Here is a 57,671-nt window from a genome sequence, read left to right on the forward strand (position 1 = left end):
ACCGCCCAGAAAAGTATTGGCGTTTAATGAGTTACAAACAAATGCAGCAGATAGAAGAACAGCTTGATAACGATATTTATCGCTTTAACTTTGATGGTGCAATAACCAACCCTAAACGCTGGGCAAACGAAGAAATCACCAGACCATGGGAAAAATGGCCAATTGACGAAAACTTAAATCAGCCCGATACAACGCCTTATTGGAAGCGGTTAACAAAAACATTATTAAGGCAAATAGCAATGGGTGTTTAGGGTTTATCTTAACTAAGGTGAAATTGAGTATTGTCTAAGTTTTACTGCAAAATCAATGGTGTTAATTGTTTATTAGTGTACTTATTCGAGAAAGATTGTGGTAGTTAGGCTAGCTTATTTAGTATTTGTTATTATTTTTATTTCAACACAGGAATTAACGGGTATGTTTGGTTTCTTCAATAAAAGTGATTTTTTGTTATCGGCTCCAGTTCAAGGTGTTTTACTTGATAATGGCAAGCCGGTGGCAAAGCAAGGAATAACCCGTTCGCTTACTTATGGTAAAGAATATATTGATGAGACGATAACAGATGATAATGGCCGCTTTCGCTTTGATGAAAAGCTAATACGAACAGCCAAACCTGCAAATATGTTTGATAATGACTCGCTTATTCAACACATTTATCTTGAAAATGGCACTCCTGAAGGTATTGTGCTTTGGTATACAAGTATTTCAATCCATGAAAGTAGTAATACGCTTAAAGGGTTGCTTGGCGATCTTGTTTGCGAGCTCTCAAAAAGCCCGCAAACAGTTGATATTCAAATTGAAGAGGCACCTGAGCATACTTTTGCTATTTACGGTATGTGCGAACTGAGCAAAGCAAAACTTTAATCTCTTTCTAACAGCACAGCGCCGCTGTGCTCTTCGCCTAAATAATCGTCTTTATTGTAGATAGGGCATTTGGCCATTGATAAGCAGCCACAGCCGATGCAGCCATTAACGCGTTCGCGTAATCGCTGCATGTATTGAATTTTTTCATCTAATTGAGTTTGCCAGACTTTAGAAAGTGCTGCCCAATCTTGCTTTGTTGGCGTGCGTTGTTCAGGTAGAGTGCTTAATGTTTGCTTGATGTCTTCAAGAGTAATCCCCATGGTTTGCGCTGCTTTAATAACCGCAATTCGGCGCAGTACATCGGGCTTATAGCGGCGTTGATTTCCGTTATTTCGCCAGCTGCGAATAAGTCCTTTTGATTCATAAAAATGCAAAGTCGATACTTTTACACCGCTGCGTTTTGCTACAAAGCCAACGGATAGGTTCGCTTCAACAAGTTTTTTCTCACACCCTGACATATTTTACTCCTAAGTATTGACCTAAAGTTAGCTTGAGGTTTTACGCTGCACCCATCATAAAAAAAGGAGTGACAGTAATGCAACAAAAACCGACTACGAACACGGTAATTATCTATTCAAGTGCCCGAAAACAAGGTAATACGAGTTTGCAAGTAAATGATTATAAAACACAATATGGTGGCGATGTGGTTTGCCTTGATGATTATAGTATCTCGCCATATTGCTATGACAAGCAGTACAAAAATGATGATTTTTATGCGGTGTTCGAGGCGTTATTAGGGTACGAGCATTGGGTACTTGCATCGCCTGTTTACTGGTATAACACGACACCCCAGTTCAAAGCATTTTTAGACCGCATAACCGATTATATGGATGACGAAACACTCAGACCAAAACTAAGAACACTGCGTGAAAAACAGTTTTCACTGTTATCAAATGCAGGCTCTGCTAAAGCGCCGAATGCGTTTATTGACATGCTTAAAAACACCTTTAATTATTTAGGCATGAGCTTTAAAGCACATCAACATATTGAGGCTAGTTAAACGCAGATAAACAGGGTAGGCTAGAGTAAAAAAGTAACAGGATTCTTTATGAAATCAACGCTATTAGGCTTATCGCTTACCTTGTTAACCACGTTTAGCCATGCCGAGCAAACTAAGCCTGCAATTGAAGGTTTTGGTTTTTATTATGATGTACTAAATCATGCGCCTATCGCAGAGCAAGCGATCTTCAAAGTCGTGTTTGATGTGGCCGATGCTGCACAAAAGGGTAAGCAAAATAATAGTATTAACTCGTTAGCACGCTTTATTAATATGCATATTGCCCATGGTGTAAAACCTGAAAATATTCAACTGGCTTTAGTTGTACATGGCGGGGCAAGTGTCGATTTACTCGAGAACAGTTTTTACAAGCAGCGTTTTAATAGCGACAATAAAAACCAGCAATTGATTTCACAATTATTAGCGCATAATACGGTTGTCTATGTATGCGGCCAGTCGGCAACCCATATGAAAGTTAAACAAGAGCAGCTGATCCCCGGTGTACAAATGGCACTATCAGCCATGACAGCGCATGCACTCTTACAGCAACAGGGTTATACCCTGAATCCATTCTAATGAATATTCTCTGTTTTGGTGACTCAAATACGTATGGGATCTCGCCTGTAGATGGCAAGCGTTTCAACGATAATGAGCGCTGGCCAAGTTTGCTGGGCATTAAATTAGGGGCGGGGTCTCAGGTTATCGAAGCCGGACAACCTAACCGTACACTGACCAATGAGCCCCCGTTTAGTGGTGATAAATTAGGTGTGCAATATTTAGAACCTTACCTACGAGCCTATCATGTTGATACGCTTATTATTCAACTAGGTACGAACGATTTAAAGCGCCGATTTGCATTGTCGGTTGCTGATATTGCAAACGCACTCGACACGCTAATTATCGAAATAAAAAATCACTATCTGCACCGTGAATTGCCAAAAATTGTGGTGTTGAGTCCGCCAAAGATTTACGAGGTAGGGGCTTATCAGTCTATTTATGCAGGGGCTGCTAATAAAGTTAGACAATTGACTGCTGAGTATAAATTGATTTCTGAACGTCATAACTGTCATTTTATAAATGGCTATGAACTTATTTCCCCTTGCCCCACTGAGGGCATTCATTGGCCACAAAAAGAACATAAGTTACTTGCAGAACATTTATTTCAACATCTTTAAAGTAATGTTTGAGCAATTTCTTTAAAGGACTTACCAATTTTTAGAGTAGTGCCTGTGTTTAGCTCAACATGATCATGACTTATACTAATCACATTTTGATTGTTGACTAGTAATGATTTATGAATCTGGGTAAATGAATGAGATAGCTGTTCACTAAGCTGCTTAAGAGTGGCTGTCGCAAGTGTGACTTGCTGTGCTTGATGCAGCTTTACATAATTACCGTATGCTTCAATGTATTCAACAGAATTTAAATCAAACTTGCGCTTTTCTCGATCTACTTTAAGAGTAATATAGTTTGCGTTTGTAGCGCTGTATTTAGGCAAGCGATCACGCACTTTATTAAGCGCTTGATCAAGCCTTGGCGCCGACACTGGTTTCAATAGATAATCTGTTACATTCAATTCAAAGCCAGTTATAGCATACTCATGATAAGCACTCACTATGACGATTTGAGGTGGTTTAGCAAGTGCTTTTATCAACTCAAGCCCAGTAACTTCTGGCATATTAATGTCTAGAAAAACCATATCAACAGATGATTTAGCGAGTGCACATAAGGCATCTTTAGCACTATAAAATTGAGCAACTAACTTAATATCGGGGTGTTCTTGTAAGTGATGCTCAATAACTTGGTGGGCGAGAGGTTCATCGTCAATGATGATAGCTCTTATCATTTGATAACTCCAATATCAGTGTCGTTTGCCATAAATTTGATTGCTTTATAGTCGTGAGAGAATGTTTATTTGGGTAGAGTAGTTGAAGCCTTTTTTTTAAGTTGTTTAGCCCCAAACCCTGTTGATTTATTTTTTCTTTAACATTTATAGCGTTCTCACAGAAAAGTGTCAGCACATTGTCATCTACTGTGATTGAGAGTGTTATTTTTGTTTTATCTAATGCTGGTTCTACGCCATGTTTTATCGCGTTTTCTACGATTATAATTAGTAATAGAGGGGCAATATGCAGTGTTTCTAGTTTATTTGGCCATGTTAGGTTAAATGAGCATTTGTTTGAACTTCTAATTTTTTGTAGCTCAATAAAGTTCCTAATGTAGTTTAGCTCTTTCTCTAACAGAACATATGGTTTTTGGCCTTCGTATACTGTGTATCTTAATAAATCAGCCAAGTGCATCACCAACTGTGGGGCTTGCTCTGATTTTGTGAGTGTTAGCGCATATAAATTATTCAAAGTATTAAACAAAAAATGTGGATTCACTTGCTGTTGAAGAAGTTTTAATTCCATTGTGGTTTGTTGTTTTGCTATTTCATTAAACTTACTCTGCTGTTGTTGTCTTTCAAAAGCTAGGATTACTGGTGTGCTAATAAGTAAAAAGAAAAACATGAATTGATAATTATACTTAGAAAAAATGTTTTGGTTGCCACTCGGGGTCAAGTTTGCAATGTTATTTGGTAAATCATTAATGGGTAATGCTAATAAAATTGCAATAAGTAATGGGGTGAGAGTTACCATAAAAATAACGGATGCAACCACAAAAGTGAAAACGCCATAGTTTGCAAGTAAGTGGCGAATAAGTACGTAACGGTTGATTAAGTAGAGGCTATAAATAATGACTACATAAACGATAAGCTGAAGAAAATAAAATAAAAACTGATCAAATTCAGACAATAACTTACTGAAATCAAAAATTAATTCAAAAGGTTGATTTAATAATGGTTCTTCGTGACTATTTAGTATACCAGCTAGCAGGAAAGCCCAACATATGAGAATCGTTAAGGTTACGTTATCTAATGAAATGAAAGAGTTAAACCATTTTGTAAGGAAATCATTGTTCTTTACCATACCCTGTTGAGAAATAAGCCAAATCAGACTGGCTAATGTGCATAATAGCCAACATTCTACTCCGAGGTAATGCCACTGTGCATAGAGCGAAGAAATCATGCTAAGTGCATATACACTTAACGGATATAAAATGAATCCAGTAAGCCACACTAAAGTAGAGTTTTTAAATGTCTGCTTAAAAGTTAAAAAGTGAGCAGCTAAAAAGGGGGTGCATTCCAATAGTAACTGCATATTTATTTGCAAGTATAGAACTGGTGAGTCGAGTCTTAATGACAAGTAACGAGTATGACCTTCGAACAATATAGCTGCGAATAATGGCAGTAAGGCAATGAAGTACTTGCTATTAGTGCTATTCGACAGAAATGATAAAATAGCCCGCAAATGTCACCTCATTATCTTGTTTTAGCTTTTTAGTAATTACAATCTAGTAAACCTGCTTAGTACATCACGCCATACTAATATAGTCAAAACCATATTCATTTCAAGGCTTTATAGACTTTAAATCGAGTTTACTATTTTTGACCTTTATTGCACTAGTGTAATGATGAAAGTGTTATTTTTACTGATGAACGTCAAATATTGACTTTTATCCTGCGTTTTCTTGGGTTGATCATTACTTCCTCGCTAGTTTAGTAGCTGTTACTTAAGGTAACAGTCCGTTAATTAAGGAACGTAACTATGCTAGCACTAAAAAATATTAATAAGCGATATGCTGATGGTACACACGCATTAAATGACGTGACGATTCGTATCCCTAAAGGAATGGTAGGTTTACTTGGGCCTAATGGAGCTGGTAAATCGAGTTTGATGCGAACATTAGCGTGTTTACAAAACGTTGATAAAGGCCAAATAAACTTTGATGGTTTAGATGTTCTGAAGTATCCAAATGATATGCGTAAGCAGTTAGGTTATTTGCCGCAGCAATTTGGTGTGTACCCAACGATGAGTTGTCGAGCTCTGCTGGAACATATCGCTATTTTAAAAGGCCTTAATGCAAAGCAACGAAAGCAACAAATAAATGATTTACTGTCACTTTTAAACTTATCAACATTTGCAAATAAAAACGTAAGCCACTTTTCGGGTGGGATGAAACAGCGCTTTGGAATTGCGCAAGCCTTACTCGGTAACCCCAAGCTTATTATTTTAGATGAACCCACTGCGGGGCTCGATCCTGCTGAACGCGAAAGTCTTAATAATTTGTTAGTGGCTATTAGCAAGGAGCGTTTAGTCTTACTCTCTACTCATATTGTCGAAGATATAGAAAATCAGTGCCGATTTGTAGCAATGATCAATCAAGGTCATCTCATTCAACATGGAAATGTGGATGATTTAATAAATCAACTGGCTGGTAATGTCTGGTTATTGAAAAGTCTCCCATCAAATTTAGCTAAAGGTTCATTCGTATTAAGTCAAAGCTATCGATATGGTGAGCCTATTTTTCGTGTTTTTGCCTTGGAATGCCCCTCAGCCGAAGCAATAGCAGCAAAAGTGACGCTTCAAGATAAGTATTTTTATGAATTAAAATCACAAGAGGTAAAAAATGCTACTTCGTAATGACTTAAAGTATCTTTTTAGTCAGCCTATTATTTGGTTATGTAGTGTTTTTTCTCCATTATTTGCATTTACACTGTCTTCTGGTTTGGCTATTGAAGAGGGAAATACGCTTAAGCAGTTTTCTTTACACTTATTATCAATACAAATGATACAGCTCACTGTGCTGGTTGGAGTAATAGCCCCAGTTACTTTTTTGCGTGATCAAATACATAATATGGATGAGATTATCAGTACTACGCCTATCACATCTAAATATAGATCACTGCTTCGTGTAGGTAGCTTACTTATATGTCTTTTGATTATTTCAATGATGAGTTCGTTGGTAATTTGGCTCTATCAATGTCAAGTGCATGGCTTTGATTGGCAGGCAGTTAATCATCTATTTTTTAATAGCTTTTTTTTACTAATTCCAAATTGCTACCTTCTTATTGTGATTGCTTTTTGGATCTGTGACAGGTTTCAAAGTGCCTTGGTTAGCTATACTACTTTTGGCATTATATGGGTTGGTTACTTGTTTTTCGCTAGCATTACTGGCAATCCCATTTTGGCGGGTAGTGGGATCGTTAGCGAGTCTTTGTATCAGATGTCTTTATGGTTTGATCCCTTTGCATACACCGCTTTTATTGCTGGCTTTGCTGAGCCCCACCATTGGGAGCTTATAATTAACCGTTTGGTAATAATTGTACTTACAACGGTTATATATATCTGGGCAATACGCACCACTAAAAAAAATATAAATAAACCCGTACAGATCCGTGAGCCAGTATTGAATTCGGTTATGCATTACAGGTCCGTAGTGCCCAGAGGGAACGATTGGTTTATGCTGGGAACACTCTATCAGCTATCACTTGCATATATACTAAAACAACCAATAACGTCACTCATTTTATTTCTCTGGTCTGTCGTGGTATTTAACAGTGTCGCCTCATCATTTGAATATGCTGAAGCGATGAGTATTGTTAGCCCGACGAGTATAGATGCAATCAATCACTACGCATTTGATATGCATATACTTTTTGGTTGTTTACTGCTTGCTCTTTGGAGTTGGCAGGTAAGTTGTTATGCAAAACGATTTAATATGGCGGAGCTTATTGCCGCATTGCCTGTAAAAACAGTGACACTTTTATATAGTCAATTATTAGTGGTAGCTACTTTAGCGATAATATTTTCCGTGATGAGCTTTATCGGCACCTCCTTGGCAGAGTGGTTCAGTGGCAGTGAATATCAGCCTAGTCAGCATATTTATATATTAGCTTTAATGTTATTACCGCTTATTTTAGTTGCTTGGGTGACAGTATGTATTTTCAACATATGCTCTTCTTTAGTTGCTGGCTTATTTGTCATTGTTATCTTGTTGCTTAAATTTACGCCAGTAATGACTTTCTTTGGTTTCACTCATACTTTTTGGAGTTTAGCTTGGACACCTTTACAAGCGCCCAATGAATTTTGGGGATATCGTGCTAGTTTAAATAATTACTGGCCGTACATGAGAGTTTGGCTTATTGCAATGTTTAGCTTTGTTGCTGTTAGTCAAATTTTTAACCACCGTGGTGTAGGGGTCGGTCGGCGACAGATAAAAGTAAAAGATACTTGGGTATTGGTTCCCATTTTTCTATCACTTAGTTTATTTGTGCAATTACACATAAATTTAGTTTCTGAAAAGCCGCTAACTAATTCTCATAAGCGAGAGTCATTTAAGGCAAACTACGAAAAAACTTTTGTTGATTGGAAGCATAAAAAGCAACCAGTTATTAGTCATATTGATGCTAATGTTGATTTTTACCCCTACAAGCAGTTTGCGCATTTTGAACTCACATATACACTTACTAATCCTCATTCAGTTGATATAAAACACGTTTTAGTTGGTAGATCTGGCTTTTATAAATGGGCAAACATAAAAATTGCAGGTGCAAGGCAAGTTCGCTTTTATCCAACATTGAATCAAGCAGTGTATGAGTTTGAGCGTGCTATTAAACCAAATGAAATACGGCAACTTTCGTCTCGATTTGAGGTTCGGCAAGCAAAGCTGTGGCCAGCAGTAGGACATCATATGTTAACTCCTGAGTTTAATTATATTCGCTCTGTGCCTATGCTGCCAACGGTTGGCTACCAAGCTAATTATGAGCTAATAGATATTAATCTTCGAAAACAATATGGCTTACTTGATAGGAACGTATCCCTCCCTTCTAAGCAGTTTGCTTCTGAGAAAAATAGACCAGATAGATATGATCACATAACAATGTCGAGCACAGTTTCAACTGCGGTTGGTTACCACGTTGTTACACAGGGCAAACAAATCGCTCATCAGCGTGAAAATGCTCGGGAAATTTTTAAGTTTGAAGCGGCATCAGCATTCAATAATTTACCAGCCTGGCTGTCTATTCCTTACTCACCAGTAATAGAGCAGTTTGGGGATGTTAAATTGCAGGTATTTGCAAAGCAAAAAACGTTACAACAGTCGCCAAATTCAATAGTCATTCATTTACAGGCAATGAAAGATACACTGACTTGGTTCAAAGACAATGTCGTTGCTTATAAAGCAAAACAATTGAGTTTGGTTGCAGCCCCTAAGTTTGGAGGAACTGGTTTTGCCTTACCGCAAATTATACTCATTGAGAATAAAGTAGGCTTTAGGGCAAGCCCAAGTATTGATGCAGGTTTTGATCAGCGATATCGACGTGCAGTGCATGAAACGGCCCATCAGTGGTTTGGTCACGATATAGGCAATAGCGTAAATGAAGATAGTGCCTTTTTAGTCGAATCAATGGCTAAATATATTGAATTAGTGATGATAGAAAAACGCTTTGGGAAAGCCGCTATGAATTTTCTTATTGAGTATGAAACTAGGCGATATGAGCAAGCTTTACGTGTGGACATTTCAGCTAAACAGTCGCTTGTAGACTCAACTAAAAGTTATGATCAATACTCTAAAGCAACGATAATCTTTGCAAAACTAAGAGATAGGGTGGGTGATGAAATCATTATTAAAGCACTCAAGTCAGTCTGGGAAAACTATGCATTTCCAAACCGACCTGCGACTTCTATGGATTTAATACGGGCTTTACAGTTACAAGTCAATACTCAGGATAAGGCACTGATTAATCAATTTTTCTTAGAGCCTTAAACACAAGATTTTATGGTCTTAAAATAACCCATTTAATTATGAAAATTTAAATAAATTGAGCAAAAAAGCCACAGGTAATGAAACACGGTGGCTTGGGCTTTAACCTTTAAATTGAAAGGGGAATAAACCATAAACCCAGATAACACTTTTTCTTCTGTGATATGTAATTACGATAGCTTATTGTTGGATAACAGTTAGAAAAATGACTTATTTTAGCTATCAATCTTTTATCCATAACTTTCTACTCAGTCGTTATATTTAGTTTTTTACACTGCTTATTTGTAATACAAAATGAAATTCACCTAAAAGCCATGTATAATTTGCGCCCTTTAAATAACCTCTTTGGCTTGTGTAACGTCATAGTGGGTTTTTCATTATATGGGGTCTTTTCGTGAAAACGTTGCTCAAGCAGCATGGTGTTATTTTTATTCTTCTCAGTATGTTAACAGGCTTAATGGGCGCGTTTGTAAACCCATTAATGAGTTTATTTATTGTTGAAGGCCTTAATTCGCCCCCTATATATTTAGGTGTTTACATGGTCGCGGTTACCTTAACGGGTATAGTGATTAGCCAATGGCTGGGCGGTTTGGCTGATAAAGGCACAAGCGCACGTTCACTGTTTATGGTGGCTGTTTCAGGAATGGTGTGTGCGCTCATTACGTTTGCCAATGCAACTGCATTTTGGCAAGTAATGCTTGCTGGAGTGCTGTTTTTAGCGATGGGTAATGCTGCAATACCGCAAATGATGACAGTCGCTAGGCAATGGGCAGCTCGACAAGATAACATTGATATAACAAGCTTTAATTCGCGTCTGCGTGCTGCCATTTCATTTGCTTGGGTCGGTGGGCCGCCCTTAGGTTATTTTTTAGCGTCGGGTGGGCAATTTAGTTTGTCTTTTTATTTTGCTGCTGGGTGTGCATTACTCGCACTCATTTTTGCTTTTCTATTTATTCCAGACTACAATAACAAAAAGCGCACCGGCCTTGGTGAGCAAGCACCAGTGACCCCCAGTTCGTTTTGGTGTTTAGGTTTAGCTATTATGTTGGGTTCTACAGGCAACATAATGTATTCCTCAGCGCTGCCTCTTTACAGTATTAATGAACTGGGTTTTGCACAGCACACACCAGGCATATTTATGGGGGTGGTGGCTTTTTTAGAAATTCCAATTATGTTGTATAGCGCTAAACTTGCTAGAACACACAATAAAATAACATTGCTTGCAGGGGCTTTTTGCTGTGCGATCGTGTTTTATGTCGGTGTATTTTTTGCCTTTGAAGTATGGCACTTAATCGCTTTGCAACTGTTAAATGGTGTGTTTTACGGTATTTTTGCGGGGATTGGTTTAACGGTTTTACAAGACCAATTACCAGATCGTATTGGCTTTACATCAGCATTTTATACCAATGCAATTAAGCTCGGGGTAATGTGCGGGGCGGGTGCTACAGGTATTATTGCACAGTTTTATAGCTTCCGGTTTGCAACACTTGGCTCCATTACAACCGCATTGTTTGCCATGTTATGCCTAGCGCTTTTTAGGTTGCTGAAACAAAAAGAAGCGCAGACCGAAAAGCGGTTTGTTGAACACTCAGCAATTTAGTTAAGCGTCATGGTATTAAACTGAAAAAGCCCAGTAAATACTGGGCTAAAACAAGGGAGTGTTTATTAATTAAATAAATATTTTAATGTTAGTGATGTTGTACGGCCATTGATTGTACGAGCACGAATAATGTCGTTATCAGGCACTGACCCTTCTTCTGCTTCGGTAATACCCACTGTATCAAATAGGTTATTTACATTTAGCGATAAGTTTAAGTTTTCAGATAAGTCATAGCTTACAAAGCCATTTACTTGCGTGTATCCATCAAACTTCAGGTCGTTATTATCTTGTGCGTACGCATCCGTTGTGCCGATAAAGCTTAAGCCAGCAGAACCTTTATCAAAGTTATAACGCGCCATTAAAGAGTAAATTAGATCTGCTTGGCGACGTGGTGTATTACCAACAAGTTCTGGCGAAAGCGCGTCTTTTGCAATTTCGGCATCAGTCCAAGTTAAATTACCACGGAAATCCCATGCATCGATAAAGTAAGTCGATTCAATCTCAATCCCTTTAGCCTCGTATTCGCGGTCAAAGAACTTTTGTGATGTTGCTTCAAAGTTTTGCTCTTCGGTTTCAGCATAGAAAGCAGTTGCAAAGATTGACAGTGAATCAAAACGTTTTTTAACACCGATTTCGTACTGGTTTACTTCATCAATCGCGTCTTCTTTTGCAACTGAACCATCAGCTTGAACCTTACCAAATAGTAGACGGTCAGCATTCGCACGTCCGCCTTTGCTCAGGCGGGCAAAAGTCGCAAAACTTGGATCAATTTGATAGTTCGCACCGACAGAATATGAGCTGTAATTCCAGTCATAGTTAACGATGCTTGGGTTTGCGTTATCGATACCCGCTACATTTTGTTCTGGAATCGAAATAACGCCGTCATTATTCATATCGACAGTAGATGTTACAGCGCCGGCATAGTTACCACGAGCTTCACCGCTGTCATAACGAGCGCTTGCGTCAATACTTAAATCACCGAACTTGGTAGCAACGTTTATATAAGGAGCACGCGTTTCGTACTCGGTATCGTAATTACGTTGGCAGCAATTTCCCCAATAGGGTGTCCCGTATGCGTATAACCCGTTTTCTGAGTAATTGTCGCCATTGGCTGCTACCACATCAAGCAGGGCTGCATTATCGCCTTTAAGCTCCATAACATATGAGTTCCAAAGCCACGACATGTCAATTGACTGGCTAGATGCAAAGTAACCAAAAGTAACACTGGTGTCATCAGAGAATGACTTCGTTAGTTTTAGGTCATTAACGATAGAGCCCATGTCGTTAAGCGTTACATCAAATGTGTGGATACGCATGGCCAGATTATCACCATAGTTTTGACCAGCTGAGCCACCATTAGCATAAATCAGTGATGCCCCGTCGCCTGCAATGCTTGAAGCGATTGAGCTTGCGCTGGCAACTTCGGCAGGAATAAGTGAAATAAAGTTACCGCTAACAGATGATTTTCTAAAGCGATTTTCAATACGCCAATCGTTTTCTAAATCGAATGCAGCTTCAAACCCTAGCGATGTTACTTCAGGGTTCATACCATTTGTCATGTCACCGGTGCTAATTTGGTTATCACCATTTAGGCGCAAGGTTTGTGTAAATAATGCTGAATGTGGTGTGTCTGATTGTGCGTCAAAGCCTGGGATTGAGTCGCCATTTGAATACATTGGCATTGGCAGGTAACCCACGCTTTTATCATCTAAGTGCTTAAAGTATACACGCACGTACCCTGTATCAAACTCTTTGGTTAGGTTAGCCTTGATTTGACCGCCTTTGTTTGATGTGTAGCCAGTTTCTCGCGGACCTTCACCTTGGCGAATAAAACCACCAATATGATAGCGAACACTGTCACTTAGATAAGTACCGTATTCAAAGTCTGTGCGAATAGAGTCGTAATCAAGACCCACTGTCGTTGACACGCTGCCTGACTCATTTTCACCTGTTTTAGAAATAAAGTTAATAATACCGCCAGGGGCGTCACTTGCAGCGGTAGAGGCTGAGCCACCACGGATAGATTCAACGCTTTGTACGGTAGAATCTAAGCGCATGAAAATGTCTGCGTTACCAAAGGCAATATCGCCAAACTGCATAACGGGTAAGCCATCTTCTTGTAGTTGTAAGAACTTAGCACCCCCCGATGCGACAGGTAAGCCGCGAACTGCGATATTTGCATTACCTTCGCCACCCGTTGATTCAGAGCGCACACCCGGAATGGTTCTAAATGCTTCTGCTGTTGAGCGAGGTGTTGATACTTCAATTTCAGCCAATGAAACACTGCTGACCGAAGAGCTAGATGCCATGATGGTTGTGCGGCGGGGTACACCCGTCACAACAATTGTTTCAAGGCCTGTTTTTTTTGCTTCCTGCGGTGCTTGTTGCTCTTCAGCATACAGATTGTGGCTGATAGCAAGCGCTAAGGCGCTTAGAGTGTATAGGGCGTGTTTGTGTGTTGTCATAATGTGCCTCATCTCAATCCAAAGGTGACTTTGTTGTCTTAAAATTTAATCTTAATCGATTAAGTTAAGATAGCAATTAATTTACATAGTGCAAGTATTTTTAAACAAAAAGTTGCACGTTTTCTATTCAAACGTTGATTTTAAATAACTTTTTAATGGCTCAACGCGCTGTGTTGAGTTAAAGCGTGCTCTGCAGGGTTGCGTAAATAGTTATAGAGCATGGCTAAAAATAGTAAACATGCGAACCCTGTCGCTAAGTAAAAGCCATAGCGGATATGCCCGAAGTAATCACTGATCATGCCCATTAAAAGGGGGGCTGCGGCGGCTGATAGGGCGGTAAAGAATAAAATAACGCCAGCCACAGCTCCATGCTGCTGCACTGCAAAACATGAAATTCCCTTAGAGTTTAAAGTAGGGTAGATCATTGACATAAATAGGCCTGATAGTGGTAATAAAAACACAGCCCACTCAACGCCGCCTAAAATTAGCCCTATGTAACACAGTGCTATCCCTAAGCTTAAGTACAGCATAACTGCTTGCCAGCTAAAATGATTTAATAACCACACTGCCATAAAGCGCCCTGCGGCACGCAAAATAAAGAACAATGTAAGTGCATAGGTCGCTAACAATTGCCATGGACCCTGATAGTCACCTAAAAGTGTCGGCATCCAAACGTAAATCGCCACCTCGGTTGCAACATAAAGTGCAATTGCTAGCGAAAATCCTAGTGCGTATGGGTTTTTCATCATTTCCATGGTTGTCGCAAGTGAGGCTGGCTTTGCATGCTTGTCTTGCTTTTTAGGTTTAGGGTAGTCAGCTCGCCAAGCGGTAATCGTGAGTATTAAGCACATTATACCCGCGATAAGGTATAGATAGGTCCAACTGACTTTCTGGGTGATTAAAAAGCTAACTAACGCAGGACCGACAATGGCGCCAACACCAAAGAAACCTTCGACTAAATTCATTGTTTTGGTGTGTTCTAAATTATTTTTAGAAATATCACCTAATAAAGCCAGTGCACCTGTTTTAAATAAGCCTATTGCAAGGCCAATACAGCTTAACAACAGGACAAACACCATGAAATTACTGCTCACTGCAAATAAAAAGCAGCTAATTGTAAACAAACCCAGTCCTAGCATAATTGTTTGTTTACGGCCTAAACTGTCGGCAAGAAAACCTAAAAACAGTCCGCTAAACGCAATTAAAGCCATCGGTGCATAATGAAAAGCACTGGCTTGCGTCATACTGAGATCAAACTCTTTAATAAGCTCTGGAATGATCATACCGACGGCATCTGATGTCATAGCAAACATAAAAAACATCATATATGTCAGCCATCTAATCGTTTGCAAAGGATCGTGTGTTCTATTCATGGTTGTATCCTCACATGAAGGCTTGCGCCTTTACTATGTATCTTAGTGTATAAAAGTTATAAAAACTGCTTGAATAATTTGCTGTCGTGGTTAAAGATATAACTTAATCGATTAAGTTTCAACTTGGTATTAACAATTATGATCAACAATAAAGTGCAATTAATCACCTACGCAGACCGGATTACTGGTCAAGGTATTGATGAATTAAGTAATTTATTAAATGGCCCACTTAAAGATGTGTTTGCAGGTGTACACTTATTGCCATTTTATAACCCGATTGACGGCAGTGATGCTGGTTTTGATCCCATTGATCATAGTGAAGTGGATTCACGCCTTGGCAGTTGGCAAGACATTCAAGCATTAGGTGCAAATTATGACTTAATGGCTGACCTAATCGTCAATCATGTGTCTGCTCAGTCATATCAATTTAAAGATGTATTAGCGAAAGGCAAAGAGTCTGAATTTTGGGATTTGTTCTTAACCAAAGACGATGTTTTCCCAAATGGAATGTCTGAAACAGAACAAAAAGCCATTTATCGTCCACGCCCTGGTAGCTGTTTCACACCTATTAAGTGTGGTGACGGTAATACGTATGACTTTTGGACCACGTTTACCGATAACCAAATTGATATAAATGTTAAGTCATTAGCAGGTATTGAATACTTAAATAATGTATTAACTAAGTTTTCAGAAAACAACGTCAATATCATTCGTTTAGACGCTGCAGGCTATGCAATTAAACAAGCTGGCACAAACTGCTTTATGCTCGATGAAACGTTTGCTTATTTAGACAAGTTGTCTGCTCAGGCAAATGATTTAGGCATGGAAACCATTGCTGAAATCCACAGCCATTATCAAACACAGGTTGAAGTCGCTAAACGTGTCAATATGGTATATGACTTTGCTCTTCCACCTTTGATTTTACATAGTTTATTCAGTAACAACGCTGATGCACTCGTAGACTGGTTGGCTATTTCACCGCGTAATTGTTTAACCGTGCTTGATACACATGACGGTATTGGCATTATTGATGCGGGTCCAATGGGTGAAAAGCCAGGGCTATTAGATGCTGAACAAATTGATAATCTTGTTGAAACGATACATGAAAAAAGCAAGGGTCAAAGTCGCTTAGCAACCGGTGCGGCTGCAAGTAATGTTGACTTGTATCAAGTGAATTGTACTTATTACAACGCACTTGGCGCAGACGATTTTGATTATTTACTCGCACGTGCCATACAGTTTTTTGCGCCGGGTATTCCACAGGTTTACTATGGCGGATTATTTGCGTGTGAAAATGACATGGATTTATTGGCTAACACCAATGTAGGCCGTGATATTAATCGCCCATATCTGAGCGCGGCTGATATTGATAAAGCACTTGCTAAACCGGTTGTTAACGGACTGATCAAACTGATTAAGCTGCGTAACGAACATCCTGCATTTAATGGTGAGTTTAATGTTAAAGGCGAAGGCACTAGTTGCTGTTTAAACTGGCATAAAGATAATAGTTCAATTGAACTTAAAGTGAATTTTGCCAGCCGAGAAGTGCTCATTATTGATCAGCATGATAATGAGCAAGTTTTAATTTCTCTGGCTGACTTTATCGCTTAACCGCTTTGGCCTATTTGCAGCTGGTAGTCAATCTGCGCTACTTGCTGTTCTTTTGATAAAAATAAGGTCGCTGCTAAGCGGCCTTTTTCTTCGCTATTTTGATGTATTGTTGTGAGTTTTGGCACAAATCGCTGGCCTTCATCAATACCATCAAACCCGACAATTCTGACATCGTTTGGAATAGAAAGTCCCATTTTGATAGCCTCACGCATGGCTGCTAAAGCAATTAAATCACTCATGCATAATAAGACATTAGGTCGGGGAGTGCTGCTTAATGCCTCTTTAGCTGCAATACTGGCGAAGCGTTCACTGCTTTCAGGAATATTCCACGTTCTATCATCGCTGAGTGTGACGCCCGCTTCGTTAATCGCTTGGTGATAACCCCGCAAACGTTGGTGTGCGATAGATTGCCCTGCTTCAAACTCGTGATGTTCATATACTCGGCACAACACATTATCATTAAGGAGTCTAAGCCCTAAAATTGCCACCCGATCATCACTATTTTCGAGGGCATGCATGGCAATATCAAAACTTGCTTGTTGATTATTCACATTGACCGACGCTTCACGGCCAATGTCAAAGTCTACAGTAACGACATGTTTTGGTACTTTTTTTAACTGTTCGACTAGCTGTTTATTTCGGGGTCTACCATAACAAATAAAGCCGTCAACAAAGTCAGCGACGCTGTTAAGGTTGTCGCTGTTGCCAGAAAATAACAGCAAGTTAATGCCATTTTTCTCGAGTACCGATGACACACCGCGCATAAAACTACTCGCCACTGGATCTGACACCATATACTCAACGCTATCAGGTAGCACTAAGGCAACAATATTAAAGGTGCCACGGCGCAATGATTGCGCAGCTTTATTTGGCCCGAAATACCCGAGTTTTTTACACGCTGCTAAGATTTCTTCTCGGCGTGCTTTCGACAGTTGATCTGGACGATTAAACGCATTTGATACGGTGGCATTTGAAACCCCTAATTCATTGGCAATACTTTTTAAGGTCCAGCTTTTAGGTTTTGACATGGTGGCAACTTAATCGATTTACTTATCAGTAAATTACCATAGAAAGACCCGAAAAAAAGTGTTTTTAACGATAAAAATAAGCGTAACATACAGATTAACTGACTTTTTGTTTACGAAGGTGATGAGGTTTGATTTCAAAATTACCAAAATGGGTAGAAGTTGGCGCATTGATCCTTGCGTTAGTCGCGGGGTTTGTCAATGCGATTGGGTTGCTTAGTTTTGAACATCAGGCAGTCTCGCATTTATCGGGTACGGCGACCTTACTTGGTGTAGGTATGATTAAGGGCAGTGTATTGGGTCTTGTACATGTGCTCGGCGTGCTTGTGTCTTTTTTAGTCGGATCATGCATTGCTGGTTTTTTTCTGAACAGCTCGGCATTAAAGTTAGGGCGTCATTACGACACCGCGCTATTTATTGAAGCTTTTTTATTATTGGGAGCGTTATGGTTGTTGTCAGAGGGGTCTGGCTATGGGCACTTTTTGGCTTCGGCGGCGTGTGGTTTGCAAAACGCACTAGCGACCACTTACAGTGGAGCTATTGTTCGTACGACCCATGTTACGGGAATTTTTACTGATTTAGGTATTATGTTTGGGCGCTTTTTTCGGGGGGAGCCGTTAGATAAACGAAAAGCCAAACTGTTTTTGCTGATCATCGCAGGTTTTATCATCGGCGGCTGTTTAGGGGCCTGGTTTTTTATCCAGTTTGCCTTTTTAGCTTTGCTGGTGCCGAGTACGATTTGTATTTTGTTGGCAGTGACTTACCGAGTATATTCGCACCGTATTACAGAGTAACTTAATGACTGGCAATGCTTTTAGGTGTTGCCCCAAAGGTTTGTTTAAACAGCCTGCTAAAGTGACTAAGGTTATTAAAACCAAGTTGATAACACACACTACTAATAGACTCACCTTTTTCTAAGCGTTTATAAGCCTTCTGTAATCGCAGTTGCTGTTGCCAAAGTGCGGGAGTAGAGCCAAAGGCTAGCTTAAATTGTTGATAAAATTTACTGCGACTCATACAGGCAATTTTACACAGTACATCAATGTCGATAGTGTGCGCTAAATGTTGCTCAATATACTGGATAACATGGCTCAGTGGTGTTGCAAGCTTGCCCTGTTTGCAACTCGCAATCATTAAATCACGGCTTTGTTGTTGTAATAGTCGAGTGATAAGTTCATTCAGTGAAAGATCGATTAAGTAGTCTCTGTGCTGCTCATTTTCACTAAATAAATTGATCATGCGTTCGAGTAGTTGTTGGGTTTGAATGTTGTGCTCTGCATGGACTAACTTAGGCTCATAATGAAAAAAATCATCATGGCTAATTTGCTGCTCAACATTCAAAGCATCAACCACTTGGCTAATTTTGTCGGTACTAATTTCAATAGCTAAACAGGTCGTAGGCTGATTAAGAGATGCGTTTGGAAAATCAATTAATACCCCTTGCTTTGGCGCTAGTACAAACGACTGGTGTGGTAAAAACTCTTTGTGGTAGTCACTGTCGGCAACATGCATAATTTTTTTACCGCTGATCATGCCGCAAAATAATAGTTCGCTGGAATGCAGCGCGACTTTTTGTGCATCAAGGTAGGTGTCGTAAATGCTTAATTCGGCATGCTCACCGGCAAAACTTACCTTATTTTCAATTAGCACATCAATACGTTGGCGTTTTTTATCTAAGCGACTGTTGATTAGTGATGTGTTCATTGTTACCTCGTGTTTTCCCTTAAATTTGGACAAATAGTCAAAAAATCTGGACTGGGAATCAAATGTGTTTTGTTGAACTAGGCTAACTTCACTAGTTAGCGGTTAAATAAACAATAACCTACCGCCTAAATAAAATACAACAATTTGAAGAGAGAACACATTATGATCTATGCAAATCCAGGCAGTGAAGGTGCCAAAGTTAGTTTTAAAGCGCAATATGAGAACTATATTGGAGGGCAGTGGGTCGCCCCTGTTAACGGTGAATACTTTGACAATATTAGCCCAGTAAACGGTAAGGTATTTTGTAAAGTACCTCGTTCAAGTAAAGAAGACATCGAACTTGCACTTGATAAAGCCCACGACGCAAAAGCAGCATGGGGCACAACATCGGTGACAGAGCGTAGTAATATTTTGTTAAAAATTGCGGACCGTATTGAGCAAAACCTCGAAATGCTCGCAGTGGCTGAAACGTGGGATAATGGTAAAGCTATTCGCGAAACCCTTGCTGCAGATGTTCCGCTGGCGGCGGATCACTTTCGTTATTTTGCGGGGTGTGTGCGTGCTCAAGAAGGATCAATTGGTGAAATTGACGAAACCACAGTAGCGTATCATTTTCATGAGCCTTTAGGGGTTGTCGGGCAGATTATTCCATGGAACTTTCCACTATTAATGGCTGCGTGGAAACTCGCTCCAGCACTTGCAGCGGGCAACTGTGTTGTTTTAAAACCTGCCGAGCAAACACCCGCATCAATCCTTGTTTTGCTCGAAGTGATTGGTGACTTATTACCAGCAGGTGTATTAAATGTAGTGAATGGCTATGGTAAAGAAGCGGGTGAAGCGCTGGCAACCAGCACACGCATTGCAAAAATTGCTTTTACTGGATCAACGCCTGTTGGTTCACATATTTTAAAATGCGCCGCCGAGAACATTATCCCTTCGACTGTAGAGCTCGGTGGTAAATCGCCCAACATTTTCTTTAATGATGTGATGGACAAAGATGATGCATTTTTAAGTAAAGCCATTGAAGGGGCTGTACTTGCTTACTTTAACCAAGGTGAGGTGTGTACATGCCCATCACGTTTGTTTATCCAAGAAGATATTTACGAGCAATTTATTGAACGTGTACTGGCGCGCACATTACAAATTAAACGGGGTAACCCGCTTGATACCGAGACCATGGTAGGGGCGCAAGCATCACAAGCGCAGTTTGATAAAATTTTAAGCTATATTGAAATTGGTAAAAAGGAAGGCGCCGAAGTACTTACCGGTGGTGAAGTAGAGCAGTTATCAGACGAGCTTAACGGGGGTTATTATATTCAGCCAACGCTATTAAAAGGCACCAATGATATGCGTGTATTCCAAGAGGAGATTTTTGGACCAGTGATTTCTATGTCTACTTTTAAAGATGAAGATGAAGCATTAGCGCTGGCCAATAGTTCTGAATTTGGTTTAGGAGCTGGTGTTTGGAGTCGAAATATGAACCGGGCTTATCATTTTGGCCGCAAGATTGAAGCTGGCCGTGTTTGGACAAATTGTTATCACATGTACCCGGCACATGCGGCATTTGGTGGGTATAAAAAGTCAGGGATTGGTCGCGAAACACATAAGTTAGCGCTTGACCACTACCAACAAACTAAAAATCTATTAGTAAGTTACAGTGAAAATCCACTGGGCTTCTTTTAAAAGCAATTTCTTATTGTTGTCGAAACTACCCAAACGCCACTTTTAGTTAGTGGCGTTTTTTCATCTATTTGTAATGCGCTTTTTCTGCTATTAATCAATTATTAATAGCAGGGAGTAAGTTAATAATGATAAGAAATACGACAATAGATGATAGCGAAGCGATTGCTGAGATTTATAATTTTTATGTTCTTAATAGCACCGTGACCTTTGAAGTTGAGCCGGTTACTGGGGTCGAAATTGCAAAACGTATACAGGCCAGTCTTGATTCTCATTTACCATGGTTGGTTGCTGAGGTTAACGGCAAGATCATTGGCTATTGTTATGCAACACCGTGGAAAGCGCGTAAAGCATATCAACACTCCGTTGAAGTCTCGATTTATTTAGATGCGCAGTGTCAGGCACAGGGAGTGGGTACACAACTTTACACTGCACTTTTCACACATTTAAAGACGCGTAATCTGCATGCTGTTATGGCAGGTATTGCACTACCTAATGCTGCCAGTATTGCATTACACGAAAAGTTTGGTATGAAAAAGGTTGCAAATTTTCAACAAGTTGGAAGGAAATTTGATGATTGGATTGATGTTGCATATTGGCAGGTTATTTTATAGCTGACATAAAAAAGCCCAGCGAACACACAAGCTAAGCTTTTGACAACAATATGGTTGAGTCACCGCGTATGCACTGACTCGGTATAAAAAAGCTTAGAGAACACACAAGCTAAGCTTTCGACAACAATATGGTTGAGTGACCACGTGTGCAGTCACTCACAATAAAAAAGCTTAGAGAACACACAAGCTAAGCTTTCGACAACAATATGGTTGGGTGACCACGTGTGCAGTCACCTGGAATAAAAAAGCTTAGAGAACACACAAGCTAAGCTTTCGACAACAATATGGTTGGGTGACCACGTGTGCAGTCACCCGGAATAAAAAAGCTTAGAGAACACACAAGCTAAGCTTTCGACAACAATATGGTTGAGTCACCGCGTATGCACTGACTCGGTATAAAAAAGCCCAGAGAACACACAAACTAGGCTTTTGTGACAACAATTCGGTTAAAGAGCTAAGTTTTGCTTAGCGCGGTTTAGGTTGTGATTAACTAAATCATTACCTGAGATTTTCACCGCTTCATAAAAATCTGCTAGAGCAGCCGTGTCGTTTTTCGACATAATGCGCGCAATACCACGGTTACTTAAAGCGAATGATGTAAGTTCACGGCGCTTATAGCCGCGTACTTCGCTTTTGTTAAGAAGCTCAATTGCTTCTGTGCAAAGTGATTCTGCGTGACTGAAGTTCTTTGACTTCACGCTTGCTGCACAACGATTAAATGCAAGTTCATATTGACGATTTAAGTCAGTTGATTGTGTTGTGTTTGCTAACACAGCATCATACTGGCCTTGCATAATGGCTTGCGATGAATCTGAGTCATTGATAACCATTAATTTATAGTCACTCTGATCAGCGATTGCGAAAGCTGAACAAGTAAGTAATGAGCTAAGGGCAAGTCGTTTTAAAAGTGGTTTAAACATGGTTAGTTTCCTCGTTAATCGCAGCATCGTTTGCTGATGAGTTAACTTTAGAGTAATCCATCTAAACCGACAAACGATTAAAATAAACCTGATAGATGAATTTTTTTAACTCATAGCCTGTTTGTGTAAAAGGGCGAGCGACTTGAGTGTGTTTGATTTAAAGGTGAAATAAATATCGCTTGCAATTTCATATTTTAAATATACGATCCGTATATGTTTCATATATTGGTGATGTGATGGGTATTGTTAAAATTAGTGATGAACTGCATGAAGAAATCCGTAAAGCAAGCACGGCGATGGTGCGTTCAATAAACTCGCAATCAGAGTACTGGATTAAAATAGGTATGTTAGCCGAGCTCAATCCAACCATGACCTACAGTGACATTATTAAAGAACAGTTACAGCTAGCGGATGTTGCCGTTAAGGAAGGAATCGATGAAAAAAGTGGTAATTAAAACACAGGACGAGCTGGCGCTCATGCGTGAATCGGGGCGCTTATTAGCCAAGGTGTTCGCGTATTTAGACCCTCATGTCAAAGCGGGGGTAACCACAATGCAAATTAATAACCTTGTTGAGCGCTATATTGTTGATGAATTGCAGGCAAGGCCGTCGAGCAAAGGCCAGTACGATTATCCTTATGTGCTAAATGCCTCTGTTAACGAGGTGGTATGTCATGGTTTTCCTAATGAAAAGTGCGTTTTAAAAGAGGGAGATATCGTCAATATAGATATCACACTTGAAAAAAATGGCTTTTTGGCAGACTCCAGTAAAATGTACATGATTGGGGCGGTTTCACCGCTGGCAACGCGTCTGGTTAATAAAACTCAAGAGGCGCTGTGGCATGCAATCAACATGGTAAAACCAGGTGTGCGGCTTGGTGATATTGGTAACGCCATTGCAAATTTTGCTCGCCAACAAGGCTATAGCGTGGTGAAAGAATACTGTGGACATGGCATAGGGCAAGAAATGCATGAAGGACCCGATGTGCTCCACTATGGTAAAAAAAATACCGGATTAGTGCTTAAAGAAGGTATGACCTTCACCATCGAACCTATGATAAATCAGGGAACGGCTAAAATAAAAACCAAACCCGATGGGTGGACGGTTGTTACTCGCGATAAAAAACTTTCTGCACAGTGGGAGCATACTTTGGCGGTGACATCTGCTGGTGTGGAGGTGTTGACCTTACGTGAAGAAGAGCAACACTTTTTAAATCGCCTAAGTTAGAACGACACTTCGGGTGTTGGCTCTTCGGATAACCAATTTAAGGCAGCCGTTTTTGATTTGAATATGCTCATTGTCATTCCGGCTTTTTTATATAAGTTGCGGTACGTTTCTCGGAGCAGGTTTGCGCCTTCAAGTTCATCTGAAATCACCAACGCGGTTTTTTTTGAGGCGACACCTTTACGTTTTAGTTCTGATAAATACACCATCAGTTTTTCAAGTGCCCCCGGTGTTGCCATACATGAGTTTTCAAATTCAACCAATTCATACCAGCCTCCGTAGGTATCAATCAATTTAGTAATGTAGGCTTGTTGAATAAATGAATGCGCGTCGATAATTTCTTCGTTAAACGGTCCAGTCGCTGTTGCAAAGAGCGTGTGCTGATGTTGATAAAACTCAACTAATCCATGAGGTTTAAAGTTTTTATACGGAAAATGTTTGGTCGAGGCTGTGCTGCGCATAAATTCAATCCCTGAAACACGAATATACTGATTTATTATTAGTTTATTGATAGTAGCAGTTAATTATCCAACTTCAACCTTTGTGATTGCACAATTTTAAAACGTTAGATTTAAATATTAGGTATAACTACCATGTTGAACCCGCCTGAATATAGATAGCATTTTGTTCTGGGCCATGCGCTACATCTAAGCCAATACTGATACCATAATGCTCGTCAATTAAGTAACGAAAGCCCGCGCCTACTGTATTAACGGTGTCTGCTTTTGATAAGTCAGAAAAATTATCGGCAGCCCAACCCATACCCGTAAATGCATTTAATTTTATTTTATGAGTGACCTTATAACTGGCTTCTGCTTCAGTGACAAATACATTAAGTCCTTGGTAACGCGTAGCCGATACACCGCGCAAACTAATACTGGGTGGAATATATACGGGTAAGCGTTTTTCGCCTCGGTTATTAACCGAATCGTATTGCATACGTAATGCAAAGTTAAACTTATCGGTATAACGCCAGTAATTAAGAGCGGTTAATTTTAAACTGGTGTAATCGACTTTACTGCCAATCGCCTCATCGAAATATAAGTACTCGGCTTTATAGTTAAAGCCACGCTCAGGGTTAAGCGGGTTATCTCGGCTATCGTACTCTAATAAGGGGCCAATACCTGAAGTATTTACATCGAGTGAAAGGTGTTCTTTGATGATGCCATTCTCAAGCAAAAAATCTTCAATGGGGTTCTCTGCCAAGCTAATGTCCACCTGACGGTAAATTTGTTTGAAGCCATAAAAAAAGTTGCTGTCTTGATACCGAAGTTTTAAATTTTGAAATAGGGCAGGGCCTTCAATATTGAGAGAAAGTGGTGTGAGTAGTTTTATTTCATCAAAGGTGTAAAAGTCGAGGTTTATACTCGCCCAACCAATAATACCTTGGTAGCGAATACGGTCTTCATCCCAAAAGGTAATATGCCCAACAGCGGCTCCTTTGGTGCCATTTTTTGTGCCCATAAGACCCACTAAGCTGATGCTTTGTGGCAAGGTCGACCCTTCTTTTTTCTGCTTTTTTTTCTTCTTTTCGTTATCGTGAAAAAATAGCCCAACGACACCTAATCCAGGCCCGACGGCAGGCTCTGTAATAAAAGTTGGAATAGGTAAAAAAGAAATCGGTTCATCCACTTTTTGTTGCTGATTACTTAATTGCGTTTCTGCTGGCTTTATCGCGTAGTCATCATAGCTGGAAGCAACACTATGGGTACTCACGAACCATGCAGCCGCTAAATTTATTAGTACAACGTTTCTCACTTCTTTTTTACCTCAGTTTTGTGTTTTGCTTCCTTGGCGTTCGATTATCAATGTTTTTATAGCTGGTAGTTAAACTCCAAGCGATGGTCACCGTCCATGAAATCGACATTTTCATTCCGGTTTGCAAAATACCGCAGATTCATGCGTGGATTAATTTGGTAACTTGCAGCAAATTCGTGGGTTAGGATATGACTTTGATCAAGGCCATAATAATGGTCTTTGTAGGTATCACTTCCTCCAATGGTTGTTAACCAGAAGGGGTTGTAGTTCAGCCAGATTTTGTCGGAGATAGTAACTTTCGCGTACATACCTATTAACCCATACGCTCCCATAATTGAGTAGCCACTGTCTCGAGAGCCATCATCCTCACGTGCATTTTCACCCAACGACGCACCAACCCCAGCTAATGGATAAAACGAGAAACGTCCCATAGGTTTGAGTGCCTTAATATAGCTGTAAGATATATCCATACTTTCGTCGGCAACCAAATTCGCATTCAGGTTATAGGTTGCGTCTATTTGAGTGGCACTCATGGTGGTTAAATCAACAGAAAAATTACGGAAACGGAATGAATCGATTGAGTCTGTGGTTTTGCTATCACTGTCCCAACCGAATGTATCTCCGTAGATCCCTTTTACTTCAATGACATTCATTCCCGCGGTAGTTGCAATACCGGTGTCGTATGCTTGACCAATTTTAAGGTTAAGGCCTTTATTGGTAGCACCTATACCCACCTGTGTATATACAGCGAGTGGATCCGACATATCCTGTACTGCTTTTTCTTCAGCAGCAACCACGCAAAGTGGCACACTCAATGAGCATAAAAGAACAGAAAAGTACTGTGAGTTCATGTGTTGTCCTTACACAAAATAGAGATAAAAAATAGGTAGTTTAAGTACTTATAGTCTATTTGCTCGATGAGTTCAATAATCGAGCTGATAAAGTTAGTCGGTTACAAGCGAAGCATGGACTAGATCAATTTAGGGCAATTTATTCATGTAAAGAGTGTAAAAAAACCAGTAAAAAATCCCCTCACCACACTGCCTACACCAGAGCCTTAAGTGCACGTTTAGCCGTTTATAAATTTACAAATAAGGGCTGCTAGCAGCGATATCCACTGTGCTGTCTCCTTCATTTCATACTTGATTGCTTATTTGGTTGCTGAATAGGCATTTCTAAATATTTAAAAGTTAATAAAATCAACTTATTAATAAGGGCTGTGTGGGTAAAAGAAAAGTTGATTTAAATCGTGTTTGCCTAATTTAGAAACTAGAAATGGTGGCTTTTTCATCTATACTGATTGTTGATTCATCATGAGACTATGATGTTATTAACAATGAAAAAGGATGATTTATGAAAAAACTACTCGCGGCGGCTATTTGCAGCTTGGTGTCCACCGTAAGCCTTGCTGCAGATAAACCAAACGTGTTGGCCATTATGGTTGATGACGTTGCCCCAATTTCGCTTAGTGCATATTCGCATGGTATGACTTACCCGACCCCAAACATCGACCGAATTGCTAATGAGGGTGCGCTTTTCACAGATCATTATGCGCAACCCAGTTGTACAGCAGGGCGAGCGGCATTTTTAATGGGTCAGTTACCAATTCGTACAGGTTTAACAACGGTAGGCCAGCCCGGTAACCCGTTAGGAATTAAAGAAGCCGATCCTACATTGGCTGAATTCTTAAAAGACCGTGGTTACATGACTGCTCAGTATGGTAAAAATCATTTAGGCGATTTGGATGAACACTTACCAACTAAGCATGGCTTTGATGAGTTTTACGGTAACTTGTATCATTTAAATGTTTCTGAAGAGCCAGAACAAGCTGATTACCCTAAAGATCCGAAGTTTATAAAACAGTTTGGGCCACGAGGGGTTATTGAGTCATATGCTAATGGTAAAATTACGGATACAGGACCACTGACGCGTAAACGAATGGAAACGTTTGATGAAGAAGTGTTAGAGCGTTCGCTCAATTTTATGGAACGCGCTGTTAAAGCTAAAAAACCATTCTTTATTTGGCATGCCACTAGCCGCATGCATGTTTATACGCACTTAAAACCAGAAAGCCGTCATTTAGCAACCGATATTAGCTCGGAAGAAGATATTTTTGGTAGTGGTTTAATGGAGCATGATGGGCATGTTGGCAAACTGCTGGACAAACTGGATGAGCTAAAAATTGCAGATAACACCATTGTTATTTACACCAGTGACAATGGTCCAGAGCAATCAAGTTGGCCTGATGCAGGCACAACCTCGTTCCGTGGTGAAAAAATGACAACCTGGGAAGGGGGTGTTCGCGTCCCATTTTTGGTTCGTTGGCCTAACAAAATTCCGAAAGGCTTAAAGCTCAACGGTATTTCATCACATGAAGATGTTTTTCCGACTATTGCCGCTGCGCTCGGTGAGAAGAACTTACGTGAGAAACTGAAAAAATCAGATAAAGTTTATATCGATGGAGAAAATAACCTTGATTACTGGACTGGTAAAGCTGATAAATCTGCGCGTAACTTTTTCTTCTATTACTATGAGTCGCAGTTAACTGCTGTTCGTTTTGGCCCTTGGAAAATGCACTTTGCAACGAAGCCAACCGGGATTTACTACGATGATATGATCACTCACAGTATGCCCAAACTGTTCAACTTACGTAAAGACCCTTTAGAGCATTACGACGGGGTAACGGGTTTTCACCAAATCATGCGTAAGAGTTGGTTATTGCAACCTATTATTGCCAAGTTAAATGAGCATGTAAAAACGTTTGTTGAGTTCCCGCCTCGCCAAGAAGCAGCCTCACTGAATGTAAACGAAGCAATAGAAAAAGCGAAGTCATTAAATTATGGCCACTAAAGCCAAACAGAGTCTGTAATAAATAGGGCCTTTTTAGGCCCTTTTTATGGCGTGTTTATTTACCAATACTGTTCATCATTTCTAGTTGTTGAATAAACTGTTGAACTTGCTGATTGCCCGGTACAAGGCGCGCTAAGTTTCGTGCATAGAAGAGTGCTTGAGCGTAGTTTTCTTCACCAGCATACCACTGGGCTAAACTGTAACTGATGTCTGGGTTATTTGGCGCGAGTGTGAATGCATGTTCAAGGGCCGAAATGGCATGTGGCATGTCACCTAAGTCTTGCAACAACAACGCATAAGTAAAAGAGTAATTGGCATTGTTTTTTGCAAAATTAGCGGCATTTTTTAAGTGACCTAACGCAGCCTCTTTTTGCTTGGTGCGAATTAAGCTCATTGCCAATGCATAATGCAAATCGGCACTTTCATTATTTACAGCTAAGCCTTGTTTCAAGGTTTTCTGGGCGGCCTCCTCATTTCCTTGATTCCGATATAAGTCGGCTAAGTTAACATAGGCAGGTGCAAAAATTGGCTCAATGCTGATTGCTTGCAGATAATGTGCTTTGGCTTCCTCTGGTTTTTGTAGAGTAAGGGCGAGATTACCTAAGTTGGTATGTGCGTACCCGCGCTCAGCTTGATACAGCTGGGTTTGTTTATATTCATTAAGGGCTTTATTCAGGCGCTCAGAGTCTGGTTCATTCAATCCACTTGGAAAAGCCTCCATTAGCATAGGCGCTAAGGCGCGGGCTGCTTCTGCTCTTATGGGAAGGTGCGTGTCATCAAGCAGTGGATTGAGCATTCGCCAGCGTTGGTTGATGTCAAAAGGCATTGCCGCTTCAATAGCTGCTTGGCGTTTCAGCGGCTCAGGATCTTTTACTGATCGCGCAATCGCAACTACGGCATTGTTATCGGGGCTGCTTGCTAAACGGCTCAGTGCCGATGCGCGAATAATGTCAGGAAATGATTTGTCTTGCACAATTTTTGTCAGCATGGCTGATGCATTGGGTAACCCATTATCAGCGACATGGAACGCCTGTGAAAAGTGCTCTTTGCCTAAATGTGCCGAATTTGGGTGCCAGTTTCGTATCTGCTTTACTGCCCACTGAGGTGTTTTATCTTCATGGCAGCTATTACAGGCATTGGGTGCATTGGTTTTAAGAGTTAGGTCTGGACGAGGTACGCGAAAACTATGATCGCGTCTGGCATCAACTTGCATGTACGTAGTAGCGGGCATATGACAATCAACACATTGGCTACCTTCACTTTCGAGTTTATGACCGTGGTGCTCGGGTGTATCGAAATCGACTTGGCTGTGACACTGTGTACAGGTTTGGTTGCCGGGTAGTTTTAGCTTTCCTGAATGCGGGTTATGGCAATTACTACAGGTTACGCCTGCATTAAACATTTTACTTTGTAAGAATGAGCCCCACACATAATTTTCATCCCACACTTGGCCATCAACATGATAGAGCTCAGGCGTAAGCAGCGATCCGCGAAAATCCTGTAAAAAGCTATGGGGATCACTTCGGTCGTTAAGTTGCGAACGACGAGCATGACACGTTGCACAGACTTGAACTTGGTCGCTTTTTACGAGAGGTTGCACGCTTTTCATGCTGCCGTCTTTTTGGGTAGTGAACAACGGCGTTTGCGTATTTATATTGTTAGCAAAGCCTTTATCTGTTCTTTTTTTATCACCATTTGCCCATTTTAAGTGTTCAGTTGTATCGCCATGGCACGCTTTACAGCTGACGTTGATAGCGCTGTAGGTTGAATTAAAGCGGTTGGTGTTAAGATCGAATTGCTTTTTAAATTCAGTTGAATGGCAATCGGCACACATGTGATTCCAGTTTTGTCCTTTTTGTGACCAGTGAAATAAATCATGTTGTTTTTGCTCAGGATGAAGCACAAACCAGCGCTGCCCGCCGTTTTCCTTACTACGAGAATCCCACGCAAACGGAAAAAGCTGAATGTGGCCTCCTCCCATATCAAACATATATTGCTGCAGTGGCTCGTAACCAAATGTATATAAAACGGGATAGTCAGTCAGGGTGCCGTTAAGGTTTGGCATAGCAATAAATAGCTGTTGGTCGCGTGTATAAAAGCGTGCTTTTTGATCTTGGTATTCAAGTGTTTGATCATCAAAGTTGCCAAGCACTGTGGCCGGTGTGGCTTTTTCCATTGCATGAAAATGGTGTGATGTTTGCCAATCCTCGACCTGACTTTGATGACAATTAATACACGCAGGTTCTGCGAACACTTTCACAGCAACGAGACTGATAAAAATCCAGATTAGGCGCATCACTGAACAATTCCTTTTTTTTTTTAGTAAACCTATTAATGAGTTATATCAGTTTGAGCTGCATAATCAAAGTACAGTATTAAATTAAAAACGCCCTGCTTTTTAAGGACAGGGCGTTTAGGGAAGTGCTTTATTCTGCTGCTTGTTTACGTGCTTTTAATTTTGCAGCATGGTCAATTTCAAATTCAGGCATGTCTTTATTACCCTTCATTAAATAGTTATCCATCCAGCGCATTAATCGTAAGCTGTAATCGTATTGAGCAGCCACTTTTCGGTTGCCGTGGCCTTCGCCTGGGTAATACACCAAACGCACATCTTTACCTTGTACTTTCATGTAGCGATATAGCTCCATTGATTGAGCAGGGTGTACGCGAGGATCATCTTTACCGTGCATAATAAGTAGCGGTGTTTTAGATTGACCAGCCCAATATATTGGGCTGCGCTCTAAGTACCACTGCCATTTATCCCACGGGTAAGAACGCGCGTGAACAAGGTTCATTTCATTCGAAATATCAGTTGTACCAAACTTAGAGAGTTGATTTGAAACACCCACAAACATGACGCTGGCAGCAAAGTGCTCGGTGAGCTTAGTTGCAGCCCATGCAGAGGCATAACCACCGTACGAGCCACCGGTAATACCCACACGTTTGCTATCAACTAATCCCATTTCAACTAAATGGTTTTTAAAGTCGACAAGGTCATCAAACTCTTTACCTGCATAGTCGTTTTGGCCAAGCTTAGAGTAGTCAACCCCTTTACCTGTTGAACCGCGGTAGTTTGGATAAAACACTGCATAGCCGCGTGCTGCACCCATTTGCCCTGGGCGAGAGTAATTGGTTAACCAGCCATTTTTGTCATGACTTTCAGGCCCACCATGCACCGACATAATGAGTGGGTAACGGGTTCCTTCTTGGTAATCTAGTGGGTAAATTAGTACCCCTTCAATGTCTACACCGTCGCGCGCTTTTAGCGAGATAGTCTCTTGCTTTGCAAAGCGTTTATCGCTTAACCAGCTGTTTGAATCGGTTAAGCGGGTGGCTTTATTACCGCGAATAATAAAGACTTCGTTCGGGTGCTGCGCCGTATTAGCGCGAACAGCAAGTGTTTTGTCTGAGTCAGATACGCTTAGGTTTGTGGCAATAAATTTGCCTTCTTGGATAATCTTTTTGTACTTATTGCTACCAGTTTTAATACTCGCAATAAAGCTTTCAGTGCCCACATTGGCTATAAAATTAAGTGTATTGCGTTTATGAGACCACTCAAAGTCAACAACATGCCCCATAAAGTTTGGCAGCCACTCAGTGATTTCGGCTGTATCAGTGTCGGCTATAAATAAGCGACCTGTGGCTGGGTCGTGTTTGTCTTCGGCCCCTAAAATAGCAATATATTTACCATCGGCAGACAGCTCAGCATCGCCTAGCTTGCCTTCTGTTTTAAAAGACAGAGTGACTTCATTGCTTGCAATATCATACAAGTGCCACATTGATTTAGTGTATTTATCATCAATAAGCGCTGTTGGTTGGGTTTTAACAAGTAGTTTTTGACCATTTGCAGACCAATTCATATCACTGACGTAGTCATTTATATTCAGTGCTGTAGGCTTTAATGGGGTGTTAGAGTTCGCTAAATCGACAATAAACAGCGCTTTATTATCCAGACCTAATTCATAAACTTCAGCCATAAAACCAAGTTTTTTTAGTTCTTTTTCAGACTTGTCTTTTGCTGGTAATGCCAAAATAGCCACATGTTGGTTATTTGGGCCTAATTTATAGCTTGAAATAGATGTGCCTTTTAACGACAACACTTTTTGCGCTTGGCCACCATCAACAGGGATTTGGTACAGTGAGGTGTATTCGTCATCATTCAATTTAGCTAAAAAGTACACCGTTTTGCTGTCGTTAGACCATTGAATGCTTTTGATATTGACCTTACCTGTAATGTAAGGACGTTCAACACCTTTGTCGTCAACAATGAAAAGCTCACTGTAATTGTGGCCATTTTTATCTTTATATAATGTGCGCGGGACCGAGCGTGTAAAGGCAACATTATCGCCATCTGGGCTGACACTGGTTTGAACGACAGATTGAATCAATGGGATATCATCAATCGTGATAGTATCGTTGGCTACAGCAAATGTGCTAGACAAACCAACGGCTAAGGCTAAAACTGACTTTAGCATAGTGTTTTCCTTCGCTTGTTTTATTATTGTCACCGATTATAGCAATATGAAACAGGATTAGTAACGAATGCGGTTAATGACTATACCGAATGCCTAAATAGAAGCGACGACCATTTTTGTATATGCCTGTTGGAGCATACTGATTGCGCTCATAGGTATAGGTTGTTTCATTGGTGAGATTGATAGCATCAAAAATAATATCAAACTGTGTTGTCAGCTTAATAGTTAAGTTACCATCGAGTTGCCCAAAATTGTCCATTCTCTTGAATTCGAACTTATGTTTTATTATTTAGTTTTAAGTGCTTAGTTGCATACACAGAGCACTTAACGGGTGTCAAACTAACGCAACGTATAGCGTGTTAGTATTAATGAGTTAAATTTACTTATTGTTTTTTAGATAATTAAATAGCGGACATTCACAACTTTCAGATGAAAAAGTGGACAAATTTAAAAACGATTCGATACTGATTAAAAGAAGCTGAGAATAAACACAAAGAAGGAAATTTTAAATTGTCGCGGGGCACCTACATATTTTGTTTGTATCAGTTATGCAGTAACCTCGTTTTTAATGCGAAGCTTTAATCCTTGGCGAATTTGGTTTTCTTTAGAAGGGGTGTTTTCTTGACTTTACAAGCTTGCTTACGGCTGCCAATAACCAAAAAGCCCGAGTAAACTCGGGCTTATATAAATTACAAACTCTTTTTCGGTGGCAGCGCAACGTTGGCGAAAATTAAACCCGCTACTAACGACATAAAAATCAAGAATGTTTGCTGACCTATGTGCTCGGCGTACACAAAATCTTGACCTTCAATCAGCGAGTTTAGGCCAATGTAGGTCTTGCTCCCCGGGACTAACACGATTAATCCTTGCATGGCGACGATAGAAGCAGGTGCATTCGCAACACGGTTAAACAGGTTACTAAAAATACCAACCGATAATGCCCCTACAAATGTACCCAAGGTGTAGTCAAGATACATTGCTGAGCCAATGCTTGTACCATATGCAATAAAACCTGATGCAATTGACCATAGCGCATGTTTAAGCTTGGTTCTAAATATCACGATTAAACTGCTACATAACATGAAAATAGCCAGCCATGCGGTCCACTTGGGTAATGGTTCTGGTTGCACAAAATCGGCTTGTCCGAAAATCGCAAACCCGATACCAATACCAATAAAAGCTCCAAAATAGAGTTTAAACAGCAACATAAAGGAATCCATGACTCTGGCTGTTCCCGACACCAAATGCCTCGCTGCAAGTTCGGCAAAGCCTAACGCTAAAGCAAGCCCCGGTATAAACACAATAATGGCAGAGAGAACAACTAACCGAATATTAATTTCGGCATCGAGGTACACACTCACTGCACACGCTAAAATAGCGGAAACAATGGCCACTAATGGTTCAAGCATATGAGCAACGCGCTTAGAACGTGTTGACCAAAGAACAAATAAATACACCACTAAAGTCAGCAGTGCAGACCAAAATACATCATTCCAACTGGTGCCCATTAGCATTGCAAATGCACCACCTGATGTTGCAAACGCAACGCCAGTGGTAAATTTGTTGTAAGGGTTTGGCATGGTGTAAATAATGTCGAGCTGTTTATCAACCTCTTGCAAGGTTAACTCGCCATTGAGCATTTTATTTACCAGATCATCGGTATCAGCAAGCGAGCCTAAGTCATGATCACCCGGATCAACGCGTGCAACATGGGTGTATTCTTCTTCGTGGCCATCTGTCCAGATCACAAACGTCACTGAAGTAGGCGACATGACGAAGGAGGATTTTAGGCCAAGATATGTTGCGACTTCCATTAAGTGCGCTTCAAGTCGATATGCTGGTGTGCCATATTTATGGAGCATTTTACCCAGCTTAACGATAAATTTTCGTTTTTCAGTAAACGTTGCGTTTTTCAAAGGCGTTTTGAACCAAAGGTTAAATTGTTCAGTTAAGGATAGACCAAATTTCAATAAGATATAGTCTGCAAAGCAGACTATAAAGCTTAAATTTACCAGCGCGATTTTAGCGACAAACGCTACTATGTCTAGTGTTATTTAGGGGTAATTTACTTATTTTTTGCTTCAATCCATTGCGCCATATATTGTGTTGAACGCATTGTGTGATGTTTCAGCATTTGCCCTGTGAAATTGTTGTGTCTATGGCTTATCAGTGACTCACTGACGTGTTCAATTTTAGCCATTAATTGCGCTTCAAGTTTTGATTTATCATAATATTTTTGCAATAACTGTTTGCCATATTGCTGAGCTTGAATAAACGCAGATTCATCTTTGTAAAGTGCTACGGCGGCGTCGGCAAATTGCTCTGCATTTTCGCAAACTGTACCTGGCCACGGCTCGTTTAGGTGCATGCCTTCACTGCCAATTGGGGTGGTGACACTCGGCGTTTGCATGATCATCGCTTCCAGTAACTTACCTTTAATACCGGCACCAAAGCGCAGTGGTGATAAGCATACGCGAGCATCTTCCATCACTTTATAGGCATCATCTGCCCAGCCTTTTATTAAAAATCCTGTTTTAGGGTTATTAAGTGCCGTTGCTTTAGGCGGTGGGTAAGAGCCATAAATATGTAATTCGGCGTCAGGTAATTGCTTGCGGATCAACGGCCAGATTTGTTGTAAGTAAAGGACTGCATCCCAATTTGGGGCATGGCGAAAGTTACCAATCGTCATAAAATGCTGGCGCTCATTAAAGGGTTTTGTGTTGGTCGGAAGCGCTTTTAAGTCGACTAAAAATGGCAAGTGATGCAATAACGCACTATCAACGTTGAATACATCGTTTAGTAATTGCATTTCATAGTGCGAGATGATCAAACTAATATCTGAGCGCAAAATAGCAGCTATTTCACGTTTGGCAATATCACTGTGTAAGTCTGCAAAGCTGAATGCACGTCCTGCTTTATGTGCCTCGTGGCGAGCGTTTCTTAAGCATTGCAAGTCTTCTGTGTCGAGGATTTTTAATGCATTGGGACAGTATTTATCTACACGCCAACCAAATTGCTCTTCCATCATGAAGCGATCAAACATCACGATATCGGGATTATAAGCTTGTACATACTGATCAAAGCTGGCGCAGTTTAGGGCAATGACTTGGCTGGTTATGCCTTCGTTTGCAAGGTCAATCATGTGCTCTGTTTTTTGCGCTGGGCTGGCAAACTCGACCTGCCAGTTTTGTGCTCGAAAGGCGCGCAATAGCGACATCATGTGGGTGCCGGCGGCAGAGGAATTTGGCTCTGGCCATACATAGCCGATCACTAACACTTTTTTCATTGACTTGAGTCTCGTATTTGTAAATTGACATCCACCAAAGTGCGGACAGGTGGTGTCGATTGATTAAGAAGTTCTTTTAAAACTTGGCAAGTGCGCTTACCAATTTCATCGGCATTTATTGCAATGGTTGAGAGCGATGGTAGCATTAATCGCGAATCTTCAAGATCATCAAAGCCAACAACTTTAATGTCTTTGCCCGGTTCTAATCCATGTTGGCGCATTGCTTCAATGGCACCATAAGCAATCACATCGTTAAAGCAAATAATCGCTTTGATATGTGGGGATTTTTTGATCAAACTGTTGAATGCTTCGCGGCCACCTTGACGATTTGTTTGTGCCTGAATAACACGTTTGTCTTCGCTTATATTAAATTGTTTAAGCGCCGATAAAAAACCACTCAGTCGCTCATGGTAGTCTGATATTTCATCTACACCACCTAAAAAAGCAATTTCTTCAATACCTTGCGATAGGATATGGCTGGTAGCAATATGAGTGCCTTTTTTGTTGTCGGGTAAAACGCACGGTGCAGCCGAAAAGGGAACCTCACGCATTATATTAATTACAGGAAAGCCGCTATTAATCAGGTCATCTTGCCAGCTTTGTTCGGTGCCAGGGGCCGGGCACATAATAAAAGCAGACACATTGTATTCTTTTAGAGTTTTTACAACTTGCTTTTGTCTTTCTACACATTCGGCAATATTTACCAACATAGGCAACATCCCTAAATCGTAAATATGCTTCTCCAAGCCTACTGCTAGTTGCGCTGAGTAGGGGTTGGTTAGGTCATTAATTACCAGTGCGACAAGATTCGAGCGCTTACTTCGAAGTGCTGCGGCGTCTCGGTTATATACATAACCAAGCTTATCGATGGCAGTCAGCACTTTTTCTTTACTTTTATTACTGACTTTATCACTGTTAGTGAGAACCAAAGACACGGTAGATTTTGATACTTGCGCTTCTTTGGCTACGTCCCAAATAGTGACTTTGCCCGTTGATTTTTTCATTTTTGTCTAGCGAAAAGTAGCGAATATAGTGTGCTTATATTAGCGTAATTTAGTGATTTAAGTCACTGATTAGCTGCCAAAAGAGTCGAAACTCTTTATAAAATGTCTTAAACTATTTTCTTAGTCGGAAATAAAAACGAAAAAAGGAACTAACATGAAAGCATTAAAATTGCTTTTTACGCTGATGATTGGCGTGTCAGTTTGTACTTCAAGTTTTGCCAATGAAGGGTATCAAACACCTTCACCTGCCTTGGCTTCGGTTGTTGATGCTAAATTAGCCCCCAGTAGTTATTTATCAAATGATGCCGAGTGGTTGGCATTATTTGATAGAAAACGTATTGATACCCTGCAAGATCTTGCGAAAGAAGAACTAAAACTCGCCGGAATTAAACTCAATCCTGCCAATTTTTCGCGCTCACGTGAGCGCGCTATATTTACGTCTCTGGTGCTAAAGCATGTTGAAACAGGGAGTGAAATTACGGTATCGGGTTTACCCAATGGTTTAATTCGCTCGCCCAGTTGGTCAAGTGATAGTCAATACTTAGCCTTTGTGATTGAACAAAAAAATAGTGCCAATTTATGGGTTTATAACGTCAGTACAAAACAAGCAAGGCAACTTAGTGATACGCCGTTAAACTCAGTATTAACGCGTACTCCTTACATGTGGTTACCCGATAGCAGTGCTATCGTTGCAAATGCGGCTGTTAATTTAGGTAAAACTCGTTTAACCAATGACAGCACGGCTGTCGTGCCGGTAATTCAACAAAGTACAGGTGAAAAAGCACCTGCGCGCACTTATCAAAATTTATTAAGCAGCCCCTTCGATGAAGCGCAGTTTAAGTTTTTTGGCCAAAGTCAGCTTACTTATATTCCATTGAGCGGCCAAGCGCAGCCAATTGGTCAAGCTGGGTTAATTAAGTCGTTTTCAGTATCGCCCGATTCAACCAATATTTTGGTGGGTATGATCGATGAGCCTTTTTCGTACCAAGTTCCATACCAACGCTTTGCTGCTACATGGCAAATTTGGGGAATGCGCGGTTACACCTTGGCTGAGCTGGCAAAACAGCCGCTAGCCGACAATATTCCCCAAGGTTACGACAGCGTTCGTACTGGCCGTCGAGATTTTCAGTGGCGTTCAGACCAAGGTGCCGAAGTCATTTGGGCAGAAGCACAAGACGGTGGCGATATGAAAACAGATGTAGCGCACCATGACTACCTTTATAGTCTGCGCGCTCCGTTTAAACGTGAACCTAAGCTATTTGCTAAAGTTGAGCGTCGCTTCGACTCAATAGAGTGGGGCAGTAACAATGTTGCCTTATTATCTGAATGGCGTTTTAGCGACAGACAAATACGCACATTTGTTATACAACCTCGAAATGCCGATAAAAATCGCGTGCTCTTTTCTGAGCGCAGTTACAATGATGCTTATAAAGATCCGGGTTACCCAATCTACGAGAAAAACGACTTAGGTGAAAGTGTCATCAAAGTGGTTGGCGGTCGTTATATTTATTTCCGTGGTAATGGGGCGTCTGAGCAAGGAAATATCCCATTCTTAGACCGTTACGATGTAAAAACAAACTCAACAACCCGTGTTTGGCAATCAGCTGCACCTTATTACGAGCGTGTGCGTGCGATGTTAGACGATGAAGGCGAGCGTTTGATCACCATACGTGAATCAAAAACGGAGCAACCAAATTTCTTTATTCGTGATTTAGATAACGACAAACTCACTCAATTAACTACGTTTGAGCATCCTTACCCTGAATTTAAAGGCGTAACTAAAGAGCTTATTCGTTATAAAAGAGAGGATGGTGTTGAACTGAGTGGCACACTTTACTTGCCGCCGGGCTATGACAAAACCCAAGGAACGTTACCAGTACTGATGTGGGCTTACCCGCTTGAATACAAAGATAAAGCGGTGGCATCGCAAGTGCGCGAATCACCGTATGAGTTTACTTACATTGGGTATTGGGGGCCTATGCCGTACCTTGCAAAAGGGATTGCGGTATTTGATGACCCTAAAATGCCAATTGTAGGTGTCGATGGTAAAGAGCCGAATGACCTTTTCCGTACTCAGCTCGTATCGAGTGCGCAAGCCGCTGTTGATGTATTGGTTGAAAAAGGCATTGCCGATAAAGACAAAATAGCGATTGCTGGTCACTCGTATGGTGCTTTTATGGTGGCTAATTTACTAGCACACAGCGACTTATTTAAAACGGGTATTGCCCGCAGTGGTGCTTACAATCGCACATTAACGCCATTTGGTTTTCAAGGTGAAGAACGCGACTTTTGGCAAGCTCAAGATGTGTATGCAGCAATGTCGCCATTTTTCCATGCTGAGAAAATCAATGAACCTATGTTGATGATACACGGCCAAGAAGATCCAAATTCAGGCACGTTCCCAATGCAAAGCGAGCGCATGTACGCCGCATTAAAAGGCCTTGGCAAAGAGGCTCGTTTAGTTATGTTGCCTTATGAGGCGCACGGCTACCGTGCCCGTAAGAGCTTATTGCATGTGCTTTGGGAGCAAGAGCAATGGCTAGATAAATACTTATTAAGTGATGAAAAGGAAGCCAAGCCAGTTGCTGCTGAAGGTGTCACTCAGTAATTAGCAAAATACGTATATTAAGAATCCCCGCCTTTTAGCGGGGATTTTTTTGAGAGGCTAAAGCTGAAGTTAATAGTGGTCAGTATTACCAATTACGATTTAACGAGTTTGAGCTGCCTAGAATTAATTGTTGAAAAAATAATGCCGCTTAGAAAGCGGCATTGACTCTTTAATTGTTATTTACATAAAGTTGTAATCTAAACGTATGCCAATGCTACGCTCGGGTAAAAAATCTATGTATTTTTGAGCGGTTGTTCTATTACTACGACTTCGATCTCTTTTATACTTAATCGCATCATTATCGAAGACATTATTTAAGTGAACGCTTAATTTCACGTTTTCGTTGACCTCATAACGAGCTGATAAGTTAAATACTTCATAACCAGGGACTTCATCTCCAGGTTTGGTATCAAAGTGCGTGTTGTATTTACCATATGCTGAGACGTCACCACGAATAAAGAATGGCTTGTTATTAATGTCAAATTCCTTATCAATTGCGATATAAGCATTATATTTAGGCACCATCGTCATTTCTTGACCTTTAACGCCACCGATTGTTTCATTATCTTCAGTAAGTTCAGAGTTGGTATAAGAGGCATTTACAATTAATGCTATAGTATCTGTTAAGCTTGCTTTTGACTCAAACTCAAGCCCTCTTGAACGTGCTTTTCCTGCATTTGCGGTATAAGAGAACCCACAAGAATCCATGTAAATACTCGTCTTAATATCACTCCAGTTTATTTGATAAATAGCAGAGCTAAAGTTGAACTTACCATCGAATAATGAGCCCTTTAAGCCAACTTCATAGTTATCGATTGAATCAGATGTGAAGCGAGCTTTACGATTCTTAGCGTTAACATCATTTATACACGCTGCGGCTAGTGGGCTATTGTTACCGCCTGGGCGGTATCCTTCAGAGTAAAGAGCATAAATTGAATAATCATCAGTAGGTTGCCAAGAAGCGCTAAATTTAAAGCGATTTCCTTGTTCTTCACCGCCTATCAGTGTTTTATCGTTTGACCACACACCAATTTCTTCAGTGCGTTCAAAATCTTCTAAATTGAAATGGCGAATACCCGCATTTAACTCAATATTGCCAAAATCGTCTGTTTCAATTTGGTACGCTACATCTGCAAACAGCGCAAACTCTTTTGCCCACTCGCTGAACACATGATAATTCCAAATTTTATTAGGATCGTCAAAGTTATCTAAACCGATTTGCTGGGCATCGTCCCCCCACCAGTAAAGTGCAGCAGCTGCTGTCCTGTCACCGCTTTCAATATATTGCCATTGATGACCTGGAGAGTCAGGTCGCCATGATTTATCCCAATAAGCACCGACAGTCCAACTTAAATTGCTATTTAAATCGAAGTTTTGAAGCCTAATTTCATGGGTAACGCGGGACAGCTCTTGATCGTTTATTATCCATGTTTTAAACATATCAGAAGCATCTAAACGAGACCAATCATCCAGCGAATCAGATTTTACTTTTCGGTATGAACCTGCATAAGTTAATGAAGCAACGTCGGCTATATTATCAACATCAACAGTTAAGCTATATAAATTTGTAGACTCTTTATCCCAACCATCGAGTAAATTATAGAGAGCATATTTATCATCAGCACCATGAATAAATCCACCACCTTGAATACAATCTGGGCGATTAAATGTCGGATCACATGTTATTTTAGTGTCTGAGATATCATAACCGTACTTAGCTGAAGCATCTTCATCATAAGATAATTCATAGTAATATCCTGGCTTTGAGGTATCTCCCAATGTTGCGCCATTAGCAGAATACTCATCATGCACATAGGTGAAGTTAAGTGCTAAATTATCAATTGGTTGCCATAATAATTGACTTCGAATAAAACTACTTTGACTTTTACTCTGTTGGCCTGTTGCTTGATTGACATAAGGACGGACATCGTTGGTTATATTACCTGTCACTCTTAATGCAAGGGTATCGTCTAATAGAGGTACATTAACACCTAAAGATAAGCTGCTGTCAAAACCATCTACATTATTTTCACTTGAGCCTTCAATCGTACCAAATAACTCAAATTCATCTAATTGTGGTTTTTTAGTGATAACGCGAACCGTACCACCGATTGCATTCGAACCGTATAATGTACCTTGTGGGCCGCGTAATACTTCAACTCGCTCAACATCTGTGAGGTTTGTAAATTCATACGGGATATCATCAGTGAATATGGCTGTTGTATCTGGCGATGCGCTATTCCCTCCGCTTAACCCTCTTAAAATTAACTGACCACGAGGTGCTGCAGCACCAGCTAAAGTACGGTAAATATCAGATGCATCAAGGTAGTTTCGATTGGCAATCTCAACTGCAGATACCGCTGAAATACTCATAGGTATTTCTAGGATTGTTTCAAGTTTTTTACGCGAAGTAACCGTTATTACTTCTAGATTTTCCTCTTTTTCAATTTTATCTTCTGTATCCATGGCTATTGCTGGAACTGCATATAAATGACCTAAAATCACAGTGGTTAAAATAGTTTGTTTTGTTAATAGAGTGTTTTTCATTGATGTTCCCAGTGTTTTTTTTGTTGATATTCTATTAACGACGTTAATTTAAATATTGGTATTGTTCAATCTATTTAACCCTTTTTTGGGGAATTGTTTTTCTAATTGGTTTTTATTCTGGAATTAATTATGTCTTTTTGTTTATTTTTACATGCTAAATAATGAGATTGACCAACGTGTATATTGTTTTTGTGAGTCGTTAGTCGTGCTTACGGAATTGCTCATCAGGCAATGGTCTTTTTTAGGTGATGAGTTTTTTTAATTGTTCTCTCAAACTGCACATTCGAGTCTTTCTTCAATTAAATTATCCCGTCAGATAAAGCTACAGAGCACTCATAGGTATTTTACAGAGAAGGTAAAAGCTCAGCGCAACAAGTTTGCAGTGATCACAGGGGTCATTGCTGTTTAGGTAAAATACTAAATTCAGTTTCACGCGGAAAATTAGTTATAGTGTCTGTACTTATCGAAGCTATAAAGTAGAGCTGAGTTTAGTTGACTGAAGATGAAGCGCTTGTGCAATAGCCATCGCTATCCCAAGAAATGGAGTCCGATACAATGACTACTCGTGGTCGCGCTGTATGTAATAATGATCTGGCTTGATTATTTGCTGCAATAGAATGTGTTGCCCAAGCTAATGATATAGGCTTTTTGGTAGCTTATATTTTAGTAACGAAGATCGTGGGATAACTAGCTCCCTATATTAATATTGCATTACCAGTTTTCATGAGCTTTAGCGCATTGAAATGTGAGTAATCGCGTGTTTGTTTGCTTATTTAATTGAATGTGTTTAAATCGCTTTCCTATTTTTCAGTATTCATGATGTGATTGGTTTATGCTCGATTTAGCAGTACTTGCGGTTTTTATTCCTACCTTCTTTTTTGTGTCTATTACACCAGGTATGTGCATGACTTTAGCGATGACTCTGGGTATGAGTGTGGGGGTAAGGCGCACATTGTGGATGATGGTGGGTGAAGTGCTGGGCGTGGCAACGGTGGCAATTGCGGCTGTTGTGGGGGTTGCCAGTATTATGCTTAATTATCCTGCGTTGTTTGCGGTACTAAAATATGTTGGCGGTGCGTACCTTATTTATCTTGGAGTCAATATGTGGCGCGCAAAAACCAGTTTTAAGCCCGAAAATGAAACCGAGCAGCAAATAGGGCGCGGACAACTGTTTTCACAAGGTTATATCACTGCCATCGCAAACCCAAAAGGGTGGGCGTTTATGATTTCACTCTTGCCCCCTTTTATAAATGTAGAATTAGCCGTTGCCCCGCAGCTTGCTGTATTAGTAAGCATTATTATGCTGAGCGAGTTTATCTGTATGTTAATTTATGCCACGGGTGGTAAAAGCTTGAGGTTATTTTTAGATAAAGGCGACAATTTAAAATGGCTAAATCGTATTGCCGGTGCGCTTATGATGTGTGTAGGTGTTTGGCTCGCACTTGGATAATACCCACGCGCTTATTTTAGCGAATTGGTATTATCCATACTGGCCTTAATCAACAAATTCAACCTGTTTCGATACATCATTAAAACAGTGTTTTATGGTTTCTATCGCTGTTTTGGTTTTTGCAGCTAAGCTGTCTCTTGCTGGGGTAACTGCATACACGGTGTAGTTTGGCATGGCCCATTCGGGCGCGATTTCGATGAGTTCTTTTGTTCTTAATAAGTGCCTCACTTCAGGCTCTGGCAACACGCCATAACCGACCCCATCACAGACCAGCGCAATTAAACTTTGCATGTTATTGACGTTTATTTTTGCCTTGGGCAGCGGTTTACTTTCAAGCGTTAGTGGATTAAATGCATTGCTGTCGGCGTATGTATGTGAAATACGGGAGAACTGATGTAAATCATCCCAACTGACTTTTTTAAACTTAGCGATAGGATGATCTCTGTGGGCGCAGAGCTTTAACGGCCAGGTTGCGAGCTTTCGTGCAATCAGATTTGAGTTTGTTAATGGGCCTATTGCAATGGCTAAATCTGCGCCACTTTTTATCATATCGATTGGCTCATCAGTTAAAATTAACTGAATACGTAAATCATCAAACTCGTTTATTAGGCGCTCGAGCGGTTCACTTAAAAGCCCTCCACCAAAACCGACGGGGGCGACTAACTTTAATTCGCCACTGGGTTTACTTTGTAAGTGTTGTAATTGCGTGCTGGCTTGATCTGCAAGTGCCAGCATCTTTAAACAGCTTTGATAATACAAATGACCGGCTTCGGTCAGCGTCAACTCTCGCGGGCTGCGATTAAATAAACTTAACCCGATTTCCTGTTCTAATTGCTTTATATGTTGGCTTACAGCCGATGTCGTCATTGATAACTCAGCAGCAGCACTGCTCATATTGCCTGTTTCAACAGTACGAGAAAATACGCGTAGTGTTTTGATTAGCTTGGAATTCATTGTTCAGGCCTTCTTAATTCAGTTTTAAGAAATCGTAAATTGTTAAAACGGGGACTTCTCATTAATATTGCAAACGCTAATTATTATCATTTATAAACAAAAAGTCACGGAGTATTATTATGACGAGGGTTGTTCCTTCTGTTTTACCTCTCACCGCTGCTGTCTTAGCAGGCCTATCTCATTTTGCATACGCTGATGATAAAAAACAAGACATGGAAGTGATTGTTGTTTCTGCATCTGGGTATGAGCAAATGCTAAAAGAGGCACCTGCAAGTATTAGCGTGATTGATCGTGAGCAGCTAGAAAAGCGTTTTTACCGTGACTTAACAGATGCCATGACCGACGTACCCGGTGTGGTTGTGACCGGTGGTGGTGATAGAAAAGATATCAGTTTGCGTGGTATGGCAAGCCAGTACACTTTGATTTTAATTGATGGCCAACGTCAAACCTCTCGCGAAACTCGTCCAAACAGTGATGGTCCAGGTGTTGAAGGGGCATGGACACCCCCTATTTCAGCCATTGACCGAATTGAAGTTATTCGTGGCCCTATGTCATCACTGTATGGCTCTGATGCCATTGGTGGGGTTATCAATATTATAACCCGTAAAACACCCGAAAAGTGGTATGGCGAACTGCGTTTAGACAGCACCATTCAAGAATCAAGCGAATCTGGCAACATTAATCAAGGTAGTTTTTTTACCGCGGGTGGCTTAATTCCAGAGTTGCTAGGAGTTCAGCTTTCTGGGCAGTTCTCTAAGCGTGATGAAGATGACTTTGTTGCTGGCTTTCGAGGTAAAGAGCAAAGCAATATCAAAGCGAAGTTTATTTTAACGCCATCAGATAATCACGAAATTATGTTTGAGGTGGGCTCGGCAAAACAAAAACTGGATGAAACTTTAGGTAAAACTGTCGCGCCTTTAGCGCAAGGTGAAAGCTGTGGCCGACGGGGGTGTCCTGAGTCGTCAACCACAGAGTACGACCAAGAAACTTATTCGCTTAGCCATAATGGCTTCTACGATTTTGGCTCATCGCGCAGCTATCTAAAATACGATAAGTTTGATAACACCTCGCGTGAAATGTATGTCGAAAATACCGACGCGCAAACAAGCTGGACACTGCCATTTACCAATCATAATGCAAGCGTTGGTGCGGCGTATTTAAAAGAAGAACTGGATGATTATACGAGTAATAGCATCAGTGATTTAACGCATGTGGAAAACGAGCAATGGTCGGTGTTTGCAGAAGATGAATGGTCTGCATCAAAGCAATTTAAACTGACCACAGGGCTTCGTTATGATCATGATGGTAACTTTGCGGGTCACTTTAGTCCGCGTTTATATGGTGTATACAATGCCACTAAGTCGCTGACTGTGAAAGGGGGGATTTCAACAGGCTTTAGAGCACCGAATATTCGCCAATCTACTCCAGCGTGGGGACAGGTAAGCCGTGGTGGTAATATTTATGGTAACCCAGACTTAATCCCTGAAAAGTCCGTAAACTACGAAATGGGAATTTATTATGATATCAGTCGCGATTTATCGCTCTCAAGTACGGTGTTCTACAACGAGTTTAAAGATAAAATTACGCGTATTTCTTGCCCATTAACGCAATGTACAGATGGTCCGAATCAGTTTGGTTCTCTGCCTACAACTTATATCAATGTTGATGAAGCAGTAACACAAGGGTTTGAGCTGTCGGTTTCTTACGAAATTACCAGCGAGCTTGATGTGAGTGCTAATTACACCTACACCGATTCTGAGCAAAAAACCGGTGAATACAAAGGCAGTCCACTTAATCAATTACCTAAACACATTTTACAAACCTCACTTAATTGGCGCCCGGTAGATAAACTAGGAACGTGGCTGCGTGTGCATTATCGCGGTGAAGAAAGCCAACCTACGACAGGTCCATCGCAAAGTAGCTTAATTGCGCCAGACTACACTTTGGCAGACATGGGGGGTAACTATGATTTAAGCCGACGAATTACACTTGGCTTTGGTGTGTATAACCTATTCGATAAAGAAATATCAGAGGCAGAGTATGGTTATGTAGAAGATGGTCGTCGCTACTGGTTGTCAGTGGGTGTTAACTTTTAAATGTGATGAGTAATATGAGTGTGGCGTAATTATGCCACACTCATATTTATCGAACGAGGTTGAGTGCATACCTGTGAGAGGTGAGTAACGATATAACTTACAGTGACATTGAAACCCAAAGCATGCACTCTAAAGTTAACGCAACTTATTTCAACTGAAATGCATCAGTTTTAAAATTTTGAGTAGCCAGCTGTTGTTTCAGCATCTGCAATTGTTGTTTGGGCTGCCATTCGCCTTTGAAAACCCAGTCAACAAGGTTGTTTTCTTCTATGTTTAGCTGTTTCGGTTGGAAGTTATCATCTAACCAAGCATACGGGGCTTTGTTATTGGCGAAGAAATAACGGGATCCCCAACGATTTGGTTGGTCTCTTTGCTTATCCGCATAGGTTTTTTTAAAGATAGGTTTATCGGCCAAGTTATCAGAAAACTGATTTCCTAATAAATAAAACTGGGCATCATAATGATGTCTGCCAAGCCAAAAGCCTTCTACGCCATTAAATTCACTATTAGCAACAACAAACTTTTGTTCGCTACTCAATTCGCCATCATGCCAAAGAGTCGCGGTTTGTTTTAAGTTGTAAAATTGAGAATGCTCAATGAGGGCGGTACCTCTTGGGCAAACCATATCTGTAGCCCCAGTGAAAGAGCAGTAAGAGTGGTAATAAAGACCCTCTTTTTTGTTCCAAAGACTCACTGTATCAGCACCATAGGCCTGTACGTCACATTGATGAAAGATGATTCTTGATGCGTTTTCAAAGCCGCGGATAGCAAACTGATGTTCAAGTGTGTTATGAATTTTTCCGTAATCATTGATAACGGAGATATTGGCAAGTGTTATGTCACTGCCAGTGATATTAACCACGGCAGCTCCCCAGTCACTGTCATTGTGTTCTCGCCAACTATTCCTCAACTGTGCGTAACGAATGATAGTATTAGCGGCGGATTCACCGACAATACTGAGGTTACTGCGGGTGATAAACAGTTTTTCGTTGTACTCACCAGCTGCAACAGTGATCACCACCTCTTTATAGGGGCTACTCGCATTAATTGCAGCTTGAATGCTGTTATAGGCATGCTTATTATTTTTTTCTACATGCATAAATGTGACAGGCTCGGTACCAATTGCAGGCGTCGCAGCAAAAACACTCTGCACAATAGATATCACAACGAGCAATGATAAAAATAAACGCATACTTGTCTCCTAAAGTGTGCTGTTCAGTATTGAGTTATCTATTGGAACGATGGCCCCTCGTTGTTGAATAACCTGTCCTGCAACGAGATTTCCAGCCTCTGCACAGCTTGCAATGTCATGGTCTAGCAACCAATAACTTAAAAACCCTGCATTAAATGAATCACCTGCTGCAGTGGTATCAACAACATTATCTACCAGTCTGGCATCATACTGATTGACAATACTGTGACTATTTTCACTGTATTGACAGCCCTTTTCACCGGTTTTAATGACCAGCTGCCTTACACCTTGTTGATGCAAGTGCTCACGACATTCTGTGAGGTTGTTAAAGCCCCAAATTTGGGCTTCATCTTCAAATGTCACCAAGGCTAAATCAGCAAGCTGATACATACGGTTGTTGCTCTGTTGGCAATGAGATTGAGATGCCCAAAGCGTTGGCCGGTGGTTACTATCGTAGATAATTTTAACACCATGAACTTTTAGAACAGCCAAAGCATTTAGTAAAACATTACAATCATCGATGGGCAAAATTGCGAGTGAAATACCCGACAAATAAACTGCATCGACCGCTTTTAACTGGCTAACAATATCAGCAAATTTAGCATGGCGAACGAGGTATTTTGCCGCAGAATCATTGCGCCAATATTGAAAAGTGCGTTCGCCATGGGCGTCAGTTTGGATCATGTATAAACCAGCATGCTTGTTACTGTCGGTTAATACGGTGTCACAGTTAACCTGGTAGTCTTGCCAGCGAGCAATCATTGCTTGGCTTAACGCATCCTCTCCCATCACAGTGACGTAATTGACATCAATGCGTTCGCTTGCCAATTTTTTCATGTAAATGGCTGTATTCATGGTATCGCCACCAAAGTTTTGTTGCATTTCGCCAAAAATAGCCCCTGACAACTCCACCATACATTCCCCAATAATGGCAATTTTCTTTTTTGACATTAGAGGGTTACTCCTTTTTTCCAGATGGCTACTTCGCGAATATCATTCACTTCATTACAGGTCGGTTTACCATTCACTACATCCACCAACAAATCGACAAATTCTTGATGAACTTCAGGCATGGATTTGCCATTCACCAGCACACCAGCATCGAAGTCGATCCAGCGGGTTTTCTTTTTCGCAAGCTCTGAATTAGTGGCTATTTTTAAGGTAGGCACAAAACCACCGTAAGGCGTACCTCGCCCGGTGGTAAAGAGCACAATATGACAGCCTGCAGCTGCAAGTGCGCTGGTGGCAATGGGGTCATTGCCGGGGGCGTTGAGTAAATTGAGTCCTGGAGTACTTAATCGTTCACCATAATCAAGCACTGCCTGTACTTTGCTGGTACCTGCTTTTTGAGTACAGCCCAACGATTTGTCTTCTAATGTAGTTATGCCGCCTTTTTTGTTACCCGGAGACGGGTTTTCATAAATGGGTTGGTTATGCGCTTTATAGTAACCTTTAAAATTATTTACCATGCTGACAAGCTGGTTAAAGGTGTCTTCATCTTTACAGCGAGACATTAGTAAGGTTTCTGCACCAAACATTTCGGGTACTTCGGTCAGTACGGTCGTTCCACCTTGAGCAATTAAGTAATCAGAAAAATAACCTAGCATTGGGTTTGCTGTGATACCGGATAAGCCATCACTGCCACCACACTCAAGACCAAACTTTACTTCACTCAGCAGACCGGGTTCACGTTTATCATGTTTAATTACATCGTAAATTTGTTCTAGCAGCGCGACACCATCTTCTACTTCGTCATCGGAATGTTGAGATATTAAAAATTTTATTCGATTCTCATCAATATCACCTAATCCCGCTTTAAAGGCGGCAAGCTGATTATTCTCGCATCCTAAACCGACAACTAATGCACCACCGGCATTAGGGTGTAATGCCATATCTTGCAGTAAAATTCTCGTGGTTTCTAAATCGTCACCTAACTGTGAACACCCAAATTGATGAGGAAATATATGAACCCCGTCAATGTCAAGAACGGGGTGATTTCGTAGAAACTCATCTTTCATTTGTTTGATCATACCGTTGACGCAGCCAACCGTTGGAATCAACCAAATTTCGTTACGTATACCAATTTCGCCATTCGCTCTGCGGTATATATTCACGGGTGGGGAGGGCTCAGCAGGAGCTTGACTGACAAATTCAGGCTGATATTGATACTCTAACTCATCATGCAGGGTCGTTTTAATGCTGTGGGTATGAACCCAAGCACCTTGCTTTATATCTTCAAGAGCAAAACCAATTGGAGCGCCATATTTTATAACACGGTCATCTTTTGAAATTGGCTTTAACGCAATTTTATGTCCTTTTTCGATGTCGTCTAATGCGGTGAACGAGAAGTCTTCAAACTCAATGTGTTCACCCGCACTAATTGGGCTCAGGGCAATAGCAACATCATCAGTATTATGAAGTCTTAATAACTGTGCCATGATTATAATTCCACTTGTTTTGATAGTGTCTCTTCAACAGAGGTCGTAAGCATGCTGTTAAGCTGTTCTGTTACTAGGTCAGTCAATCCTGTCAGTTCATTGAGATCCTTATCCCAATGCCACTTAGCGCCAAGCACACTGCTGACAAGCTCTTTCAATGTTATCGCACCATCTTGGTGCTGTTGCCAAATGGATTTGAATAAAGTGATCCACTCAGGACTATCTGAAAGCTCAATGGGTTGACCATTACGCTCGCCGCGGTAAAACAAAATTTGCCCCGCAATTGCTGTCGCAATAAGTGCTGGAACGGTTTTATTATCGACAATATATTGCTCTAACTGCGGCAGTAATCGCGTTTTAAATTTGGTCATACTATTCAGTGATATCGACATAAGTAAATGACAAATATACGGATTTCTAAAGCGATTAAGCACATCATTGGCAAATACCTGCAATTCATCTTTAGGTAAAGATAGTGTGGGAATAATCTCCTCAAAAATCAGTTTACTTACATATTTCTCGATTAATGGTGAGGCGAGCGCTTCGCCCACAGAGTCGATATTTGCCATATAGGCCAAAGGCACCATCGCAGTATGTGCACCGTTTAAAATAGCGACTTTACGTTGTTTGTAAGGGGCTATATCGTCAACAATTTTAATATTGACATCACTGCCTTCTAAACATAATACGTCAGCTAAATGTTGCGGCCCTTGAATAACAAATAAATGAAAATATTCAGCTGTGACCATGAAGTTGTCGTAGTAGCCAAATTGTTCTTGCAAGTGTTGATGTTCATCACGTGGGAAGCCCGTCACGATGCGGTCAACCAACGATGAGCAAAAATAATTATGCTCGTTAAGCCAGCTAACAAACTCGCTGGGTAAATCCCATAGTTGGCAGTACTTGAGGACAATTTCTTTTAATTTTTCACCATTATAATCAATTAGTTCACAAGGAATGATGATCATGCCGCGATCACTTGCACCGTTAAAGTGATTAAAGCGGTGAAATAACCATTGAGTTAATTTCGCAGGGAAGGCTTTTGCTGGCTTATCAGTGAGTGAGTCTTCGCTAATGTACTCGATGCCTGCTTCGGTTGTATTAGAAAAAATTAACTTCAGATCTTCACTTTCTGCGAGCTGTAAATATTTATCGAATTCTTTATAAATAGGAATTTCTTCGTTTACACAGCTAATAATGCGTTCATTAGATACCGATTCACCTTGCTCATTAATGCCTCGAATAATACTGGTATAGAGACCATCTTGAGTATTAAGTAGCGGTAATGTGTCGTAATCAATTGGTCTAATAATGGCGACACCCGCGTTTAAACCTGTTTGTTCATTTAATTTGTCGATTTGCCAATCCACAAAAGCGCGTAAGAAATTCCCCTCACCGAATTGCATTATAGTCGTCGGGTATTTGTTTTTATTGACGTTTTTTCTATTTAGTGTGTACATACATTTGACCCATTTTTAACCTTAATTGGCGTGTTGATTTTTACATCTTAGACATATTTGCCACCGGTGGCAAATAAAATTTGACAAATTGCCACCGGTAGCGAAGAATGGCTATTAACAACTTTGTGAATGTTTTTTACAACTTGTTTATTAAAGTGGTGTTAAAACAGGCATTCAAACTTTTGTATCATCTTATTTGAAGAGTCTGATACAGAGAGTTAACAGATAAAAAGGTTAATTTTATGACAACACAGCTATTCGATTTAAAGGGGAAAACGGCTTTAGTAACAGGCGCGAGCCGTGGCTTAGGAAAGCAAATTGCAATGGGATTAGCCGCTGCTGGGGCTGATGTGATCTGTAGCAGTAGTCGTGAGCATGGTTGCGAAGAAACTTGCAGCGAAATAGCTAAAAGCGCATCGAAAACATGGGATATTGCCGCTGATTTGAGCGATGCCAAAAGCGTGTCAGCATTAGCAGAACAGGCGTTGTCGGTTAATGATGGCATCGATATTCTGGTCAATGTGGGTGGCACCATTTTTAGAAGTCCCGCTATCGATTACCCCTACGATGAATGGCAAAAGGTGATAAAGGTTAACCTTGATGCCAGCTTTTTACTTGCTCAGGCATTTGCACCGAAAATGATCGAAAAGGGTCAAGGTAAAATTATCAATATTGCATCCATGCTGTCATACAGTGGCGGAATGACTGTGCCCGCTTACACAGCAAGTAAACATGCTATTGCAGGCGTTACCAAAGCCTTAGCAAATGAATGGGCACAATATAACATTCAGGTTAACGCGATAGCACCTGGGTATTTTAGAACAGATAACACGCAAGCGCTTCAGGATGATCCTGGGCGTAATAGCGAAATAGAAAAACGTATCCCAGCAGGGCGCTGGGGAGAAGCTGAAGATTTAATTGGTACCGCAATCTTTTTATCATCACGAGCCAGTGATTATGTCAATGGACATATTTTGGCAGTTGATGGCGGATGGTTAGCACGTTAGTAGGAAAATAAAACAATGAACACAGAAATTGAATCACGTTACGCAGTAGGCCCAAATGAAGTAAAGGGGTTTGACACTGAGCAATTGAGAAACGAGTTTTTAGTCGACAAATTAATGCAAGCAGACAAAGTGTATTGGCTTTATACCCACTATGAACGTTTTATGGTTGGCAGTGCAGTACCTTTAAATAACGCATTAACGCTTGAAACATTAGATAACTTAAAAGCGGCCCATTTTCTTGATGGTCGCGAATTGGGCATTATCAATGTTGGGGGCAAAGGTAGTATTACAGCGGATGGTGAAACTTACTCATTAGACTATAAAGATGCACTTTACTTAGGTCGGGGTAACAAATCAGTGTCTTTTCGCAGTGATGATGCTAAAAACCCAGCTAAATTTTACTTAAATTCAGCACCTGCGCATCACAGTTACCCAAATAAACACGTTACTAAACAAGATGCTAATGTACTTCATTTAGGAAGTTTAGAGACATCGAATGAGCGTAATATCAACCAAATGCTTATCAATACAGTGGTACAAACGTGTCAACTGCAAATGGGCTTAACTGAACTTAAGCCCGGTAGTGTGTGGAATACCATGCCAGCTCATCAACATGATCGTCGTAACGAAGTGTATTTTTATTTCGAAATACCTCAAGAGCAAGCGGTCTGTCACTTTATGGGTGAGCCAACAGAAACGCGGCATTTATGGATTCATAATGAGCAAGCTGTGGTCTCGCCACCGTGGTCAATCCATTCTGGTGCAGGGACACAGAATTACAGCTTTATCTGGGGGATGGCTGGTGAAAACTTAGATTATGACGACATGGACAAGTATCAACCGCAACAATTGAGATAGTCCACATTTAACAGAACACACAATGAAGAAATAATAATGAATAGAAATCTTCTTTACAGCGTTTTCGTGGTTTTTACGCTTGGTTTTATAACCAGCTGCAGCAATGACAACAAAACCACACGCTTGACGCTTGCCCACACGCTGGATACCCGGCATGTGGTGCATCAAGCGATGGAGTATATGGCAAAACGTTTAGATTACTATTCCAACGGAAGTATGGAAATAGTGATCTATCCCGGTGGTCAATTAGGGTCAGAACGAGAGCTTATCGAGTTGCTACAAATAGGTAGTCTCGCTATTACCAAAGTGTCTGCGAGTCCGCTTGAGGGTTTTGTGCCAGAAATGAAGGTGTTTGGTATTCCTTATCTGTTTAATGACAGTGCGCATTTTTGGCGCGTATTAAACAGTCAGTTAGGTCAAGACATGCTTGATAAAGTATCTTCAGCAAGACTCAAAGGGTTAGGTTATTACGATGCAGGCAGCCGAAGCTTTTATACGACCCAAAAACCCATTCACACGCCTGAGGATTTAATTGGTCAGAAAATTCGTGTATTAAATAGCCCCACGGCCGTTGCGACGGTACAAGCTCTGGGCGGTGCTGCAGCACCTATTGCGTGGGCTGAGCTGTATTCGGCTCTGCAGCAGGGGGTTGTTGACGGCGCTGAAAATAACCCACCCAGTTATTACTTATCTCGCCACTATGAAATTGCGAAGTACTACTCGTTAGATGAACATACCTTTGTACCTGATGTTATTTTGGCCAGCCAAGAAGTGTGGGAGTCCTTGAGTGAACAACAGCAAACATGGCTAACTAAAGCCATGGCTGATTCTGTTGAATACCAACGTTCACTCTGGCAATCAGCATCGGATGAAGCACTTAAAGCGGTTATTGAGGCCGGCGTTGAAGTTACCTACCCCGATAAAAAAGCGTTTCAGGATAAAGTCGCCGATTTTCATGCTTCATTTGCAGGTACGCCTGTTGAGCAACATATCAAGGCTATCAAAGCGATGGGGGAGGCAAAATGACAAAGCTAAATTCACATCTTAACTCATTGATAGAACGTATTTTGATAGTAGCGATGATCGCCATCGTGGCTGTCGTGACTTGGCAGGTGTTTTCGCGTTTTATTTTGCGTTCGCCAAGTTCATACACAGAAGAGTTAGCACGTTTTTTATTAATGTGGATTGGGGTTTTAGGCGCATCGTACGCATACAGAACTCGCGCCCATTTAGGACTTGATCTGTTCTATCAAAAAATGGTTCCGACACTACGCAGAAAATGCACCTTTATTATTGAATTATCGGTATTGATAACCGCATCTTGCATTTTAGTGTATGGCGGCAGTTTGTTAATGATGCTGAGTTTTGAGCTTGAACAAAGCTCGGCAGCTCTGGGTATTAATATGGGCTTTGTTTATGCTGTATTGCCGTTAAGTGGCCTATTAATTGTATTTAACTGCGTTGAAAATATTGTTAATTGCTTAATGAATGTGATGGAGGAATCATAATGGAAATGACAGCCATAATTCTAATTGTGTGTTTTTTCATCTTACTGTTTATTAATGTCCCTATTTCTATTTGTATCGCATTATCGACACTGATTGCGCTTACGTTACATATGGATTTTACGCCAGCAAGTATTACGATTTCCCAACAGATGATGGGCGGTCTGGATAGCTTTGCCTTGTTAGCCATCCCATTCTTTATTTTGTCTGGTTTAATTATGGGCCAAGGAGGCATAGCCAAGCGTTTAATTGAGTGTGCTATGGCAATGATTGGCTTCTTACCCGGTGGTTTAGCGCTTGTGAATGTAATGTCGTGCATGATGTTTGGTGCTATTTCGGGTTCTGCTGTTGCAGCTACGTCGGCTATCGGTAGTTTTATGGTGCCAGAAATGAAAAAGCACGGTTACAGCGAAAACTTTGCAGCAGCAGTCACAGCAAGTGCGGCAACAACAGGTATGCTAATACCCCCGAGTAATATTCTTATTATTTACGCTATTGCGAGTGGGGGAGTATCGATTGCAGCCTTATTTATTGCGGGTTATTTGCCGGGTATTTTACTCGGTTTAGCACTGATGATGGTGTGTGCAATTTATTCTATTAAGAACAATTACCCTGTGACAGCGCGACTGCCTTTTTCGGTCATGTTCGAAAAAATAATCGCAGCATTGCCCAGTTTATTACTTGTTTTTATTGTGATTGGGGGCATTATTGGTGGTGTTTTTACGGCGACAGAAGCCGGGGCCGTTGCCGTGATTTATGCTCTCGTCCTTGCTGTGTTTGTGTATAAAGAAATTCGTTTAAATGAAATGCCTCAGTTATTACTTAAGGCCTGCGAAACAACCGCCATTGTGATGCTTATTATTGCTGCATCTTCGGCAATGTCGTGGCTTTTGTCCTATACGCATATTCCACAAATGGTCAGTGAATTCTTTTTAACATTAAGTGATAACCCAATAATTATTTTGTTATTAATTAATTTAATTTTGATACTTGTGGGCGCATTCATTGATATGACGCCAGCTGTACTGATATTCACACCGATATTTTTACCGGTGGCAATGCAATTTGGTATGTCTCCTGTTCAGTTTGGTATCATGATTGTTCTCAATTTATCGATAGGATTAGTGTCTCCGCCAGTGGGGAGTGTATTATTTGTAAGTTGTGCAGTCGCAAAAACAGCGATACATAAAATAATAAAACCCATGATGCCACTCTATTTAGTGATGTTTCTGGTACTAATGTTGGTTACGTATGTACCTGCAATTAGTGAATTTTTACCACGCTTATTCGGTTTATTAGATTAAAATCACCAAAGAGGTGCATGTCGCCTCTTTTGTCATTTATAATGTAACGAATTTGTGTACTTTTAATAATTAAAAGCTGAACACTACTGTCGCTAAGTAGTTGACTCTGGAATTTTATATGTCTGTAACAATCAACGATATTGCTCGTTTATCAGGGGTCTCTAAACGCACTGTTTCGAGAGTGATAAACTGCTCACCGGCGGTCGGTAAAGCAACCCGTGAGCGGGTGTTAGAAATTATTAAAGAAACAGGGTTCTCGCCAGATAAGCAAGCGCGCGGTTTGGCGTCGAGTCGTTCTTACTTACTGGGCTTAATCTATGATAACCCCGATGCACTGTATATTGATGAAGTGCAACGTGGCGCATTGAGTGTTTGTGCTGAGCTTGGCTATGAGCTTGTTGTGCACCCTGGATCATCAAAACGCGATGACTTCATTAGTGATTGCCTTAGTTTTATTTCGCGCTCAAAACTAGATGGCGTGATTATTTTACCTCCTGTCTCTGAAAATAAAGCATTGGCAGCAGCGCTTCGAGAAATTAATTGTCCTTATGTTCGTCTTGCGTCAGTTGATTTAGATGATGCAGACAATATTGTTGTGTCTGATGAGCGTGCTGCCATGCGTGATATGGCGACACATTTAGTCGAGTTAGGTCATACAGATATTGGGTTTATTTCGGGCCCTCAACATTACCGCTCGTCGATTGAACGTTTAGCAGGCTTTTTGGCTGAGTTGCAGGTATATAACGTTAAGCTACCAACAGACCGCATAGTTGAAGGTAAAAACAATTATGACAGTGGTTTGGCGTGTGCTGAGCAATTACTTAATACTTTGCCAAGGCCCACTGCAATCGTTGCAAATAACGATGAAATGGCTGCGGCGGTTCTTCGGGTTGCAAACAACTTAAATATTAGAGTGCCCGATGAGCTCTCAGTGGCTGGATTCGACGATAATATTTTGGCATCACGTATTATTCCCTCATTAACAACTATCCGACGGCCAGTGTTTAATATGGCGTGTTTGGCAGTCCAAAAGCTGATCAATAAATCCCGTAATAATCAGGAAAAGTTAGCCTTACAAAAGACAGTGACACCTAACCTCGTTACACGCGAGTCAACGGGAAGGGTCAACGGCTAATTGTTTATTAATAAACTCACTGATTA

47 protein-coding genes and 1 pseudogene (1 of these 48 running past the window's edge) are annotated in these 57,671 nt (G+C 40.8%); 24 read left to right on the forward strand and 24 right to left on the reverse strand.

The features are described 5' to 3' along the window. Both JIG41_RS11715 and JIG41_RS11720 read left to right on the forward strand, forming a co-directional pair. Positions 1-251: pseudogene (locus JIG41_RS11715) on the forward strand (hypothetical protein); the annotation flags it as partial. A gap of 97 nt (positions 252-348) precedes the next feature. Continuing rightward, on the forward strand, positions 349-861 hold the full coding sequence (locus JIG41_RS11720) for a DUF6795 domain-containing protein (RefSeq protein WP_230235974.1): 513 nt from the start codon (positions 349-351) through the stop codon (positions 859-861). Here the strand turns inward: JIG41_RS11720 and soxR are convergent. Continuing rightward, positions 858-1,319, reverse strand: a complete 462-nt coding sequence (gene soxR / locus JIG41_RS11725; protein ID WP_036972328.1) for a redox-sensitive transcriptional activator SoxR — start codon at positions 1,317-1,319, stop codon at positions 858-860. The two genes, JIG41_RS11720 and soxR, sit on opposite strands and share 4 nt — an antisense overlap. A gap of 77 nt (positions 1,320-1,396) precedes the next feature. Between soxR and JIG41_RS11730 the strand changes: the two genes are divergently transcribed. Genes JIG41_RS11730 through JIG41_RS11740 form a run of 3 tightly spaced genes read left to right on the forward strand, consistent with a single transcriptional unit; the run spans position 1,397 to position 3,033 of the window. Next, positions 1,397-1,861, forward strand: coding sequence for a flavodoxin family protein (locus JIG41_RS11730; protein ID WP_199524788.1), 465 nt, complete (start codon positions 1,397-1,399; stop codon positions 1,859-1,861). 48 nt (positions 1,862-1,909) lie between these two features. Beyond that, positions 1,910-2,434 carry a DsrE family protein gene (locus JIG41_RS11735; RefSeq protein ID WP_199524789.1) on the forward strand — a complete coding sequence of 175 codons (525 nt, stop codon included), beginning with the start codon at positions 1,910-1,912 and terminating at the stop codon, positions 2,432-2,434. Beyond that, positions 2,434-3,033 carry a GDSL-type esterase/lipase family protein gene (locus tag JIG41_RS11740; protein WP_199524790.1) on the forward strand — a complete coding sequence of 200 codons (600 nt, stop codon included), beginning with the start codon at positions 2,434-2,436 and terminating at the stop codon, positions 3,031-3,033. The genes JIG41_RS11735 and JIG41_RS11740 overlap by 1 nt, the downstream gene beginning before the upstream one ends. On the opposite strand, the gene JIG41_RS11745 is transcribed toward JIG41_RS11740, so the two are convergent. Together JIG41_RS11745 and JIG41_RS11750 are read right to left on the reverse strand one after the other, a co-directional pair. Beyond that, the gene (locus tag JIG41_RS11745) at positions 3,030-3,704 is read right to left on the reverse strand and encodes a LytTR family DNA-binding domain-containing protein (protein WP_036972324.1); all 675 of its coding nucleotides are present in this window, start codon (positions 3,702-3,704) and stop codon (positions 3,030-3,032) included. The genes JIG41_RS11740 and JIG41_RS11745 overlap by 4 nt on opposite strands. Further along, positions 3,682-5,058 carry a sensor histidine kinase gene (locus JIG41_RS11750; RefSeq protein WP_081759758.1) on the reverse strand — a complete coding sequence of 459 codons (1,377 nt, stop codon included), beginning with the start codon at positions 5,056-5,058 and terminating at the stop codon, positions 3,682-3,684. Before JIG41_RS11750 ends, JIG41_RS11745 begins: the two co-directional genes overlap by 23 nt. Positions 5,059-5,505: 447 nt before the next feature. Between JIG41_RS11750 and JIG41_RS11755 the strand changes: the two genes are divergently transcribed. The 3 genes from JIG41_RS11755 to JIG41_RS11765 all read left to right on the forward strand — a co-directional run bounded on the left by JIG41_RS11755 (position 5,506) and on the right by JIG41_RS11765 (position 11,102). Further along, on the forward strand, positions 5,506-6,381 hold the full coding sequence (locus JIG41_RS11755) for an ABC transporter ATP-binding protein (protein ID WP_036972323.1): 876 nt from the start codon (positions 5,506-5,508) through the stop codon (positions 6,379-6,381). Then, positions 6,368-9,505: a M1 family aminopeptidase gene (locus tag JIG41_RS11760; RefSeq protein ID WP_199524791.1), complete on the forward strand. Its 3,138-nt coding sequence runs from the start codon at positions 6,368-6,370 to the stop codon at positions 9,503-9,505. The genes JIG41_RS11755 and JIG41_RS11760 overlap by 14 nt, the downstream gene beginning before the upstream one ends. Before the next feature lie 391 nt (positions 9,506-9,896). Beyond that, positions 9,897-11,102, forward strand: a complete 1,206-nt coding sequence (locus tag JIG41_RS11765) for a sugar efflux transporter (protein WP_304635407.1) — start codon at positions 9,897-9,899, stop codon at positions 11,100-11,102. Positions 11,103-11,167: 65 nt separating this feature from the next. Here JIG41_RS11765 and JIG41_RS11770 read toward each other — a convergent pair whose 3' ends face one another. Both JIG41_RS11770 and JIG41_RS11775 read right to left on the reverse strand, forming a co-directional pair. Beyond that, on the reverse strand, positions 11,168-13,567 hold the full coding sequence (locus JIG41_RS11770) for a TonB-dependent receptor (protein ID WP_074988709.1): 2,400 nt from the start codon (positions 13,565-13,567) through the stop codon (positions 11,168-11,170). 152 nt (positions 13,568-13,719) lie between these two features. Continuing rightward, positions 13,720-14,940, reverse strand: a complete 1,221-nt coding sequence (locus tag JIG41_RS11775; RefSeq protein ID WP_074988710.1) for a sugar MFS transporter — start codon at positions 14,938-14,940, stop codon at positions 13,720-13,722. A gap of 138 nt (positions 14,941-15,078) precedes the next feature. Here JIG41_RS11775 and gtfA point away from each other — a divergent pair, with 138 nt between their 5' ends. Next, on the forward strand, positions 15,079-16,551 hold the full coding sequence (gene gtfA, locus JIG41_RS11780; RefSeq protein WP_199524792.1) for a sucrose phosphorylase: 1,473 nt from the start codon (positions 15,079-15,081) through the stop codon (positions 16,549-16,551). On the opposite strand, the gene JIG41_RS11785 is transcribed toward gtfA, so the two are convergent. Next, positions 16,548-17,579 carry a LacI family DNA-binding transcriptional regulator gene (locus tag JIG41_RS11785; protein ID WP_199524793.1) on the reverse strand — a complete coding sequence of 344 codons (1,032 nt, stop codon included), beginning with the start codon at positions 17,577-17,579 and terminating at the stop codon, positions 16,548-16,550. The genes gtfA and JIG41_RS11785 overlap by 4 nt on opposite strands. Positions 17,580-17,707: 128 nt before the next feature. Between JIG41_RS11785 and JIG41_RS11790 the strand changes: the two genes are divergently transcribed. Next, positions 17,708-18,370, forward strand: a complete 663-nt coding sequence (locus tag JIG41_RS11790; RefSeq protein ID WP_199524794.1) for a YoaK family protein — start codon at positions 17,708-17,710, stop codon at positions 18,368-18,370. A 1-nt stretch (position 18,371) separates the two neighbouring features. Here the strand turns inward: JIG41_RS11790 and JIG41_RS11795 are convergent, their stop codons facing one another. Then, positions 18,372-19,280, reverse strand: coding sequence for an AraC family transcriptional regulator (locus JIG41_RS11795; RefSeq protein WP_036972314.1), 909 nt, complete (start codon positions 19,278-19,280; stop codon positions 18,372-18,374). A 162-nt stretch (positions 19,281-19,442) separates the two neighbouring features. Between JIG41_RS11795 and JIG41_RS11800 the strand changes: the two genes are divergently transcribed. After that, on the forward strand, positions 19,443-20,963 hold the full coding sequence (locus JIG41_RS11800) for an aldehyde dehydrogenase family protein (RefSeq protein ID WP_036972313.1): 1,521 nt from the start codon (positions 19,443-19,445) through the stop codon (positions 20,961-20,963). 125 nt (positions 20,964-21,088) lie between these two features. Next, positions 21,089-21,574 (forward strand): arsinothricin resistance N-acetyltransferase ArsN1 family B, encoded by a 486-nt coding sequence (locus JIG41_RS11805; RefSeq protein ID WP_199524795.1) that lies wholly within the window; start codon positions 21,089-21,091, stop codon positions 21,572-21,574. A 446-nt stretch (positions 21,575-22,020) separates the two neighbouring features. On the opposite strand, the gene JIG41_RS11810 is transcribed toward JIG41_RS11805, so the two are convergent. Further along, positions 22,021-22,494, reverse strand: coding sequence for a hypothetical protein (locus tag JIG41_RS11810; protein ID WP_036972309.1), 474 nt, complete (start codon positions 22,492-22,494; stop codon positions 22,021-22,023). 236 nt (positions 22,495-22,730) lie between these two features. Here JIG41_RS11810 and JIG41_RS11815 point away from each other — a divergent pair, with 236 nt between their 5' ends. Then, complete coding sequence (locus tag JIG41_RS11815) at positions 22,731-22,949, forward strand: ParD-like family protein (RefSeq protein ID WP_036972307.1); 219 nt, start codon at positions 22,731-22,733, stop codon at positions 22,947-22,949. Next, positions 22,930-23,721 (forward strand): type I methionyl aminopeptidase, encoded by a 792-nt coding sequence (gene map, locus JIG41_RS11820; protein WP_180311700.1) that lies wholly within the window; start codon positions 22,930-22,932, stop codon positions 23,719-23,721. The genes JIG41_RS11815 and map overlap by 20 nt, the downstream gene beginning before the upstream one ends. Here the strand turns inward: map and JIG41_RS11825 are convergent. From JIG41_RS11825 to JIG41_RS11835, 3 genes are all read right to left on the reverse strand, one after another. Further along, positions 23,718-24,179: a hypothetical protein gene (locus JIG41_RS11825; protein WP_180311699.1), complete on the reverse strand. Its 462-nt coding sequence runs from the start codon at positions 24,177-24,179 to the stop codon at positions 23,718-23,720. The genes map and JIG41_RS11825 overlap by 4 nt on opposite strands. Before the next feature lie 127 nt (positions 24,180-24,306). Next, on the reverse strand, positions 24,307-25,476 hold the full coding sequence (locus JIG41_RS11830) for a BamA/TamA family outer membrane protein (protein ID WP_244887007.1): 1,170 nt from the start codon (positions 25,474-25,476) through the stop codon (positions 24,307-24,309). 56 nt (positions 25,477-25,532) lie between these two features. Continuing rightward, the gene (locus JIG41_RS11835; RefSeq protein ID WP_199524796.1) at positions 25,533-26,327 is read right to left on the reverse strand and encodes a hypothetical protein; all 795 of its coding nucleotides are present in this window, start codon (positions 26,325-26,327) and stop codon (positions 25,533-25,535) included. Positions 26,328-26,829: 502 nt separating this feature from the next. Between JIG41_RS11835 and JIG41_RS11840 the strand changes: the two genes are divergently transcribed. Next, positions 26,830-28,326: an arylsulfatase gene (locus JIG41_RS11840; protein ID WP_036972304.1), complete on the forward strand. Its 1,497-nt coding sequence runs from the start codon at positions 26,830-26,832 to the stop codon at positions 28,324-28,326. Between the two features lie 55 nt (positions 28,327-28,381). Here JIG41_RS11840 and JIG41_RS11845 read toward each other — a convergent pair whose 3' ends face one another. From JIG41_RS11845 to JIG41_RS11870, 6 genes are all read right to left on the reverse strand, one after another. Next, on the reverse strand, positions 28,382-30,622 hold the full coding sequence (locus JIG41_RS11845; RefSeq protein WP_199524811.1) for a tetratricopeptide repeat protein: 2,241 nt from the start codon (positions 30,620-30,622) through the stop codon (positions 28,382-28,384). 130 nt (positions 30,623-30,752) lie between these two features. Continuing rightward, entirely contained in the window at positions 30,753-32,801 is a 2,049-nt protein-coding gene (locus tag JIG41_RS11850; protein WP_199524797.1) for a S9 family peptidase, read from the reverse strand. A gap of 73 nt (positions 32,802-32,874) precedes the next feature. After that, on the reverse strand, positions 32,875-33,060 hold the full coding sequence (locus JIG41_RS11855; RefSeq protein ID WP_036972301.1) for a TonB-dependent receptor: 186 nt from the start codon (positions 33,058-33,060) through the stop codon (positions 32,875-32,877). Between the two features lie 430 nt (positions 33,061-33,490). Next, complete coding sequence (locus JIG41_RS11860) at positions 33,491-34,717, reverse strand: threonine/serine exporter ThrE family protein (protein ID WP_036972924.1); 1,227 nt, start codon at positions 34,715-34,717, stop codon at positions 33,491-33,493. 149 nt (positions 34,718-34,866) lie between these two features. After that, positions 34,867-36,087 carry a glycosyltransferase gene (locus JIG41_RS11865; protein ID WP_074988719.1) on the reverse strand — a complete coding sequence of 407 codons (1,221 nt, stop codon included), beginning with the start codon at positions 36,085-36,087 and terminating at the stop codon, positions 34,867-34,869. Further along, positions 36,084-37,091, reverse strand: coding sequence for a LacI family DNA-binding transcriptional regulator (locus JIG41_RS11870; protein WP_036972298.1), 1,008 nt, complete (start codon positions 37,089-37,091; stop codon positions 36,084-36,086). The genes JIG41_RS11865 and JIG41_RS11870 overlap by 4 nt, the downstream gene beginning before the upstream one ends. Positions 37,092-37,275: 184 nt before the next feature. Between JIG41_RS11870 and JIG41_RS11875 the strand changes: the two genes are divergently transcribed. Beyond that, on the forward strand, positions 37,276-39,699 hold the full coding sequence (locus JIG41_RS11875; protein ID WP_409372731.1) for a S9 family peptidase: 2,424 nt from the start codon (positions 37,276-37,278) through the stop codon (positions 39,697-39,699). A gap of 180 nt (positions 39,700-39,879) precedes the next feature. Here JIG41_RS11875 and JIG41_RS11880 read toward each other — a convergent pair whose 3' ends face one another. Continuing rightward, positions 39,880-42,246 (reverse strand): TonB-dependent receptor, encoded by a 2,367-nt coding sequence (locus JIG41_RS11880; protein WP_199524799.1) that lies wholly within the window; start codon positions 42,244-42,246, stop codon positions 39,880-39,882. Between the two features lie 832 nt (positions 42,247-43,078). Here JIG41_RS11880 and JIG41_RS11885 point away from each other — a divergent pair. Further along, positions 43,079-43,696, forward strand: a complete 618-nt coding sequence (locus JIG41_RS11885) for a LysE family translocator (RefSeq protein WP_074988722.1) — start codon at positions 43,079-43,081, stop codon at positions 43,694-43,696. 45 nt (positions 43,697-43,741) lie between these two features. On the opposite strand, the gene JIG41_RS11890 is transcribed toward JIG41_RS11885, so the two are convergent. After that, the gene (locus JIG41_RS11890; protein WP_036972294.1) at positions 43,742-44,650 is read right to left on the reverse strand and encodes a LysR family transcriptional regulator; all 909 of its coding nucleotides are present in this window, start codon (positions 44,648-44,650) and stop codon (positions 43,742-43,744) included. Positions 44,651-44,769: 119 nt separating this feature from the next. On the opposite strand from JIG41_RS11890, the gene JIG41_RS11895 reads away from it, so the two are divergent. After that, positions 44,770-46,746 carry a ligand-gated channel protein gene (locus tag JIG41_RS11895; RefSeq protein WP_199524800.1) on the forward strand — a complete coding sequence of 659 codons (1,977 nt, stop codon included), beginning with the start codon at positions 44,770-44,772 and terminating at the stop codon, positions 46,744-46,746. 145 nt (positions 46,747-46,891) lie between these two features. Here JIG41_RS11895 and JIG41_RS11900 read toward each other — a convergent pair whose 3' ends face one another. From JIG41_RS11900 to JIG41_RS11915, 4 genes are read right to left on the reverse strand one after another with little or no spacing between them, the layout of a single operon-like run. Continuing rightward, positions 46,892-47,938, reverse strand: coding sequence for a pectinesterase family protein (locus JIG41_RS11900; RefSeq protein ID WP_199524801.1), 1,047 nt, complete (start codon positions 47,936-47,938; stop codon positions 46,892-46,894). A 9-nt stretch (positions 47,939-47,947) separates the two neighbouring features. Beyond that, on the reverse strand, positions 47,948-48,889 hold the full coding sequence (locus JIG41_RS11905; protein WP_199524802.1) for a sugar kinase: 942 nt from the start codon (positions 48,887-48,889) through the stop codon (positions 47,948-47,950). Further along, positions 48,889-50,376, reverse strand: coding sequence for a UxaA family hydrolase (locus JIG41_RS11910; protein ID WP_199524803.1), 1,488 nt, complete (start codon positions 50,374-50,376; stop codon positions 48,889-48,891). The genes JIG41_RS11905 and JIG41_RS11910 overlap by 1 nt, the downstream gene beginning before the upstream one ends. A 2-nt stretch (positions 50,377-50,378) precedes the next feature. Beyond that, positions 50,379-51,836 carry a tagaturonate reductase gene (locus JIG41_RS11915; RefSeq protein WP_199524804.1) on the reverse strand — a complete coding sequence of 486 codons (1,458 nt, stop codon included), beginning with the start codon at positions 51,834-51,836 and terminating at the stop codon, positions 50,379-50,381. Positions 51,837-52,078: 242 nt separating this feature from the next. Between JIG41_RS11915 and kduD the strand changes: the two genes are divergently transcribed. The 6 genes from kduD to JIG41_RS11945 all read left to right on the forward strand — a co-directional run bounded on the left by kduD (position 52,079) and on the right by JIG41_RS11945 (position 57,645). Continuing rightward, positions 52,079-52,843, forward strand: coding sequence for a 2-dehydro-3-deoxy-D-gluconate 5-dehydrogenase KduD (gene kduD / locus JIG41_RS11920; RefSeq protein ID WP_118845217.1), 765 nt, complete (start codon positions 52,079-52,081; stop codon positions 52,841-52,843). A gap of 15 nt (positions 52,844-52,858) precedes the next feature. Further along, a complete protein-coding gene (kduI, locus tag JIG41_RS11925; RefSeq protein ID WP_036972286.1) occupies positions 52,859-53,701 on the forward strand; it encodes a 5-dehydro-4-deoxy-D-glucuronate isomerase in 843 nt (280 codons plus the stop codon). Between the two features lie 36 nt (positions 53,702-53,737). Then, entirely contained in the window at positions 53,738-54,727 is a 990-nt protein-coding gene (locus JIG41_RS11930; protein WP_036972284.1) for a TRAP transporter substrate-binding protein, read from the forward strand. After that, entirely contained in the window at positions 54,724-55,209 is a 486-nt protein-coding gene (locus tag JIG41_RS11935) for a TRAP transporter small permease (RefSeq protein ID WP_036972283.1), read from the forward strand. The genes JIG41_RS11930 and JIG41_RS11935 overlap by 4 nt, the downstream gene beginning before the upstream one ends. Continuing rightward, positions 55,209-56,510, forward strand: coding sequence for a TRAP transporter large permease (locus JIG41_RS11940; protein WP_036972281.1), 1,302 nt, complete (start codon positions 55,209-55,211; stop codon positions 56,508-56,510). Before JIG41_RS11935 ends, JIG41_RS11940 begins: the two co-directional genes overlap by 1 nt. A gap of 118 nt (positions 56,511-56,628) precedes the next feature. Further along, complete coding sequence (locus JIG41_RS11945) at positions 56,629-57,645, forward strand: LacI family DNA-binding transcriptional regulator (RefSeq protein WP_036972278.1); 1,017 nt, start codon at positions 56,629-56,631, stop codon at positions 57,643-57,645. Here JIG41_RS11945 and JIG41_RS11950 read toward each other — a convergent pair. After that, a protein-coding gene (locus tag JIG41_RS11950) for an alpha/beta hydrolase (protein ID WP_199524805.1) crosses the window boundary here: on the reverse strand, positions 57,622-57,671 show its 3' portion. It continues 898 nt past the right edge of the window; only the last 50 of its 948 coding nucleotides appear in the window; its start codon lies beyond the right edge, outside the window; its stop codon occupies positions 57,622-57,624. The genes JIG41_RS11945 and JIG41_RS11950 overlap by 24 nt on opposite strands.

This window comes from Pseudoalteromonas sp. bablab_jr011 (assembly GCF_016464045.1).
Lineage (GTDB): Bacteria > Pseudomonadota > Gammaproteobacteria > Enterobacterales > Alteromonadaceae > Pseudoalteromonas > Pseudoalteromonas lipolytica.

Coding starts and splice junctions, on each gene's coding strand:
- JIG41_RS11900 (WP_199524801.1), bottom strand. CDS start 47,938: ATGCGTTTATTTTTATCATTGCTCGTTGTGATATCTATTGTGCAGAGT.
- map (WP_180311700.1), top strand. CDS start 22,930: ATGAAAAAAGTGGTAATTAAAACACAGGACGAGCTGGCGCTCATGCGT.
- JIG41_RS11945 (WP_036972278.1), top strand. CDS start 56,629: ATGTCTGTAACAATCAACGATATTGCTCGTTTATCAGGGGTCTCTAAA.
- JIG41_RS11870 (WP_036972298.1), bottom strand. CDS start 37,091: ATGAAAAAATCAACGGGCAAAGTCACTATTTGGGACGTAGCCAAAGAA.
- JIG41_RS11910 (WP_199524803.1), bottom strand. CDS start 50,376: ATGGCACAGTTATTAAGACTTCATAATACTGATGATGTTGCTATTGCC.
- JIG41_RS11730 (WP_199524788.1), top strand. CDS start 1,397: ATGCAACAAAAACCGACTACGAACACGGTAATTATCTATTCAAGTGCC.
- soxR (WP_036972328.1), bottom strand. CDS start 1,319: ATGTCAGGGTGTGAGAAAAAACTTGTTGAAGCGAACCTATCCGTTGGC.
- JIG41_RS11835 (WP_199524796.1), bottom strand. CDS start 26,327: ATGAACTCACAGTACTTTTCTGTTCTTTTATGCTCATTGAGTGTGCCA.
- JIG41_RS11890 (WP_036972294.1), bottom strand. CDS start 44,650: ATGAATTCCAAGCTAATCAAAACACTACGCGTATTTTCTCGTACTGTT.
- JIG41_RS11840 (WP_036972304.1), top strand. CDS start 26,830: ATGAAAAAACTACTCGCGGCGGCTATTTGCAGCTTGGTGTCCACCGTA.
- JIG41_RS11935 (WP_036972283.1), top strand. CDS start 54,724: ATGACAAAGCTAAATTCACATCTTAACTCATTGATAGAACGTATTTTG.
- JIG41_RS11880 (WP_199524799.1), bottom strand. CDS start 42,246: ATGAAAAACACTCTATTAACAAAACAAACTATTTTAACCACTGTGATT.
- JIG41_RS11875 (WP_409372731.1), top strand. CDS start 37,276: ATGATTGGCGTGTCAGTTTGTACTTCAAGTTTTGCCAATGAAGGGTAT.
- kduI (WP_036972286.1), top strand. CDS start 52,859: ATGAACACAGAAATTGAATCACGTTACGCAGTAGGCCCAAATGAAGTA.
- JIG41_RS11750 (WP_081759758.1), bottom strand. CDS start 5,058: ATGCAGTTACTATTGGAATGCACCCCCTTTTTAGCTGCTCACTTTTTA.
- JIG41_RS11755 (WP_036972323.1), top strand. CDS start 5,506: ATGCTAGCACTAAAAAATATTAATAAGCGATATGCTGATGGTACACAC.
- JIG41_RS11815 (WP_036972307.1), top strand. CDS start 22,731: ATGGGTATTGTTAAAATTAGTGATGAACTGCATGAAGAAATCCGTAAA.
- JIG41_RS11895 (WP_199524800.1), top strand. CDS start 44,770: ATGACGAGGGTTGTTCCTTCTGTTTTACCTCTCACCGCTGCTGTCTTA.
- JIG41_RS11735 (WP_199524789.1), top strand. CDS start 1,910: ATGAAATCAACGCTATTAGGCTTATCGCTTACCTTGTTAACCACGTTT.
- JIG41_RS11775 (WP_074988710.1), bottom strand. CDS start 14,940: ATGAATAGAACACACGATCCTTTGCAAACGATTAGATGGCTGACATAT.
- JIG41_RS11930 (WP_036972284.1), top strand. CDS start 53,738: ATGAATAGAAATCTTCTTTACAGCGTTTTCGTGGTTTTTACGCTTGGT.
- kduD (WP_118845217.1), top strand. CDS start 52,079: ATGACAACACAGCTATTCGATTTAAAGGGGAAAACGGCTTTAGTAACA.
- JIG41_RS11845 (WP_199524811.1), bottom strand. CDS start 30,622: ATGCGCCTAATCTGGATTTTTATCAGTCTCGTTGCTGTGAAAGTGTTC.
- JIG41_RS11825 (WP_180311699.1), bottom strand. CDS start 24,179: ATGCGCAGCACAGCCTCGACCAAACATTTTCCGTATAAAAACTTTAAA.
- JIG41_RS11855 (WP_036972301.1), bottom strand. CDS start 33,060: ATGGACAATTTTGGGCAACTCGATGGTAACTTAACTATTAAGCTGACA.
- gtfA (WP_199524792.1), top strand. CDS start 15,079: ATGATCAACAATAAAGTGCAATTAATCACCTACGCAGACCGGATTACT.
- JIG41_RS11850 (WP_199524797.1), bottom strand. CDS start 32,801: ATGCTAAAGTCAGTTTTAGCCTTAGCCGTTGGTTTGTCTAGCACATTT.
- JIG41_RS11810 (WP_036972309.1), bottom strand. CDS start 22,494: ATGTTTAAACCACTTTTAAAACGACTTGCCCTTAGCTCATTACTTACT.
- JIG41_RS11905 (WP_199524802.1), bottom strand. CDS start 48,889: ATGTCAAAAAAGAAAATTGCCATTATTGGGGAATGTATGGTGGAGTTG.
- JIG41_RS11745 (WP_036972324.1), bottom strand. CDS start 3,704: ATGATAAGAGCTATCATCATTGACGATGAACCTCTCGCCCACCAAGTT.
- JIG41_RS11800 (WP_036972313.1), top strand. CDS start 19,443: ATGATCTATGCAAATCCAGGCAGTGAAGGTGCCAAAGTTAGTTTTAAA.
- JIG41_RS11785 (WP_199524793.1), bottom strand. CDS start 17,579: ATGTCAAAACCTAAAAGCTGGACCTTAAAAAGTATTGCCAATGAATTA.
- JIG41_RS11885 (WP_074988722.1), top strand. CDS start 43,079: ATGCTCGATTTAGCAGTACTTGCGGTTTTTATTCCTACCTTCTTTTTT.
- JIG41_RS11915 (WP_199524804.1), bottom strand. CDS start 51,836: ATGTACACACTAAATAGAAAAAACGTCAATAAAAACAAATACCCGACG.
- JIG41_RS11805 (WP_199524795.1), top strand. CDS start 21,089: ATGATAAGAAATACGACAATAGATGATAGCGAAGCGATTGCTGAGATT.
- JIG41_RS11740 (WP_199524790.1), top strand. CDS start 2,434: ATGAATATTCTCTGTTTTGGTGACTCAAATACGTATGGGATCTCGCCT.
- JIG41_RS11865 (WP_074988719.1), bottom strand. CDS start 36,087: ATGAAAAAAGTGTTAGTGATCGGCTATGTATGGCCAGAGCCAAATTCC.
- JIG41_RS11770 (WP_074988709.1), bottom strand. CDS start 13,567: ATGACAACACACAAACACGCCCTATACACTCTAAGCGCCTTAGCGCTT.
- JIG41_RS11940 (WP_036972281.1), top strand. CDS start 55,209: ATGGAAATGACAGCCATAATTCTAATTGTGTGTTTTTTCATCTTACTG.
- JIG41_RS11795 (WP_036972314.1), bottom strand. CDS start 19,280: ATGAACACATCACTAATCAACAGTCGCTTAGATAAAAAACGCCAACGT.
- JIG41_RS11760 (WP_199524791.1), top strand. CDS start 6,368: ATGCTACTTCGTAATGACTTAAAGTATCTTTTTAGTCAGCCTATTATT.